This window comes from Pseudomonas sp. CCC4.1 (assembly GCF_035019225.1).
Classification (GTDB): domain Bacteria; phylum Pseudomonadota; class Gammaproteobacteria; order Pseudomonadales; family Pseudomonadaceae; genus Aquipseudomonas; species Aquipseudomonas bubulae.
In genome coordinates, this window is record NZ_JASJWL010000025.1 from 1 (window position 1) to 55,965 (window position 55,965).

General features: G+C 59.3%; 58 protein-coding genes (1 of these 58 only partly in view). 30 read left to right on the forward strand and 28 right to left on the reverse strand.

Annotated elements, in window-relative coordinates; all coding sequences use genetic code 11:
- Nucleotides 1-60: 60 nt before the first annotated feature.
- Entirely contained in the window at nt 61-477 is a 417-nt protein-coding gene (locus QN377_RS12125; RefSeq protein ID WP_094999857.1) for an NINE protein, read from the reverse strand.
- A 252-nt stretch (nt 478-729) separates the two neighbouring features.
- On the opposite strand from QN377_RS12125, the gene QN377_RS12130 reads away from it, so the two are divergent.
- The 11 genes from QN377_RS12130 (at nt 730) to QN377_RS12180 (ending at nt 8,480) form a co-directional block, all read left to right on the forward strand.
- Complete coding sequence (locus QN377_RS12130) at nt 730-1,377, forward strand: C40 family peptidase (protein WP_094999855.1); 648 nt, start codon at nt 730-732, stop codon at nt 1,375-1,377.
- A 119-nt stretch (nt 1,378-1,496) separates the two neighbouring features.
- Nucleotides 1,497-2,183 (forward strand): YggS family pyridoxal phosphate-dependent enzyme, encoded by a 687-nt coding sequence (locus tag QN377_RS12135; RefSeq protein WP_095019608.1) that lies wholly within the window; start codon nt 1,497-1,499, stop codon nt 2,181-2,183.
- Between the two features lie 33 nt (nt 2,184-2,216).
- Nucleotides 2,217-3,035 (forward strand): pyrroline-5-carboxylate reductase, encoded by an 819-nt coding sequence (gene proC, locus QN377_RS12140; RefSeq protein ID WP_094999853.1) that lies wholly within the window; start codon nt 2,217-2,219, stop codon nt 3,033-3,035.
- Nucleotides 3,036-3,046: 11 nt separating this feature from the next.
- Nucleotides 3,047-3,634, forward strand: coding sequence for a YggT family protein (locus QN377_RS12145; protein ID WP_094999852.1), 588 nt, complete (start codon nt 3,047-3,049; stop codon nt 3,632-3,634).
- Nucleotides 3,634-3,924, forward strand: coding sequence for a DUF167 domain-containing protein (locus QN377_RS12150; protein ID WP_095019607.1), 291 nt, complete (start codon nt 3,634-3,636; stop codon nt 3,922-3,924). Before QN377_RS12145 ends, QN377_RS12150 begins: the two co-directional genes overlap by 1 nt.
- Before the next feature lie 187 nt (nt 3,925-4,111).
- Nucleotides 4,112-5,251, forward strand: coding sequence for a homoserine O-succinyltransferase MetX (gene metX, locus QN377_RS12155; RefSeq protein ID WP_095019606.1), 1,140 nt, complete (start codon nt 4,112-4,114; stop codon nt 5,249-5,251).
- 7 nt (nt 5,252-5,258) lie between these two features.
- Nucleotides 5,259-5,879 (forward strand): methionine biosynthesis protein MetW, encoded by a 621-nt coding sequence (gene metW, locus QN377_RS12160; protein WP_016782543.1) that lies wholly within the window; start codon nt 5,259-5,261, stop codon nt 5,877-5,879.
- Between the two features lie 26 nt (nt 5,880-5,905).
- On the forward strand, nt 5,906-6,343 hold the full coding sequence (locus QN377_RS12165; RefSeq protein WP_094999849.1) for a DUF4426 domain-containing protein: 438 nt from the start codon (nt 5,906-5,908) through the stop codon (nt 6,341-6,343).
- The gene (gene rdgB / locus QN377_RS12170) at nt 6,340-6,936 is read left to right on the forward strand and encodes an RdgB/HAM1 family non-canonical purine NTP pyrophosphatase (protein WP_095019605.1); all 597 of its coding nucleotides are present in this window, start codon (nt 6,340-6,342) and stop codon (nt 6,934-6,936) included. The genes QN377_RS12165 and rdgB overlap by 4 nt, the downstream gene beginning before the upstream one ends.
- Entirely contained in the window at nt 6,933-8,147 is a 1,215-nt protein-coding gene (gene hemW / locus QN377_RS12175; protein ID WP_094999847.1) for a radical SAM family heme chaperone HemW, read from the forward strand. The genes rdgB and hemW overlap by 4 nt, the downstream gene beginning before the upstream one ends.
- A gap of 9 nt (nt 8,148-8,156) precedes the next feature.
- On the forward strand, nt 8,157-8,480 hold the full coding sequence (locus QN377_RS12180) for a DUF3392 domain-containing protein (RefSeq protein ID WP_016782547.1): 324 nt from the start codon (nt 8,157-8,159) through the stop codon (nt 8,478-8,480).
- Between the two features lie 164 nt (nt 8,481-8,644).
- Here QN377_RS12180 and trmB read toward each other — a convergent pair whose 3' ends face one another.
- From trmB to QN377_RS12200, 4 genes are all read right to left on the reverse strand, one after another.
- Nucleotides 8,645-9,367, reverse strand: coding sequence for a tRNA (guanosine(46)-N7)-methyltransferase TrmB (gene trmB, locus QN377_RS12185; RefSeq protein WP_094999846.1), 723 nt, complete (start codon nt 9,365-9,367; stop codon nt 8,645-8,647).
- Nucleotides 9,368-9,376: 9 nt separating this feature from the next.
- On the reverse strand, nt 9,377-10,171 hold the full coding sequence (locus QN377_RS12190; RefSeq protein ID WP_019828053.1) for a thiazole synthase: 795 nt from the start codon (nt 10,169-10,171) through the stop codon (nt 9,377-9,379).
- Between the two features lie 59 nt (nt 10,172-10,230).
- A complete protein-coding gene (gene thiS, locus QN377_RS12195) occupies nt 10,231-10,431 on the reverse strand; it encodes a sulfur carrier protein ThiS (protein WP_016782550.1) in 201 nt (66 codons plus the stop codon).
- A gap of 80 nt (nt 10,432-10,511) precedes the next feature.
- Nucleotides 10,512-10,883, reverse strand: a complete 372-nt coding sequence (locus QN377_RS12200) for a DUF423 domain-containing protein (RefSeq protein WP_094999845.1) — start codon at nt 10,881-10,883, stop codon at nt 10,512-10,514.
- A 45-nt stretch (nt 10,884-10,928) separates the two neighbouring features.
- On the opposite strand from QN377_RS12200, the gene mtgA reads away from it, so the two are divergent.
- Nucleotides 10,929-11,684, forward strand: a complete 756-nt coding sequence (gene mtgA / locus QN377_RS12205; protein ID WP_370688633.1) for a monofunctional biosynthetic peptidoglycan transglycosylase — start codon at nt 10,929-10,931, stop codon at nt 11,682-11,684.
- A 122-nt stretch (nt 11,685-11,806) separates the two neighbouring features.
- Here mtgA and QN377_RS12210 read toward each other — a convergent pair whose 3' ends face one another.
- Nucleotides 11,807-12,307: an ATP-dependent zinc protease gene (locus QN377_RS12210; RefSeq protein WP_095019604.1), complete on the reverse strand. Its 501-nt coding sequence runs from the start codon at nt 12,305-12,307 to the stop codon at nt 11,807-11,809.
- A 222-nt stretch (nt 12,308-12,529) separates the two neighbouring features.
- Between QN377_RS12210 and QN377_RS12215 the strand changes: the two genes are divergently transcribed.
- Nucleotides 12,530-13,417, forward strand: a complete 888-nt coding sequence (locus QN377_RS12215; protein ID WP_095019603.1) for an acyltransferase — start codon at nt 12,530-12,532, stop codon at nt 13,415-13,417.
- Between the two features lie 3 nt (nt 13,418-13,420).
- Here QN377_RS12215 and QN377_RS12220 read toward each other — a convergent pair whose 3' ends face one another.
- Nucleotides 13,421-13,978 carry a DUF2780 domain-containing protein gene (locus QN377_RS12220; RefSeq protein ID WP_094999842.1) on the reverse strand — a complete coding sequence of 186 codons (558 nt, stop codon included), beginning with the start codon at nt 13,976-13,978 and terminating at the stop codon, nt 13,421-13,423.
- A 182-nt stretch (nt 13,979-14,160) separates the two neighbouring features.
- On the opposite strand from QN377_RS12220, the gene QN377_RS12225 reads away from it, so the two are divergent.
- Nucleotides 14,161-14,793, forward strand: a complete 633-nt coding sequence (locus QN377_RS12225; protein ID WP_232527652.1) for a sigma-70 family RNA polymerase sigma factor — start codon at nt 14,161-14,163, stop codon at nt 14,791-14,793.
- Nucleotides 14,790-15,464: an anti-sigma factor domain-containing protein gene (locus QN377_RS12230; protein ID WP_095019602.1), complete on the forward strand. Its 675-nt coding sequence runs from the start codon at nt 14,790-14,792 to the stop codon at nt 15,462-15,464. The genes QN377_RS12225 and QN377_RS12230 overlap by 4 nt, the downstream gene beginning before the upstream one ends.
- Before the next feature lie 119 nt (nt 15,465-15,583).
- On the opposite strand, the gene fdhA is transcribed toward QN377_RS12230, so the two are convergent.
- The 7 genes from fdhA to glyA all read right to left on the reverse strand — a co-directional run bounded on the left by fdhA (nt 15,584) and on the right by glyA (nt 24,386).
- A complete protein-coding gene (gene fdhA, locus QN377_RS12235) occupies nt 15,584-16,783 on the reverse strand; it encodes a formaldehyde dehydrogenase, glutathione-independent (RefSeq protein ID WP_094999840.1) in 1,200 nt (399 codons plus the stop codon).
- Nucleotides 16,784-16,850: 67 nt separating this feature from the next.
- On the reverse strand, nt 16,851-17,708 hold the full coding sequence (purU, locus tag QN377_RS12240; protein WP_016782559.1) for a formyltetrahydrofolate deformylase: 858 nt from the start codon (nt 17,706-17,708) through the stop codon (nt 16,851-16,853).
- A 145-nt stretch (nt 17,709-17,853) separates the two neighbouring features.
- A complete protein-coding gene (locus QN377_RS12245; protein ID WP_094999980.1) occupies nt 17,854-18,486 on the reverse strand; it encodes a sarcosine oxidase subunit gamma in 633 nt (210 codons plus the stop codon).
- Between the two features lie 12 nt (nt 18,487-18,498).
- Entirely contained in the window at nt 18,499-21,516 is a 3,018-nt protein-coding gene (locus QN377_RS12250) for a sarcosine oxidase subunit alpha (RefSeq protein ID WP_094999839.1), read from the reverse strand.
- Nucleotides 21,513-21,845: a sarcosine oxidase subunit delta gene (locus tag QN377_RS12255; RefSeq protein ID WP_094999838.1), complete on the reverse strand. Its 333-nt coding sequence runs from the start codon at nt 21,843-21,845 to the stop codon at nt 21,513-21,515. Before QN377_RS12255 ends, QN377_RS12250 begins: the two co-directional genes overlap by 4 nt.
- A 14-nt stretch (nt 21,846-21,859) precedes the next feature.
- Nucleotides 21,860-23,110: a sarcosine oxidase subunit beta family protein gene (locus tag QN377_RS12260; RefSeq protein ID WP_016782563.1), complete on the reverse strand. Its 1,251-nt coding sequence runs from the start codon at nt 23,108-23,110 to the stop codon at nt 21,860-21,862.
- A 22-nt stretch (nt 23,111-23,132) separates the two neighbouring features.
- Nucleotides 23,133-24,386, reverse strand: a complete 1,254-nt coding sequence (gene glyA / locus QN377_RS12265) for a serine hydroxymethyltransferase (RefSeq protein ID WP_094999837.1) — start codon at nt 24,384-24,386, stop codon at nt 23,133-23,135.
- Between the two features lie 348 nt (nt 24,387-24,734).
- On the opposite strand from glyA, the gene QN377_RS12270 reads away from it, so the two are divergent.
- Nucleotides 24,735-25,775 (forward strand): threonine aldolase family protein, encoded by a 1,041-nt coding sequence (locus QN377_RS12270; protein WP_094999835.1) that lies wholly within the window; start codon nt 24,735-24,737, stop codon nt 25,773-25,775.
- A 133-nt stretch (nt 25,776-25,908) separates the two neighbouring features.
- Here QN377_RS12270 and QN377_RS12275 read toward each other — a convergent pair whose 3' ends face one another.
- The 3 genes from QN377_RS12275 to gbcB all read right to left on the reverse strand — a co-directional run bounded on the left by QN377_RS12275 (nt 25,909) and on the right by gbcB (nt 27,678).
- Entirely contained in the window at nt 25,909-26,211 is a 303-nt protein-coding gene (locus QN377_RS12275) for a cell division protein ZapA (protein ID WP_094999834.1), read from the reverse strand.
- A complete protein-coding gene (locus QN377_RS12280) occupies nt 26,208-26,432 on the reverse strand; it encodes a hypothetical protein (RefSeq protein ID WP_016782568.1) in 225 nt (74 codons plus the stop codon). Before QN377_RS12280 ends, QN377_RS12275 begins: the two co-directional genes overlap by 4 nt.
- A 145-nt stretch (nt 26,433-26,577) precedes the next feature.
- Entirely contained in the window at nt 26,578-27,678 is a 1,101-nt protein-coding gene (gene gbcB, locus QN377_RS12285) for a glycine-betaine demethylase subunit GbcB (RefSeq protein ID WP_095020470.1), read from the reverse strand.
- Nucleotides 27,679-27,959: 281 nt separating this feature from the next.
- Here gbcB and gbcA point away from each other — a divergent pair, with 281 nt between their 5' ends.
- Nucleotides 27,960-29,252, forward strand: coding sequence for a glycine-betaine demethylase subunit GbcA (gene gbcA / locus QN377_RS12290; RefSeq protein WP_094999832.1), 1,293 nt, complete (start codon nt 27,960-27,962; stop codon nt 29,250-29,252).
- Nucleotides 29,253-29,275: 23 nt separating this feature from the next.
- Here the strand turns inward: gbcA and QN377_RS12295 are convergent, their stop codons facing one another.
- Entirely contained in the window at nt 29,276-29,851 is a 576-nt protein-coding gene (locus QN377_RS12295; protein ID WP_094999831.1) for a GNAT family N-acetyltransferase, read from the reverse strand.
- Between the two features lie 1,092 nt (nt 29,852-30,943).
- On the opposite strand from QN377_RS12295, the gene QN377_RS12300 reads away from it, so the two are divergent.
- Nucleotides 30,944-31,606: a transglycosylase SLT domain-containing protein gene (locus QN377_RS12300; protein WP_306452825.1), complete on the forward strand. Its 663-nt coding sequence runs from the start codon at nt 30,944-30,946 to the stop codon at nt 31,604-31,606.
- 30 nt (nt 31,607-31,636) lie between these two features.
- Here the strand turns inward: QN377_RS12300 and QN377_RS12305 are convergent, their stop codons facing one another.
- The 6 genes from QN377_RS12305 to QN377_RS12330 all read right to left on the reverse strand — a co-directional run bounded on the left by QN377_RS12305 (nt 31,637) and on the right by QN377_RS12330 (nt 39,553).
- Nucleotides 31,637-32,407 (reverse strand): electron transfer flavoprotein subunit beta, encoded by a 771-nt coding sequence (locus QN377_RS12305; RefSeq protein WP_095019598.1) that lies wholly within the window; start codon nt 32,405-32,407, stop codon nt 31,637-31,639.
- Nucleotides 32,408-32,476: 69 nt separating this feature from the next.
- Nucleotides 32,477-33,718, reverse strand: a complete 1,242-nt coding sequence (locus tag QN377_RS12310; RefSeq protein ID WP_095019597.1) for an electron transfer flavoprotein subunit alpha/FixB family protein — start codon at nt 33,716-33,718, stop codon at nt 32,477-32,479.
- Complete coding sequence (dgcB, locus tag QN377_RS12315) at nt 33,715-35,655, reverse strand: dimethylglycine demethylation protein DgcB (RefSeq protein WP_095019596.1); 1,941 nt, start codon at nt 35,653-35,655, stop codon at nt 33,715-33,717. Before dgcB ends, QN377_RS12310 begins: the two co-directional genes overlap by 4 nt.
- A 135-nt stretch (nt 35,656-35,790) precedes the next feature.
- Entirely contained in the window at nt 35,791-37,851 is a 2,061-nt protein-coding gene (gene dgcA, locus QN377_RS12320; protein WP_095019595.1) for a dimethylglycine demethylation protein DgcA, read from the reverse strand.
- Nucleotides 37,852-37,866: 15 nt separating this feature from the next.
- Complete coding sequence (locus QN377_RS12325; protein ID WP_094999825.1) at nt 37,867-38,397, reverse strand: 4-vinyl reductase; 531 nt, start codon at nt 38,395-38,397, stop codon at nt 37,867-37,869.
- Nucleotides 38,398-38,575: 178 nt separating this feature from the next.
- Nucleotides 38,576-39,553, reverse strand: coding sequence for a dipeptidase (locus QN377_RS12330; RefSeq protein ID WP_094999824.1), 978 nt, complete (start codon nt 39,551-39,553; stop codon nt 38,576-38,578).
- A gap of 220 nt (nt 39,554-39,773) precedes the next feature.
- Between QN377_RS12330 and QN377_RS12335 the strand changes: the two genes are divergently transcribed.
- Complete coding sequence (locus tag QN377_RS12335; RefSeq protein WP_094999823.1) at nt 39,774-40,175, forward strand: lysozyme inhibitor LprI family protein; 402 nt, start codon at nt 39,774-39,776, stop codon at nt 40,173-40,175.
- 28 nt (nt 40,176-40,203) lie between these two features.
- Nucleotides 40,204-40,620, forward strand: a complete 417-nt coding sequence (locus QN377_RS12340; protein WP_095019594.1) for a DUF3010 family protein — start codon at nt 40,204-40,206, stop codon at nt 40,618-40,620.
- Here the strand turns inward: QN377_RS12340 and QN377_RS12345 are convergent.
- Nucleotides 40,610-41,557, reverse strand: coding sequence for a GlxA family transcriptional regulator (locus tag QN377_RS12345; protein WP_095019593.1), 948 nt, complete (start codon nt 41,555-41,557; stop codon nt 40,610-40,612). The two genes, QN377_RS12340 and QN377_RS12345, sit on opposite strands and share 11 nt — an antisense overlap.
- 165 nt (nt 41,558-41,722) lie before the next feature.
- On the opposite strand from QN377_RS12345, the gene choX reads away from it, so the two are divergent.
- The 5 genes from choX (at nt 41,723) to QN377_RS12370 (ending at nt 45,590) form a co-directional block, all read left to right on the forward strand.
- Complete coding sequence (gene choX, locus QN377_RS12350) at nt 41,723-42,649, forward strand: choline ABC transporter substrate-binding protein (RefSeq protein ID WP_094999820.1); 927 nt, start codon at nt 41,723-41,725, stop codon at nt 42,647-42,649.
- A 73-nt stretch (nt 42,650-42,722) separates the two neighbouring features.
- Nucleotides 42,723-43,610 (forward strand): 3-keto-5-aminohexanoate cleavage protein, encoded by an 888-nt coding sequence (locus QN377_RS12355; RefSeq protein WP_095019592.1) that lies wholly within the window; start codon nt 42,723-42,725, stop codon nt 43,608-43,610.
- 153 nt (nt 43,611-43,763) lie between these two features.
- A complete protein-coding gene (locus QN377_RS12360; protein ID WP_094999818.1) occupies nt 43,764-44,729 on the forward strand; it encodes an L-carnitine dehydrogenase in 966 nt (321 codons plus the stop codon).
- A 19-nt stretch (nt 44,730-44,748) separates the two neighbouring features.
- Entirely contained in the window at nt 44,749-45,222 is a 474-nt protein-coding gene (locus tag QN377_RS12365; RefSeq protein ID WP_094999817.1) for a thioesterase family protein, read from the forward strand.
- Between the two features lie 110 nt (nt 45,223-45,332).
- A complete protein-coding gene (locus tag QN377_RS12370) occupies nt 45,333-45,590 on the forward strand; it encodes a hypothetical protein (RefSeq protein ID WP_094999816.1) in 258 nt (85 codons plus the stop codon).
- A 120-nt stretch (nt 45,591-45,710) separates the two neighbouring features.
- Here QN377_RS12370 and QN377_RS12375 read toward each other — a convergent pair whose 3' ends face one another.
- Together QN377_RS12375 and QN377_RS12380 are read right to left on the reverse strand one after the other, a co-directional pair.
- Nucleotides 45,711-46,814 carry a GlxA family transcriptional regulator gene (locus QN377_RS12375; protein ID WP_088378748.1) on the reverse strand — a complete coding sequence of 368 codons (1,104 nt, stop codon included), beginning with the start codon at nt 46,812-46,814 and terminating at the stop codon, nt 45,711-45,713.
- Between the two features lie 363 nt (nt 46,815-47,177).
- Complete coding sequence (locus QN377_RS12380; RefSeq protein WP_095019591.1) at nt 47,178-48,554, reverse strand: L-serine ammonia-lyase; 1,377 nt, start codon at nt 48,552-48,554, stop codon at nt 47,178-47,180.
- 359 nt (nt 48,555-48,913) lie between these two features.
- On the opposite strand from QN377_RS12380, the gene QN377_RS12385 reads away from it, so the two are divergent.
- The 3 genes from QN377_RS12385 (at nt 48,914) to choV (ending at nt 51,950) form a co-directional block, all read left to right on the forward strand.
- Nucleotides 48,914-49,861 (forward strand): choline ABC transporter substrate-binding protein, encoded by a 948-nt coding sequence (locus QN377_RS12385; RefSeq protein ID WP_095019590.1) that lies wholly within the window; start codon nt 48,914-48,916, stop codon nt 49,859-49,861.
- 68 nt (nt 49,862-49,929) lie between these two features.
- Complete coding sequence (gene choW, locus QN377_RS12390) at nt 49,930-50,775, forward strand: choline ABC transporter permease subunit (RefSeq protein ID WP_095019589.1); 846 nt, start codon at nt 49,930-49,932, stop codon at nt 50,773-50,775.
- Nucleotides 50,772-51,950: a choline ABC transporter ATP-binding protein gene (choV, locus tag QN377_RS12395; RefSeq protein ID WP_094999812.1), complete on the forward strand. Its 1,179-nt coding sequence runs from the start codon at nt 50,772-50,774 to the stop codon at nt 51,948-51,950. The genes choW and choV overlap by 4 nt, the downstream gene beginning before the upstream one ends.
- 58 nt (nt 51,951-52,008) lie before the next feature.
- Here the strand turns inward: choV and QN377_RS12400 are convergent, their stop codons facing one another.
- Nucleotides 52,009-53,946 (reverse strand): BCCT family transporter, encoded by a 1,938-nt coding sequence (locus QN377_RS12400; protein ID WP_238705530.1) that lies wholly within the window; start codon nt 53,944-53,946, stop codon nt 52,009-52,011.
- Between the two features lie 476 nt (nt 53,947-54,422).
- Here QN377_RS12400 and betI point away from each other — a divergent pair, with 476 nt between their 5' ends.
- Together betI and betB are read left to right on the forward strand one after the other, a co-directional pair.
- Nucleotides 54,423-55,016 (forward strand): transcriptional regulator BetI, encoded by a 594-nt coding sequence (betI, locus tag QN377_RS12405; RefSeq protein WP_094999810.1) that lies wholly within the window; start codon nt 54,423-54,425, stop codon nt 55,014-55,016.
- A 109-nt stretch (nt 55,017-55,125) separates the two neighbouring features.
- Nucleotides 55,126-55,965, forward strand: the 5' portion of a protein-coding gene (gene betB, locus QN377_RS12410) for a betaine-aldehyde dehydrogenase (RefSeq protein WP_094999809.1). It continues 633 nt past the right edge of the window; 840 of the gene's 1,473 nt are visible here — the first part of the coding sequence; its start codon is at nt 55,126-55,128; its stop codon lies beyond the right edge, outside the window.

Consider the following 55,965-nt stretch of genomic DNA (forward strand, 5'->3'; position numbering starts at 1 on the left):
AGATGTGTATAAGAGACAGTTCGCGAGCAGGCTCGCTCCCACATAGGCAGGATTTGTGTCTTAACGACGCTCTGCGTTCTTGATCGAAATCTGATCGTTCAGAGTCCAGAAGTCATACAGGACGCCGATCAGGAAAAAACCGCCGGTGAACAGGTAAATGATCCCTGTGATCCATTTGCCCATGTACATCCGATGTACGCCCAAGACGCCCAGAAACGTCAGCAGAATCCAGGCCACGCTGTAGTCAGTATTACCTGCGGTAAACCGCAAGTCGGCTTCACGGTCCATGCTCGGGATCAGGAACAAGTCGATCAACCAGCCAATACCCAACAAGCCCAGGGTGAAAAACCAGATCGTCCCGGTTACCGGCTTGCCGTAATAAAAGCGGTGCGCGCCCAGGAAACCAAAAATCCACAGCAAATAGCCCAGCACTTTGCTGTGAGTATCGCGCTGAACATCGTCTCGATAGCCGCTCATAAATGCCCTCTTTGCTGCTGATAGAAAAATATTGTGAAGTTTTTTGTGACTTTTTTACTGTCGTGCAAAAGGTAAAAGTGTCTTACAGAAATTGGCGCAAAGCCTTGTGTTACCTGACCTGCACCCTCGCCATGCGACAATTTGCCATCATCGTTACGGAAATTGACCCTACAGTCCACCTGACAAATGGCCTGAGAAAGGACAAAAAAGCTGTTATAAAGTTTCGCGTTTATAACCATTGAGCCCTGCCGAATGCGTCCTATATTCAAGACATGGCTAACCATTTGCCTATTATTGCCACTGGCCGCCCACGCCACCAATCGTGAGCAACACCTTCCTTCGGGCTTCACCGGCTACACCGCAAAGTCATCTGCGAGTGCGCCTTATGTTGCCTCTACCAGCAAGACCGTAGCACGTCCTGCCTCCAGTAAAGCCCACCGCAAGGCCCCGGGCAAAATTGCGGCCGCTTCCCTGGCCGCCGCCAACAAGCAGAGCAGCACGGTGCTGAGCCGCGCCGTCAACGTGCTGGGCACCCCTTATCGTTGGGGCGGCAGCAGCCCAAGTAAAGGGTTCGACTGCAGCGGGCTGGTCAAATACGCCTTTAATGACGTGGCCGCCGTTGATTTGCCACGCACCTCCAGCGAAATGGCCAGCGGCCATGGCCAAAAGGTCGAGCGCAAGGACTTGAAGCCTGGCGACTTGCTGTTTTTCAACATCAAGAGCCGCAAGGTCAACCACGTTGCCATCTACCTGGGCAACGACCGCTTTATCCACGCTCCGCGTCGCGGCAAGTCGGTGACTATCGACACGCTGCAAAAGCCTTACTGGCAGAACCACTATGTGGTTGCCAAGCGTGTGCTGCCTAAAGAGAAAGGCGCGCTGCAGGTTGTGCAACGCTAAGCGCAGGCAAATCATGCAGCCGCTTCCAGCGGCTGCATGCCAACCAGGTCAGCGATATCCATCCCCCCTCCCAATTCCAGTAGAATGCCGCTGACTTTCACAACAGCGGGCTTACACGAATGTCCACGATAGCAGGCAACATTGCCCGGGTTGAGGCGCGCATCCGTGCAGCCGCACTGGCTGTGCAACGTGATGTAACGAGCATTCATCTACTCGCTGTCAGCAAGACCAAACCTGCTGGCGCGCTGCGTGAAGCCCATGCCGCGGGCATTCGCGACTTTGGCGAAAACTACCTGCAGGAAGCCCGCGCCAAACAGCTCGAATTAGCCGACCTGCCCTTGTGTTGGCACTTCATCGGCCCCATTCAATCGAACAAGACGCGCGACATCGCCGAGCATTTTGCGTGGGTGCATTCCGTTGACCGGCTCAAAATTGCCCAGCGCCTGTCTGAACAGCGCCCGGCAAACCTGCCGCCGCTCAATATCTGCATTCAGGTCAATGTCAGCGGTGAGGCCAGCAAGTCGGGCTGTACCCCGGCAGACCTTCCTGCGCTGGCGGCCGCCATCAGCGCCCTGCCACGCTTGAAACTGCGCGGCCTGATGGCGATACCCGAGCCCACGGAGGACCGCGCCGAGCAGGACGCAGCCTTTGCGACAGTACGCACATTGCAAGAAAGCCTGAACATGGGCCTTGATACGCTTTCAATGGGCATGAGCCATGACCTGGAGTCTGCGATTGCCCAAGGCGCCACCTGGGTACGCATCGGCACTGCATTATTTGGCGCCCGCGACTACGGCCAGGCCTGAAACGGCCTGTCTCATTTTTTATAAGGATCGGTTATGAGCAAAATGCGTATTGCCTTTATCGGCGCCGGCAACATGGCTTCCAGCTTGATCGGCGGCCTGTTGGCCAAAGGCCTGGATGCAGCACAGATCCGCGCCAGCGATCCGGGTGCCGAGACGCGGGCCAAAGTGGCCGCCGAACATGGCATCGAACTGTTTGCCGATAACGCGCAAGCCATTCAGGACGCCGATGTGATCGTGATCGCGGTCAAGCCACAGGCCATGAAAGCCGTGTGCCAGGACCTGCGCCCGCACCTCAAGCCCCATCAACTGCTGGTATCCATTGCCGCCGGCATTACCTGCGCCAGCCTGCTTGACTGGCTGGGCAACCAGCCGCTGGTACGCTGCATGCCCAACACCCCGGCCCTGCTGGGCAAGGGCGTAAGTGGCCTGTTTGCCACCGCCGATGTTACCGCCGAGCAACGCCAGCAGGCTGAACAACTGCTAAGTGCCGTGGGCATTGTGGTGTGGGTGGACAGCGAAGCGCAGATCGATGCCGTGACTGCCGTGTCCGGCAGCGGCCCGGCGTACTTCTTCCTGTTGATCGAAGCCATGACCGATGCCGGCGTCAAGCTCGGCCTGCCCCGTGACGTGGCCAAGCAGCTTGCCGAGCAGACTGCACTGGGTGCCGCGCACATGGCCGTGGCCAGCGATGTCGATGCTGCCGAGCTGCGCCGCCGCGTGACCTCGCCTGCCGGTACTACTGAAGCAGCGATCAAGTCATTCCAGGCCGACGGCTTTGCCGCCACGGTCGAAAAAGCATTGAGTGCCGCCGCGCACCGCTCGGCCGAAATGGCCGAACAACTGGGTCAATAAAGGAGCACATGATGTCCGGACTTAATGGCGCTGCCATTTTCGTGATTCAAACCCTGGGTAGCCTCTACCTGCTGATCGTACTGCTGCGGTTTATCCTGCAACTGGTGCGGGCGAACTTCTACAACCCGCTGTGCCAGTTCATCGTCAAGGCCACCCAGCCGCTGCTCAAGCCGCTGCGCCGGGTGATCCCGAGCCTGTTCGGCCTGGACATGTCATCGCTGGTACTGGCGATCATCGTGCAGATGGTGATCTTCGCCGTGGTCCTGACGCTCAGCTACATGTCGTTCAACGTCTTTGGCCTGCTGCTCTGGGCGATCATTGGCGTGACTGCGCTGTTTTTGAAAGTGTTCTTCTTCGCCATGATCATCAGCGTGATCCTGTCGTGGGTGGCACCCGGCAGCACCAGCCCTGGCGCTGAACTGGTCAACCAGATCACCGAACCTGCCCTGGCCCCGTTCCGCCGCTTCCTGCCAAGCATGGGCGGCCTGGATATCTCGCCCATCCTGGCGTTTATGGTGATCCAGCTGATCCAGAGCTTCGTGATCCCGCCATTGGCCATGTACGTCGGCATGCCGGTCATCTTGTTCGGCCTGATCTGATGAGCTACTACCGTTGGGACGGCGAGGACCTGATTCTCGACTGTCACCTGCAACCCAAGGCCAGCAGCGACGAGTTCGCCGGCCTGCACGGTGACCGCCTGAAAATCCGTCTCACCGCCCCACCGGTAGAGGGCAAGGCCAACGCCCACCTGATGGCCTTTCTGGCCAAGGCGTTCGGCATAGCCAAAAGTCAGGTCAGCCTGGTGAGCGGCGAGCTTAACCGGCAGAAACGCGTGCGCTTGCATGCACCCAAAAAACTGCCGGACTTGCCGGGGCTGGCCAGGCCCTGAACCTGTGGGAGCGGGCTTGCTCGCGATACTGGCACCGCGCTCGGTCGACAAACTGCGGTGATGCAATCGCGAGCAAGCCCGCTCCCACAGAGTTTGGCTACAGGTCATAAAATCAGCCCAGACCATTGCTTGCTGCTACGCCCCCCGCTCATTAGACTTACGCCTCATTTAAATGAGAGCAGGGTCGATGCCAGCTGCCTTTCCCCCCGATTCCGTTGGTCTGGTCGTGCCGCAAACAGCGCACTTCAACGAGCCCCTGGCGCTAGCCTGCGGTCGCTCACTGCCTGCCTATGATCTGATCTACGAAACCTACGGCCACCTCAATGCCTCGGCCAGCAACGCCGTACTCATCTGTCACGCACTGTCAGGGCACCATCACGCGGCGGGCTACCACAGCGCCGATGATCGCAAGCCCGGCTGGTGGGACAGTTGCATCGGTCCCGGCAAGCCAATCGACACCAACAAGTTCTTCGTCGTCAGCCTCAACAACCTGGGCGGCTGCAACGGTTCTACCGGCCCAAGCAGCATGAACCCTGAAACCGGCCGGCCGTTTGGCGCCGAGTTCCCGGTGTTGACCGTTGAAGATTGGGTCCACAGTCAGGCTCGCCTGGCGGGCAGGCTGGGCATCAGCCAATGGGCCGCCGTGATCGGCGGCAGCCTGGGTGGCATGCAGGCGCTGCAGTGGAGCATCAGTTACCCTGATCGCCTGCGCCATTGCCTGGCGATTGCCTCGGCGCCCAAATTGTCCGCGCAAAATATCGCGTTCAACGAAGTCGCTCGTCAGGCCATCCTTACCGACCCCGAGTTCCACGGCGGTTCGTTCCAGGAAAAAGGCGTGATTCCCAAGCGCGGCCTGATGCTGGCACGCATGGTCGGGCATATCACCTACCTGTCCGATGACTCGATGGGCGAAAAATTCGGCCGTGGCCTGAAGAACGAAAACCTCAACTACGACTTCCACAGCGTCGAGTTCCAGGTCGAGAGCTACCTGCGTTATCAGGGCGAAGAGTTCTCCGGGCGTTTCGACGCCAACACTTACCTGTTGATGACCAAGGCGCTGGACTACTTCGACCCGGCGGCCAACTTTGACGACGACCTGGCCAAAACCTTTGCCGGGGCCAAGGCACGCTTCTGCGTGATGTCGTTCACCACCGACTGGCGCTTCTCGCCGGCCCGCTCGCGGGAGCTGGTGGATGCATTGATGGCCGCGAAAAAAGACGTCTGCTACCTGGAAATCGACGCTCCGCAAGGCCATGACGCCTTTCTGATCCCGATTCCGCGCTACCTGCAAGCCTTCAGCAATTACATGAACCGCATAGAACTGTGAGAACGCCATGAGAGCCGACCTGGAAATCATCCAAGACTGGATCCCCGCCGGCAGCCGCGTGCTCGACCTTGGTTGTGGTGATGGCGAACTGCTGAGCTGGCTGCGCGACAACAAGCAAGTCACCGGTTACGGCCTGGAAAACGACCCGGACAACATTGCCGAATGTGTGGCCAAGGGCATCAACGTCATCGAGCAAGACCTCGACAAGGGCCTGGGCAACTTCGCCAGCAACAGCTTTGATATCGTGGTCATGACCCAGGCGCTGCAAGCCGTGCACTACCCCGACCGGATCCTCGATGAAATGCTGCGCGTCGGTCGCCAGTGCATCATCACCTTTCCGAACTTCGGCCACTGGCGTTGCCGCTGGTACCTGGCCAGCAAGGGGCGGATGCCGGTCTCCGAATTCCTGCCTTACACCTGGTACAACACGCCGAACATTCACTTCTGTACTTTCGAAGACTTCGAGGCGCTGTGCCGCGAGCGCGAAGCACAAGTGATCAACCGCCTTGCCGTAGATCAACAACACCGACACGGGTGGGCGAGCAAGATATGGCCTAACCTGTTGGGCGAGATTGGCATTTATCGTGTCAGCAGTCCCGGCCTTCAGGATCATCAGGTCGCGGTCTAAACCAGCAAGTTCTAAGGAGAGTGACAATGGGTCGTATTGGATTACTACTGCTTTCGATGTGTTTTGGCATGCAGGCTTTTGCCGGTGACGGCACATCTGCCCAGCGTCAACAGACGTTTGGCGACACAACGGTGTATTACAACGCGTTCCCGTCGACTTTCCTGACGCCGGAAATCGCCAACGAATTTGAAGTCACCCGCAGCAAAACCAATGCGGTGCTCAACATCACCCTGAACAAGGGCGGCAAGAACATTGCCGCCAACGTTCAAGGCACGGTTCGGACGGGCGATGCCAAGCCGATACCCTTGACCTTCCGTCAGGTGGGCAAGAACGGCGAAATCAATTATCTGGCCCAGTTCCCGGTGGCCGGGCCGCAGACCTTCACCTTCAAAGTGGATGTGAAGGCAGGCGGCGCTACCTCTGAAACCATCCAATTTTCTCAAATGGTCGCTCCAATCGAATGATGAACCTCACGCAACTGGTACTGGCTAGCCACAACGCCGGCAAACTCAAAGAACTTCAGGCCATGCTCGGCGAGTCGGTGCAGTTGCGCTCGATTGGAGAATTCAGCAGCGTTGAGCCGGAAGAAACCGGCTTGTCGTTTGTTGAGAACGCAATTCTTAAAGCCCGCAATGCCGCACGCCTCTCGGGCTTGCCGGCACTGGCCGACGACTCGGGGCTGGCCGTGGACTTTCTCGGCGGCGCGCCGGGCATTTATTCGGCACGTTATGCAGACGGCAAAGGCGACGCGGCCAACAACGCCAAGCTGCTCGACGCCCTCAAAGACGTGCCCGAGGCAGAGCGCAGTGCACAGTTTGTCTGCGTGCTGGCACTGGTACGCCACGCCGACGACCCGCTGCCGATCATCTGTGAAGGCCTGTGGCACGGGCGCATCCTGCCTGCAGCCAGCGGCGAACACGGTTTCGGCTATGACCCGCTGTTCTGGGTACCGGAGCGCAACTGCTCCAGCGCCGAACTCAGCCCCACGGAGAAAAACCAGCTGAGCCACCGTGCGCGCGCCATGGTTTTGCTGCGTCAGCGTTTGGGCCTGAAATGACCCACGACACACCTCCACAGCCGCTCTATCTGGGCGCGGCTGGCTTTACCCAGCAGGCGCCGCGCGCGCCGCTGAGCCAATTGCCCCCTCTGTCGCTGTATATCCATATTCCGTGGTGCGTGCGCAAATGCCCGTATTGCGACTTCAACTCCCACACCGCCAGCCCGGTGCTGCCCGAAGACGAATACGTCGACGCGCTGCTGGCCGACCTCGATCAGGACCTGCACGCTGTTTATGGTCGCGAGCTCAGCTCGATCTTCTTCGGCGGCGGCACACCGAGCCTGTTCAGCGCACACGCTCTGGGGCGCCTGCTAAAAGGCGTTGAAGCGCGCATCCCGTTTGCCAGTGATATCGAAATCACCCTGGAAGCCAACCCGGGCACATTCGAGCAGGAAAAGTTCGTGGCTTACCGCAAGCTGGGCATCAATCGCCTGTCGATCGGTATCCAGAGCTTCCAGCAAGAGAAGCTGCAGGCCCTGGGTCGCATCCACAACGGCGATGAAGCTGTGCGTGCAGCCTCAATGGCGCGACTGGCGGGCTTTGACAACTTCAACCTGGACCTGATGCACGGCTTGCCCGATCAGTCCCTGGAGGACGCCCTGAGCGACCTGCGCCAGGCTATTGCGCTCAAGCCGACGCATCTGTCGTGGTATCAGCTGACCCTGGAGCCCAATACGGTGTTCTGGAACCAGCCCCCCGTGCTGCCGGAAGACGACACCCTGTGGGACATTCAGGAAGCCGGTCAAGCGCTGCTCGCCGAGCACGGCTACACCCAGTACGAAGTGTCGGCCTACGCCCAGCCCGGCCGGCCGGCGCGGCACAATCTCAATTACTGGAGTTTCGGCGACTTTATCGGCATCGGCGCTGGCGCCCACGGCAAACTGAGCCATCCTGATGGCCGTATCGTGCGCACCTGGAAAACTCGTCTGCCAAAGGACTACCTGAATCCAGCGAAATCCTTTCAAGCAGGAGAGAAAGCTCTTACAGCAGAAGAGCTGCCATTTGAGTTTCTAATGAACGCCTTGCGCCTGACCGACGGCGTTGACTCGGCGCTCTACCCTCAGCGCACGGGGTTACCACTGGACAGCTTGAGCACTGGACGCAAAGCAGCCGAACAAAGTGGCTTATTGCAGGTCGAACCGTCACGCCTGGCGGCAACTGCCCGGGGCCAGCTGTTTCTCAATGACCTGTTGCAGCACTTTTTGACCTAAGGAAATCGAATGGACTTGGTACTCGACCTGCTTGCCAACGTATCGCGCTGGAGCCGCAGTCACCTCTCGGAGATCGCTCTGGCCTTGATTGGCTGTGTACTGGTGCTGTTCGGTGCCGACTTCAAGGGCTGGGTCGAACAACGTCTGGGCAGCATTGCGGGCGCCCTGCGCGTGCCGCTGATGGCCCTGCTTTGCCTGATCGGCAGCGGTGCGGCCCTGATCTACGCCACGCCCTGGGTCGAACGCGGGTTGAGCCAGTTCAACAACTACAGCCTGGCACCGGTGCTGTTGGTGGTGCTGGTATTGATCGGGGTGGTGGCGGATCGGCGCTGAAGAACACCCAGGATATCGTGTGGGAGCGGGCTTGCTCGCGATACAGGCTACGCGGTGCATCTGATTCACCGCTGTGATGCCATCGCGAGCAAGCCCGCTCCCACAGATTTCGTACGAACTTCACCGACCCCAAAGCAGGGTGGGGCCGGTGACTGAAAAACCGCTTAAGCCAGTTTTTCGAACTTCAAATCCCACACACCGTGCCCAAGACGTTCGCCGCGGCGTTCGAACTTGGTCACCGGGCGCTCAGGCGGACGTGGCACGCACTTGCCGTCTTCAGCCAGATTGCGGTAACCCGGCGCGACGTTCATCACTTCCAGCATGTATTCAGCATACGGTTCCCAGTCGGTAGCCATGTGCAACACGCCGCCAACCTTGAGCTTGGAGCGCACCAGTTCGGCGAAGGACGCTTGCACGATCCGGCGCTTGTGGTGACGGCTCTTGTGCCAAGGGTCCGGGAAGAACAGCAGCAGGCGATCAAGGCTGTTGTCTGCCACGCAGCGGGTCAGGACTTCGATTGCATCGCAATCGTATACCCGCAAGTTGGTCAGGCCCTGGGTCAACACGCCGTTAAGCAGCGCGCCCACACCCGGACGGTGAACCTCTACGCCGATAAAGTCCTGTTCAGGCGAAGCCGCTGCCATTTCCAGCAGGGAATGGCCCATGCCAAAACCGATCTCCAGGGTGCGCGGCGCAGAGCGACCAAACACCTGGTCGAAATCGACCGGCGCGTCAGCCAGTGGCAGTACATACAGCGGCGTGCCTTGGTCGAGGCCGCGTTGCTGGCCTTCGGTCATGCGCCCGGCGCGCATCACAAAACTCTTGATGCGACGGTGTTGGCGATCGTCGCCTTCTTCCGGGATTGGGGTGTCTAGTGATTCAGTCATCAGTGGCTCTTACTTGATCAGACCATCCAGCGGCGAAGAGGCGCTGGCATAGAGTTTTTTCGGCATGCGCCCGGCCAGGTACGCCAGGCGGCCCGCCACAATGGCGTGTTTCATGGCTTCGGCCATGATGATCGGATGCTGGGCATTGGCGATGGCCGAGTTCATCAGCACCGCTTCGCAGCCCATTTCCATGGCGATGGTCGCGTCGGAGGCAGTGCCCACACCCGCATCGACCAGTACCGGAATTTTCGCTTCTTCAAGAATGATGCGCAGGTTATAGGGATTGCAGATCCCCAGACCGGTGCCAATCAGGCCAGCCAACGGCATCACGGCAATACAGCCCATGGCTTCCAGCTCGCGGGCAATGATCGGATCATCGCTGGTGTACACCATTACGTCGAAACCGTCCTTGACCAGAATCTCGGCGGCCTTGAGGGTTTCGATCACGTTGGGGAACAGGGTTTTCTGGTCGGCCAGCACTTCAAGCTTGACCAGCTTGTGGCCATCGAGCAATTCACGGGCCAGGCGGCAGGTACGTACGGCTTCAACCGCGTCATAGCAGCCTGCAGTGTTGGGCAGGATGGTGTAGCGATCCGGCGGCAACACATCGAGCAGGTTCGGCTCGCCCGGGTTCTGACCGATGTTGGTGCGGCGTACGGCGACGGTGACGATCTCGGCACCCGAGGCTTCAATGGCCAGGCGGGTTTCTTCAAGGTCACGGTACTTGCCGGTGCCCACCAGCAGGCGCGACTGGTAAGTACGGCCGGCCAGGGTAAAAGGCTTGTCGCTGCGAACGTTGCTCATCGGGAATCCTCTTTAATTATGTGCACTTGCGGGTCGAGCATGATGGGCAGGGCAAAAACCTAGCCGCCACCGATGGCATGCACCACTTCGACCTGGTCACCGGCTTTGAGTACCGTCTCGGCATGCTGGCTGCGCGGGACAATGTCCAGGTTCAGCTCGACCGCAACCCTGCGGCCGGTCAGTTCCTGACGGGCCAGCAAGTCGGCGACGGTCTCGCCGTCGGGTAGTTCAAAGGATTCACCGTTCAACTGAATGAGCATGCGCGACGCTGCCTTCATTTTAAGGGGCCAGCATTCTAGCCCGATCAGTCAGGCCGACCCAAGCCATTCATCTTGCAGGCTCAGCTCAGGCGCCAGGCGGCCAGCCCCAAACACAGCCAGCCGGCCAGAAATGCCAGGCCGCCGAAGGGCGTGATGATCCCCAGCTTGCTGATGCCGGTCATGGTCAGCACATACAAGCTGCCGGAAAACAGCACAATGCCGACAGCAAAACAGACACCTGCCCAGGTCACCAGGCGCCCGGGCAGATGAGTGGCCAGCAAGGCCACGCCAAACAGGGCCAGGGTGTGGACCAACTGGTAGGTCACGCCTGTATGAAAAATAGCCAGATACTGTTCAGTCAGGCGGCCTTTAAGGCCATGGGCCGCGAAAGCACCCAAAGCAACACCGGTAAAGCCGAAGAATGCGGCCAGCATCAAAAAAACGCGCAGCATGGGGTTACTCCAGTCAGGATCATGGAATGGCGCAGGGTCTGTATAATGGCCCGCTCAACGGGTTCGGCCAAGTCATCCATGCTGCGTTTTCTTGTTCATCGCTTTCTCAAGGTCCTGCTCTGGTTCGCAGTGGGCAGCGCATTGCTGGTGCTGGTTTTTCGCTGGGTACCGCTTCCCGGCACGGCGCTGATGGTCGAACGCAAGGTCGAGTCATGGCTTGACGGCCAGCCGATTGACCTGCAGCGCAGTTGGCGGCCGTGGGATGAAATATCCGACGAACTGAAAGTTGCGGTCATGGCAGGTGAGGATCAGAAATTCCCCGAGCACTGGGGTTTTGACTTCGGGGCGATCAGGGCTGCGCTGATCCACAACGAACAAGGCGGAACGCTGCGCGGTGCCAGTACGCTGAGCCAGCAAGTGTCGAAGAACCTGTTTTTGTGGTCCGGTCGCAGCTGGCTGCGCAAAGGCCTGGAAGCCTGGTTTACCGCGTTGATCGAGGTGTTGTGGCCCAAGCAGCGGATTCTTGAGGTGTACCTCAATAGTGCGGAGTGGGATGAAGGCGTGTTCGGCGCCGAGGCCGCAGCGCAGCATCACTTTGGCGTGAGTGCCAAAAACCTTACGCGCCAGCAGGCCAGTTATCTGGCGGCCGTGCTGCCCAGCCCGCTGAACTGGAGTGCAAGCCACCCCAGCACCTATGTCAGCCGCCGCGCCGGGTGGATTCGTCAGCAGATGAGCCAGTTGGGGGGCGACAGCTATCTCACCACACTGAACAACTCACGCAAGGCGCCTTGGGCGGGCTAACCTGAAAATCTGCAAGCCCCTCACCCCAGCCCTCTCCCAAAGGGAGAGGGGGCCGATCTCCAGCGAGTTCAAAATCCACGTCAACCCCGATCAAGCGGCTGGGGTGAGGGCCAAGCACTCACTCAGCAATCCGGTTTGTCCGCTGTATAGCGCCGCGCCGGGTTTACCGCCGCACCAAACTCACGCAGTGCCTTGGCGCCAATCAACAGCGGGTAGTTGAAGCTGCTCCGGTCGGTGAGGTTGACCTCCACCGTGCGTTTGACATCACCCAGGCACATTTCCAGATCGACCACCGGGCGCTTGGCGCTTTCGGGGGTTTCCCGGTCTTCATCTTCATCGGCGCGGCTTTTGATCTTGCTGATGCGCGCCACCTTATGTTCATACACTTTGCTGCTGGCACCTTCGGTGGCCAGCTGGAAGCGCACCCACTCTTCACCGTCACGGGTAAAGGTCTGGATATTTTTGGCCGACAGCGACGCGGTCAAGGCACCCGTGTCCATCTTGGCTTTAAGGGTCTCGCCGATTTCCGGCAATTTGATGTACTCGTAACGCCCGTAAAGGGTCGGCTCGGCGGCCATCACCGGCAGCGCCAATACAGACAGCAACGCAAGAACAGACTTCATGCAGGCATTTCCTTTGAAAAAGTAAGAGTTAGACCACTTATCCACAGTAGGTTCACACTGGGTGTGTGGGAGCGAGCCTGCTCGCGATACTGGCGACCTGGTGAGTCTGCTTCACCGCGTTGAGGCTATCGCGAGCAGGCTCGCTCCCACAAGGTCCATGGATTTGGCGTTCAGCACCAGTCTGCTTATCATGGCCAGTCCTTAAACGTTCAAGAGTTGCTTATGCGCCGCCTGCTCACCGGCTGTCTGGTTACCCTGCTGTTGCTGTGCAACACCCTGATCCTGTTCGGGCCGTTGATGCTGTTTGCCCTGCTCAAACTGGCATCGTCGGGGCGCCTGCGCGATTACAATTCGCGGGCGGTGATGTGGATTGCCGAAACCTGGTCCGAAATCGACAAACGCATTTTTGCCCTGTGCCTGCCCACCCAATGGGATATTCGCGGCGCCGAAGGTCTGAGCCGCGATACCTCGTATCTGGTGATCAGCAACCACCAGTCGTGGGTCGATATCCCCGCGTTAATGCAGGGCCTGAACCGGCGCACGCCGTTCTTCAAATTCTTCCTGAAAAAAGAACTGATCTGGGTCCCCTTTCTGGGCCTGGCATGGTGGGCGCTCGACTACCCGTTCATGAAGCGCTATTCCAAGGCCTTTCTGGCCAAACATCCGCAGCTCAAAGGCGAAGACCTGAAGATCACCCGGGCTGCCTGCGAACTGTTCAAGCGCCAGCCGGTGACGATCGTCAATTACCTCGAGGGCACGCGCTTTACCCCGGCCAAACACGCGCAACAACATTCACCCTATACCTGGCTGCTCAAGCCCAAGGCAGGCGGGGTGGCGTTTGTGCTGGCGGCGATGGGCGAACAGCTGGATGCCGTGCTCGACGTGACCGTGGTGTATCCACAGGCAAAGATTCCGGGCTTTTGGCAGTTGATCAGCGGGCAGGTGCCCAAGGTGATTGTCGATATACAGACCCGCGAACTGGATCCGGCATTGTGGCAGGGGGATTACGAAAACGACCCGGTGTTTCGTGAGCAGGTCCAGAGCTGGGTCAACCAGCTCTGGAACCTGAAAGACCAGCGTATCAGCACCTTGCGTGCCGAGCGCGGCTAGCCTTTAAACGCCCCAGGCGCTGCCCAGCTTGCTCAGCAGCGAAGTGCTGACGTTCTGGCCCTTGAAGTAGTCCAGCAGTACCGGAGCAAACTTGGCAACCATACCGTCCTGCATGCCCAGCGCCGTGAATGCGGCGTTCAGCTGGTCAGTGTTGGCCACGTTGCTGACAGCGCTGGTCGCGGTCTCGGAAACACCGCTGGATTTGCCCAGCAGGCCGCCCAACTGGCTCAACTGACCCAGGGCACCGGCGCCAGCCAGCTTGTTCACGCCCGGCACTTGCTGGGTCAGTTCGGAGTAGTCGCTGGAGGTCAGCTGGTTTTTCGCCAGGCTCAACATCGCGCCAATACCGCCCGCTGCCTGCTCAGGCTTGACGCCCAGCTCGTTGACCTTGGTCAGCATCTGCACGGCCTGGGCCGATTTGTCCGTGGTGGCGCCATTACCGTTGCCACCCTGAACCTGCGCGGCCACGTTGGCTACGTCGCTCAGGCTGAAACCTGCGAACACCGGGCTCGCTGCCACGGTCATCAATGTTGCCAGTGCCACGCCGCTCAACTTTTTCATCGCTTCAACCTCTAGAACCAAAAAGCCGCCCGCCAGGGAGCGGTAAAACTATGGGTAAGACCCAAAAACCGGGCAGATGTTCCCAAGTGCCACTATCGGGTCAAACGGTCTGTAATCTTAATTGAAAACGAGTGCATCCGCTGAGCCCTTGCCTGCGTATACAGAGCAGCGAGGTAACTCACATGATTGGAACAACCCTATACCCTGAACTACCCTCAACCGACAACTGGTCTGAAGTCCTGGCTTTTTTTGAGGGGAGAACAGCTATTTTAACCGCCAATACCGATTACCTTGAAAAGCTGTTGGCCCAATGTTCATTGGGTAATCGACGCGCCTTTGAAACCCTCTACCGCAGCGTGGCCCCGCGCTTGTACAGCGTGGCCTTGCGCTGCATGGGCCGACGCGACCTGGCAGAGGATGTGGTGCAGGAAAGTTTTGTGCGTATCTGGCACAGCGCCTCACGTTACGAAGCCCATTTGTCGGCACCGCTGACCTGGATGATCACCATCACCCGCAACCAGGCCATCGACCAGTTGCGCAAACACCGTGAATTGCCCTTGAGTGACCAGCAGCAAGACAACGTGGCCGATGACAGTCCCAGCGCCCTCGACCAACTGGGCAGCGCCCGTGAAGCCTGCGCCCTCAACCAGTGCCTGGAACAACTCGAAGGCATGCAACTCCAGAGCATCACCAGCGCCTACTTCCATGGGCTGAGCGCCAGCGAGCTGGCACAGCAACTGGCTGCACCCCTCGGTTCGGTCAAATCCTGGATTCGCCGGGGTATGCAGCGACTGCGCAGGTGCCTCGAATCATGAACTATCAAACACCCGAGTTACGCCGTGCGCTGACCGCCGATTACGCCATCGGGCTGATGCCGCCCACGGCCCGCAGGCGTTTTGAGCACCTGCTGCAGGGCGACGCGCTCCTGCGCGCCGAACTGGCCCGCTGGCTGGAACACCTCAACCTGCTGACCGAGCCACTGATCGAGCAACCCGTACCGGATCGCGTGTGGCGGGCCATCGTGGCCCGTATCGAGCCGCAAACCCTGCATGTGCCGGCAAAGCGTCCGTTCTGGAACTGGCTGCGTTTGAGTGCACTTGCCTGCTCATTGCTGATCGTCGTGACTGCCGGCCTGCTCTACAACCGCGACAGCGTGCAATACAAAGCCACCCTGCTCAGCGGCACTGCGCAGCCCGGCCTGAGCATCGAGGCCCACAGCGATTATCTGAAAGTAAAACCGCTGGAGCTGTCGGCGGTGGATGGGGGCAGCAGCCTGGAACTGTGGGCGATACCGGTTGAAGGCAAACCGGTATCCCTTGGACTGATCCCCCGCGATGGCGATGGCCGCATAACCCTTAGCCAAAGTCAGCAGCAACTCATCAGGGTGCCGGTGGTGCTCGCCGTGAGCCTGGAACCGCAAGGCGGCTCGCCAACCGGTCAACCGACGGGCCCCGTGCTGTATCAGGGGCCGCTGGCCAGCCTGTAAAAACAATCCACGCAGTTGTGGGAGCGGGCTTGCTCGCGATGCAGACAACTCGGTACATCTCAATAACCGAGGTGCTGCAATCGCGGGCAAGCCCGCTCCCACAGGGTTGGCGCTGGTGTTTATGCCTTGCTGAACATCCGGTGCGGGTCGATCACGAACTTCTTCGGCACACCGGCATCGAACTCGCCATAGCCCCGCGGCGCGTCGTCCAGGCTGATCACTTCAACACCTACGATGTCAGCGATCTTGATCCGGTCCCACATGATCGCCTGCATCAGCTGGCGGTTGTATTTCATCACTGGCGTCTGCCCGGTGTGGAAGCTGTGGGACTTGGCCCAGCCCAACCCGAAGCGGATGCTCAGGCTGCCCTTCTTCGCCGCCGCGTCTACCGCACCCGGGTCTTCGGTCACATACAGGCCCGGAATGCCGATCTTGCCCGCCACCCGCACCACGCCCATCAGCGAGTTGAGCACCGTGGCCGGTGCTTCATGCTTGACCCCGTCATGGCCGTGCCCGCGAGCTTCAAAACCCACTGCATCCACCGCACAATCCACTTCCGGCTCGCCCAGCAGTTCGGCGATCTGTTCGTGCAGGGGCGTATCTTTGGACAGGTCGGCAATTTCAAAACCCTGCGCCTTGGCGTGGGCCAGACGAATCGGATTAACGTCACCGACAATCACCACCGCCGCACCCAGCAAGCGCGCCGAAGCCGCAGCCGCCAGACCCACCGGGCCAGCACCGGCGATATACACCGTGCTGCCAGGGCCAACGCCAGCAGTGACGGCGCCGTGATAGCCGGTGGGCAGGATGTCGGAGAGGCAGGTCAGGTCGCGGATTTTTTCCATCGCCGCATCGCGATTCGGCAGCTTGAGCAGGTTGAAATCGGCGTAAGGCACCAATACATATTCAGCCTGACCGCCAACCCAGTCGCCCATGTCCACGTAACCATATGCGCCGCCGGGACGGGCCGGGTTGACGGTCAGGCACACGCCGGTGTTCTGTTCCTTGCAGCTGCGGCAGCGGCCGCACGCCACGTTGAACGGCACCGAAACCAGGTCGCCGACTTTCAGGTGTTCCACATCACGCCCGGCCTCGATCACCTCGCCGGTGATCTCATGACCCAGCACCAGCCCGGTTTGCGCCGTGGTGCGGCCACGCACCATATGCTGGTCGGAGCCGCAGATATTGGTCGACACTACCCGCAGGATTACGCCGTGGTGGATGGGCTTGCCCTGAGGGTTCTGCATCTTGGGGAAAGGAATGCTTTGCACTTCAACCTGGCCGTTGCCCAGGTACACCACACCGCGATTGTCAGCCATCGTATTCACCCTTAGTTGTTATTGGCGGGATTAACTTTCTGCTTGCAGCTTAGAAGGTGGCGCGGGCTCACAGCACCACGGTACGACCTCCATTTAGGAAAACGCGCCGCTCAATGTGATAGCCCACGCCTCGCGCCAGGGTTTGCGCTTCGATGTCACGGCCCTTGGCGATCAGGTCTTCGGGGTAGTGGCTGTGGTCTACCACCTCGACGCCCTGGGCAATGATCGGGCCTTCGTCGAGGTCGTTGTTGATGTAATGGGCGGTAGCACCGACCAGTTTGACGCCCTTCTCGTAGGCCTGATGATAGGGCTTGGCGCCCTTGAAGCCGGGCAGCAGGGAGTGGTGAATGTTGATCGCCTTGCCGTCGAGCTTGCGACACAGCTCGGGGGACAGCACTTGCATATAGCGGGCGAGGATCACCAGCTCGGCGCCGGTGTCTTCGATCACCTGCCAAACCTTGGCCTCCTGCGCGGGCTTGTTGGCCGGGTCGAGGGCGAAGTGGTGGTAGGGGATGCCGTGCCACTGCGCCAGAGGCTCCAGATCGGGGTGATTGGAGACCACGGCCACCACGTCCATCGACAACTGGCCAATGCGCTGGCGATAGAGCAGGTCGTTGAGGCAGTGGTCAGCCTTGGACACCATAATCAGCACTTTGGGCCGATGGTGTGGCGGCGTCAGTTCGAACGTCATGCCAAAGGCCTGGCCGCGCTCGGCCAGGCCGGCGCGAAATTCATGTTCATCGAAGCCGTCGGGCTGGCGGAACTCAACGCGGATAAAAAAACGCGCCGAACGCTGATCGTCGAAGGAATGGTGTTCGGTGACGTAGCAGCGGTGCTCAAACAGATAACGCGTCACCGCGTCGACGGTGCCCAGCAGGCTCGGGCAGTCGGCGGTCAGGATCCAGGTGTCGGGGGCGCGGCTCATGGCGGGAGTCCTTGGTTGTTGTTGGAATGCGCACGTACAGGTGTGGGAGCGGGCTTGCCCGCGATGCAAACAACTCGGTGCATCCGGTTGACCGAGGGGCTGCCATCGCGAGCAAGCCCGCTCCCACAGGGGACAGCAGGCGGGTTTACGCCTCCACGCTCAACCCGTATTCAGCCGCCGCATCCTGCAACCATAACCACCAGTAATCCGAAAAACTGCGGCGGATCAGCAGTTCCCAGGTGTCTTCGCCGGTATGACGAATCACCAGCTGCGACTTGGCGAAGACCGTGCCCACCGCCTTGCCCACCGGGAAATTGTCGGGGTGTACGTCATAACTGGTGGACTTCATCAGCACCTCGCGCACCTTCGGCCCGCTCAGTTCCAGCAGCTGTTGCCCGCCACTGACGTTGACCACCGAAATATGCAGCCCCGCCAGCGCCGCCCGCAGGGCTTGCTCCACGGCGAACTCCTGGCCACCGGGGACGATCAGCAGCCACTCATCCGGCCCCATCCATTGCAGCGAGGTATCAGCGTTGGCCACCAGGCTCAGGGCCACGGGCAGTTCCAGGCCCAGGGCCTTGTGCACGCCTTCGGCAAAGGCCGGGTCTTTGGCGTCACCGCGCAGGGTCAGGTGGCCCAGCAGTTTTTTCTCGCGTACGGTCACGCCAGGGTTTTTCCGGCCCTTGCCGATCAGGCCGGCCAGGCTGGCATGGTGCAGCGAGGATTCGGCTTTGGCGCCCGACTCCGGGCGCTGTTGGTATACGTTGGCTGTGGTCATGAGATCACCCATTCAAATATTCTGCCGGTCGCCTTTCGGGTCGAAGAACACCGAAGACACAATTTCAGCCTCGATCACGCTGCCGTCGACCTGGGGCGAGAACACCCGTTCGCCGATACGCTTCAAGCCGCCCTTGACCACACCCATGGCAAATGAATAACCCAGTGAGTTGTGGGCATAACTCGACGTCACGTGGCCGACCATGGTCATCGGGATCGACTGCTTGGCATCGAACACCAGTTGCGCGCCTTCGGGCAGCCATTGGGTCGGGTTAATGGGCTTGAGCCCCACCAGCTGCTTGCGCTGGTCACGTACGCAGTCTTCACGGTTCATGCCGCGCCAGCCGATCCACGAGAATGGTTTGGTGCGGCCCACGCACCAGCCCATGTTCAGGTCGTCGGGGGTCATGGAACCGTCAGTGTCCTGACCAACGATGATGAAGCCCTTCTCGGCCCGCAACACGTGCATGGTCTCGGTGCCATAAGGGGTGAGGTTGTACTGCTTGCCCGCCTCGACGATTTTTTCCAGCACGCCCATGGCGTAGTCAGCCTGGATATTGACCTCGTAGGACAGCTCGCCGGTAAACGAGATACGGAACACCCGCGCCGGCACACCGCCCACCAGGCCTTCTTTCCAGGTCATGAACGGGAACGCCTCGCGATCCAGATCAATGTCGGTCACTTCGCTCAGCAACTTGCGGCTATTGGGGCCGGACAAGGTCAGGGTCGCGTAGTGGTCGGTGACCGAGGTGAAGTAGACCTTCAATTCGGGCCATTCGGTCTGCTGGTAAATTTCCAGCCACTGCAACACACGGGCCGCGCCGCCGGTAGTGGTGGTCATGACGAAATGATTGTCGGCCAGGCAGGCCGTCACGCCGTCGTCGAAGACCATGCCGTCTTCCTTGCACATCAGCCCGTAGCGGGCCTTGCCCACATCAAGTTTGGTCCAGGCATTGGTGTAGATACGGTTGAGAAACTCGCGGGCATCCGGGCCCTGGATGTCGATCTTGCCCAGGGTAGAGGCATCGAGAATGCCGACGCTGTCACGCACCGCTTTGCATTCGCGCTTGACCGCCGCATGCATGTCTTCGCCGTTACGCGGGAAGTACCACGGCCGTTTCCACTGGCCGACGTCTTCAAATTCAGCGCCTTGCTTGACGTGCCAGGCTTGCAGCGCGGTGTAGCGCACCGGCTCGAAAATATGCCCGCAATGGCGCCCCGCCACCGCGCCGAAGGTCACCGGCGTGTAGTTGGGGCGGAACATGGTGGTGCCCATCTGCGGGATGGTCACGTTCAGCGAGCGGGCGGCAATGGCCAGGCCGTTGACGTTGCCCAGCTTGCCTTGATCCGTGCCGAAGCCCAGCGCGGTATAGCGTTTGACGTGCTCAACCGACTCGAACCCTTCACGGGTCGCCAGTTCGATGGCCGCAGCAGTGACGTCGTTTTGCAGGTCGACAAATTGCTTCGGTGCCCGCGCCGTACCTTTTTCGTGGGGCACATGGAACAGCGCCAGGGTCGGTTCCTGCAGCTGATTCAGGGCTTTGGGCAACACCCCTTCCACGGCCTTGAAACCGGCTTCGCTGGCCGCACGTGCGCCGCCCTCAAAACCATCGGCCAGGCTGTCGCCCAGCGGGTAGACACCATTGATACCGCCCACACATACGCGCTTTTGCGGTGCTTCGCCGGGGACGAAACCGAGAATATCTTCACGCCAGGTCGGCTTGCCGCCCAGGTGCGAGGCCAAGTGAACCACCGGGCTGTAGCCGCCCGAAGTGGCCAGCAAATCGCACTCCAGCCACTCGCCGGGGCTGGCAACGCTGAGAGCCTTGACGTCGATCGCCGCCACTCGTGCACCCGTTACATGCTTGCTGCCACGGGCTTCGATCACCGCACTCCCGGTGAGGATGCGAATGCCTTTGGCCCGAGCTTCTTCGACCAGCGCACCACGGGGGTTGCTGCGTGCATCGGCAACAGCAACCACTTGCTGGCCGGCGTCGAGCCAGTCCAGGGCTACGCGGTAGGCATGATCGTTGTTGGTACTGAGCACCAGTTTTTTGCCCGGTGCCACGCCATAGCGGCGCACATAGGTGGACACGGCTCCGGCGAGCATATTGCCCGGTACGTCGTTGTTGCCGTACACCAACGGCCGCTCGCAGGCACCGGTGGCTAATACCACGCGCTTGGCCCGGACCCGGTGAATACGCTGGCGTACCTGACCGATAGGGGCGCGATCGCCGAGGTGATCGGTGATACGTTCGTGAATAGTCAGGAAGTTGTGGTCGTGATAGCCGTTCACCGTCGCGCGGGGCAACAGGATCACGTCGGGTAGCGTCTTGAGTTCGGCGATCACCTTGGCCACCCACTCCATGGCCGGTTTGCCGTCCAGGCTTTCGCGGCTGTCGAGCAGGCTGCCGCCGAATTCTTCCTGTTCATCGGCGATGATCACCCGCGCACCGCTGCGCGCTGCTGCCAGTGCCGCGGCCAGACCTGCAGGGCCTGCGCCGACAATCAGCACGTCGCAGTGGTGGTTCATATAGTCGTAGGTGTCGGGATCGTTCTGGGTCGGCGAGCGACCCAGGCCTGCGGCTTTGCGGATGTACTTCTCGTAAGTCATCCAGAACGACTGCGGGTACATAAAAGTTTTGTAGTAAAAGCCCGGCGGCATCAGCTTGCCGCCGACCTTGCCGAGGATGCCCATCACATCATTGTTGACGTTGGGCCAGCCGTTGGTGCTGGTGGCCACCAGGCCCTGGTACAAAGCCTGCTGCGTGGCGCGCACGTTGGGGATTTGCGTGGCCTCGGTGGCACCGATCTGCAACACCGCGTTGGGCTCTTCAGCACCGGCGGCGTAAATGCCTCGGGGCCGGGAATATTTGAAACTGCGGCCAATCACGTCAACGCCGTTGGCCAGCAAAGCGGCCGCCAGGCTGTCGCCCTCGTAGCCTTTGTATTGTTGACCGTTGAATGTGAAGCTCAGCACCTTGGTGCGGTCAACGCGGCCGCCATTGGGCAAGCGATGGGTCTGGCTCATACTTTTTCTCCCAGCTCGCGGGTGGCCGTGGTGGCCGCAGGTACTGCCTGCTCAGTGAACTGCGGCTTGCTGCCGATCAGGTAGGTTTCAAGAATTTCGTAGGTCACGGTATTGCGCGTGGCATTGAAAAACTGCCGGCAACCGGCGACGTGGTTCCACAGTTCGTGGTGCAGGCCACGGGGGTTGTCGCGAAAGAACAGGTAGTCGCCCCATTCTGCGTCGGTGCAACTGCCAGGGTCGAGCGGGCGCGGGATATGCGCCTGGCCGCTGGCGTGGAATTCCTCTTCGGAGCGAAGCTCGCCGCAATGGGGACAGAAGATATGCAACATGGGTATTTCTCCTGTTAGTGGGCGACAGCGGCAGCGCCGTGTTCGTCGATCAGGGCACCGGTGTGGAACCGGTCAATGGAAAACGGCGCGGCCAGCGGGTGCATCTCGCCCTTGGCCAGACTGGCAGCAAACACGTTGCCCGAACCCGGCGTGGCCTTGAATCCACCCGTGCCCCAGCCGCAGTTAAAGAACAGATTGGGCACCGGGGTTTTCGAGATGATCGGGCAGGCGTCGGGTGTGGTGTCGACGATGCCGCCCCACTGACGGTTCATGCGCACGCGGGACAACACGGGGAACATTTCCACAATCGCCTGGATCGTGTGCTCGATCACCGGATACGAACCGCGCTGGCCGTAGCCGACCCAACCGTCAATACCCGCGCCGATCACCAGGTCGCCCTTGTCGGACTGGCTGATATAGCCGTGTACGGCGTTGGACATGATCACGCTGTCGATAATCGGCTTGATCGGCTCCGACACCAGCGCTTGCAGCGGGTGGGATTCGATCGGCAGGCGAAAGCCGGCCTGACGCGCCATATGCCCCGAGTTGCCAGCCGTGACCACACCGACGCGCTTGGCGCCGATAAAGCCCTTGCTGGTTTCGACGCCGATGCACACGCCGTTTTCCTTGCGAAAGCCGAGCACTTCGGTTTGCTGGATCAGGTCTACGCCCAGAGCATCGGCGGCACGGGCAAAGCCCCAGGCCACGGCATCATGGCGGGCCACGCCGCCACGCCGTTGTACGGTGGCGCCGATGATCGGGTAGCGGGTGTTCTTCGAGCAATCGAGGTAGGGAATCTCGTCCGCTACTTGTTTGCCGTTGAGCAGTTCACCGTCCACACCATTGAGGCGGTTGGCGCTGACCCGACGCTCGGAGTCACGCATGTCCTGCAGGGTGTGGCACAGGTTATAGACGCCGCGCTGGGAGAACATCACGTTGTAGTTCAAGTCCTGGGACAAACCTTCCCATAGCTTCATCGCGTGTTCGTACAGGTGCGCCGACTCGTCCCACAAATAGTTGGAGCGCACGATGGTGGTGTTGCGTGCCGTGTTGCCGCCACCCAACCAGCCTTTTTCAACCACGGCCACGTTGGTGATGCCGTGTTCCTTGGCCAGATAGTAAGCAGTTGCCAGACCATGGCCGCCGCCGCCGACGATGACCACGTCATAGACCTTTTTCGGGGTCGGCGTGCGCCACATCTTCTGCCAGTTTTCGTGGTGGCTGAGGGAGTGCTTGAAGAGGCCGAAGCCTGAATACCGTTGCATAGGATCTACTCCAAAAACGCGCTCAGCGATAAACCGGGAAGTCTTGGCACAGCGAAGTCACCTGGCGGGCCACATCGGCCTCGATATCGGCATCGCCGAGGTGATCGAGAACGTCGCAGATCCAGCCTGCCAGCTCCGTGCATTGCGCCACTTTGAAACCACGGGTGGTCACCGCCGGGGTGCCGATACGCAGGCCCGAGGTCACAAACGGTGATTGCGGGTCGTTAGGCACGGCATTCTTGTTGACCGTGATATGGGCGCGGCCCAGGGCGGCGTCGGCGTCCTTGCCGGTCAATCCCTGGCGGATCAGGCTGAGCAGGAACAGATGATTGTCGGTACCACCCGAGACCACGTCATAGCCACGCTTGATAAACACCTCGGCCATGGCCTGGGCGTTGTCGATGACCTGCTTTTGATAGGTTTTGAAACCCGGTTCCAGCGCTTCCTTGAAGCACACTGCCTTGGCCGCGATCACGTGCATCAAGGGCCCGCCCTGACCGCCGGGGAACACCGCCGAATTGAGTTTCTTTTCCAGGGCTTCGTTGGCCTTGGCCAGAATCAGGCCGCCACGGGGGCCGCGCAGGGTTTTGTGGGTGGTGGTGGTCACCACATCGGCATACGGCAGCGGGTTGGGGTACAACCCGGCAGCGACCAGACCGGCAACGTGGGCCATGTCGACAAACAGGTAGGCTCCCACCTTGTCTGCAATCTGACGAAAGCGTGGGAAGTCGAGGAATTTTGAGTAGGCCGAGAACCCGGCAATGATCATTTTGGGTTGATGTTCAACAGCCAGACGCTCGACTTCGTCGTAGTCGATCAAGCCGGTGCTGGTGTCGATGCCGTACTGCACGGCGTTGTACAGCTTGCCCGAAAAACTGACGCTGGCCCCATGGGTCAAGTGACCGCCATGGGCCAGACTCATGCCCAGCACGGTGTCACCGGCGTTGAGCAATGCCAGGTAGACGGCTGCGTTGGCCTGGCTGCCGGAATGCGGCTGCACGTTGGCGTAATCGGCGCCGAACAACTGTTTGGCGCGGTCGATGGCCAACTGCTCAACTTTATCCACATGTTCGCAGCCGCCGTAATAGCGTTTGCCTGGGTAGCCTTCGGCGTACTTGTTGGTCAGACCGCTGCCCTGGGCTTCCATCACCCGCTGGCTGGTGTAGTTTTCGGAGGCGATCAGTTCGATGTGATCTTCCTGGCGCTGATCTTCAGCATTCATGGCCGCCAACAAGGCGTCATCGTAACCCTGGATCTGATCCTGCTTGCTGAACATCGCGTTCTCCCAGCGCCAGCGCGCCTTTTGGTCTCGGTGGGGCTAATGCCCTTTGAGCCAGATGGTAGAGCTGGCGCAGGCAGACCAAATGCCCATGGACGCCACGCAATGGTGCGTTTACGACATGGTTTCCCGTAACCCTGTGGGAGCGGGCTTGCTCGCGATACTGGCTGCGAGGTTTGTCTGGCGAAACCGGGAGATGCCATCGCGGGCAAGCCCGCTCCCACATTTTGTTACAGGCCTTTGGGTTATTCTTTTGTAGGGCATTTCCGCACTTTAAGTCGCGCCTGTGCACCTGCCAGATTCTTGGATAAAGTGCACAACACTATTCGACCATGGAACCGGGAAATGACTGACAAGAGCCAACAATTCGCCAGCGACAACTACTCCGGTATCTGCCCTGAAGTCTGGTCCGCCATGGAAAAAGCCAACCACGGCCACCAGCGCTCTTACGGCGACGACGAATGGACGCTGCGCGCCTCGAACGATTTTCGCAAACTGTTCGAAACCGACTGCGAAGTGTATTTCGCCTTTAACGGCACGGCGGCCAACTCCCTGGCGCTGTCGTCCCTGTGCCAGAGCTTTCACAGCGTGATCTGCTCCGAGACCGCCCACGTCGAGACGGACGAATGTGGCGCTCCGGAATTTTTTTCCAACGGCTCCAAGCTGCTGATCGCCCGCACTGAAAACGGCAAGATCACCCCCGAGTCAATCCGCGAGATCGCCCTCAAGCGCAAAGATATCCACTATCCAAAACCGCGGGTGGTCACCATCACCCAGGCCACTGAAGTCGGCAGCGTGTACCGCCCTGAAGAAATCCGCGCGATCAGCGACACCTGCAAGGAGTTGGGCCTGTTGTTGCACATGGACGGCGCCCGTTTCTCCAATGCCTGCGCATTCCTGGGCTGCACCCCGGCAGAGCTGAGCTGGAAAGCCGGGGTGGATGTACTGTGCTTTGGCGGCACCAAAAATGGCATGGCAGTGGGCGAGGCGATTCTGTTTTTCGACCACGCCTTGTCAGTGGATTTTGACTATCGCTGCAAGCAGGCCGGGCAACTGGCTTCGAAAATGCGCTTTCTGTCTGCGCCCTGGGTCGGCCTGCTGGAAAACGACGCCTGGCTCAAACACTCGCGCCATGCCAACCACTGCGCGCAGTTGTTGAGTCAGCTGGTGAGTGACATCCCGGGGGTCGAGCTGATGTTTCCGGTGGAAGCCAATGGCGTGTTCCTGCAACTGTCGGAACCGGCCGTAGCGGCACTGACCGCCAGGGGCTGGCGCTTCTATACCTTTATCGGCAAGGGCGGGGCACGCTTCATGTGCTCGTGGGATACCGAGGAAGCACGGGTGCGGGAACTTGCGGCGGATATTCGCGAAGTGATGTCCGCTTAAAGCGCACGTAACATCAATAACACTGTGGGAGCGGGCTTGCTCGCGATGGCATCAGCGCGGTCGTGCAGACAAACCGCGTTGCCTGAATCGCGAGCAAGCCCGCTCCCACAGGGGGTGATTGGTTTGCGAACCGTCAGGATTGCCCCAGGGTTCGCTCAATCACATCGACCGTGGCGCTGACTTGCTCTTGATAACGGTCGAGTTCCTGTTTGTGGCTCAGTTGCAACTCAATCTGCTTTGAACACAGATTCAGTGCTGCCAGCACCAGCAGCTTGTCCCCGATCAGGCTCGGGTACTTTCTTTTCGTTTCGGCCAGGGCGGCTTTCAACATGACCGTGGCCGCCATCAGGGTTTTCTGCTCCCCCTCCGGCGCCTTGATCGTGTAGTCGTTACCCAAAATCGAGACGACATTTACTCCGTCTCTGTCAAGGCTCATGCGCTGACAGGGCTCGCGCGCTCAACCAGTGCCTGGATGCGGGCTGCGGTCGCGCCTTGCTTTTCTTCCTGTTCCATCAGGGTCAGTTGCAGGCTTTCGTTCTCGTCACGGGCCTGGGCCAGTTCGGTGTTCAGTTGCTCGTTGGCATCCAGCAGTTCTTGTTTTTGCTGTACCAGGTCGCTGACCAGTTGTTCCAGTTTGCTAAGGGATGACTCAATCATGGTGATGTTCTCAAGCAGTTTCGAAGGGCGCGTACGATAAAGAAAAGTCAGCGGCTAAGCTAGCGGCAACCTTGCTTTCAGACCCCTAAAGACTGTGGTTTGCAACCTTTGTTCCCTGCCAGGGTTCTGGAGCCACGAAAGCCCGTCAAAACTCAATCCGCACATCCCCTTTCGGTACGCTGCAGCACGACAGGATATAACCCTCGGCCACATCTTCGTCGGTAATGCCGCCGTTGTGCTCCATGTCCACCTCCCCCCCCAGTTTCAACACCTTGCATGTCCCGCAAATGCCCATGCCGCAAGCCTTGGGGATCATCAGTCCGAGTTTGGCCGCTGCCGCATGCACGGTCTCGGCCGGTCCCACACGAATGCTCTTGCCGGACGCGGTGAATTCCACCTGGTTCAAATCCGCCAGGTCCGGCTCCGGTGCATCTGCCGCCTGCTCGGCCTGTTCTACCGCTTCAGCCCGCACTTCAGGCGGCGTCGCGCCAAAGGATTCTTCGTGGTAACGGCTCATGTCAAAACCGTTGCTTTCCAGCAGGCGCTTGACCGCGTTCATGTAAGGCGTCGGCCCGCAGCAAAACACCTCGCGCTCCATGAAGTCGGGGGCCATCAGGTCGAGCATCTTATGGTTCAGATAACCGCGATACCCGGCCCAGGGTTCACCCAGCCCGTGCTTCTCGCAGATCAGGTGCAGGCTGAAGTTGTCGATACGCGAGGCCATATGCTCCAGCTCGCGGTGATAAATGATGTCCTTGGGCGAGCGGGCGCTGTGGATAAACACCATGTCGACATTGGCGTTGGTGTCGTAAAACCAGCGTGCCATCGACATTACCGGGGTTATACCGACACCGCCGCTCAGATAGAGCACTTTGGGGCTCGGCGCGTCGATGGCGTTAAACAGTCCCACCGGCCCGTGCACGGCCAGCTCCTGGCCTTCGCTCAAGGTGTCGTGCAGCCAGTTGGAAACCCGGCCACCGGGCACCCGCTTGATGGTCACCGAAAAGCTGTACGGCACCGAGGGTGAGCTGGAAATAGTGTACGAGCGCATCACCGGGTCACCGTCGATTTCCAGCTCCAGGGTCACGAATTGCCCCGGTTTGAAAAAGAACAGGATCGGCTGGTCGGCCATAAAACAGAAGGTGCGCACATCCCAGGTTTCCTGAATCACTTTGACGCATCGCACGATGTGTCGGCCATTGGCCCAGGTCTGGGTGGTTACCGGGTTCAGAAAGCTATTGGACATGCGCTTCTCCACGGCCGACAGCCGGCCTCTTGCTGGCGATTCTGCGCATGCCCCGAAGCGGCCATTTATCCATTCGCGACATCCACATACTTATCGCGACCAGCCCCTGAAAACAGCACCTTCAGCGTCGGGAACAGATTGGGCCATGTCGCCCGTAGATATGGCTGCGGCGCACTTCGAACGCACACTCAGCGCCACTACCACTTGTATTGCTTTGCCTTGCGTCGAACCCCTGATCAGCCATTTTTAGGCCACATCCGATGGCCATGAGGACTACAACGATGGACGTCACCGCAAACTTGAGCCTGGGCGATCCACTGGAACCCGCACGCAAGGCCACCGCCGAGATGCTGCAGAACCGCGAGCGGACATTTTCGCTGCCACAGCCGTTTTATAACGACGAGCGCCTGTTCGAAATCGATATGCAGGAGATCTTCCAGAAGGAGTGGCTGATTGCAGGCATGACTTGCGAGATACCGGCCAAGGGCAACTTCCTGACCCTGCAGGTGGGCAAGAACCCGATTATCGTGATTCGCGGCGCAGAAGGTCAGGTGCATGCCTTTCATAACGTGTGCCGCCATCGTGGTTCACGACTGTGCACCAGCGAAAAAGGCAAGGTCGCCAAACTGGTGTGTCATTACCACCAGTGGACCTATGAGCTGGACGGGCGCCTGTTGTTTGCCGGCACCGAGATGGGTGCGGACTTCGACATGAAGCAATACGGCCTCAAGCCGGTGAACGTCAAAACCGCGGGCGGCTATATCTTTATCAGCCTGGCCGAGAACCCTCCCGCCATCGATGAGTTCCTCGCCACACTGAACCACTATATGGAACCTTACGACATGGAAAACACCAAGGTGGCGATTCAAACCACCCTGGTGGAAAAGGCCAACTGGAAACTGGTACTGGAAAATAACCGCGAGTGCTACCACTGCAACGCGTCGCACCCTGAGTTGCTCAAGACCCTGCTCGAATGGGACGACGTCACCGACCCGCGCGCCGATCAAGCGTTCAAGGATCACGTCGCCGCCTCCGCAGCCGCCTGGGACGCCGAGAAAATTCCTTATGCCCACGCCAGCTTCGGCCTGCGTAACCGCATCGTGCGCATGCCACTGCTCAAGGGCACGGTCTCGATGACCCTGGACGGCAAGCAAGGCTGTGCAAAACTGATGGGGCGCATCAAAAACCCGGACCTGGGCTCAATGCGCATCCTGCACTTGCCGCACTCGTGGAACCACTGCATGGGCGACCATATCATCGTATTTACCGTATGGCCGATCAGCGCGCAGGAAACCGTGGTCAGCACCAAATGGCTGGTGCACAAGGATGCGGTAGAAGGCGTGGACTACGACGTGGAGCGCATGCGCAAGGTCTGGGACGCCACCAACGACCAGGATCGCCGGCTGGCTGAAGAAAACCAGCGCGGCATCAACTCGGTCGCCTACCAGCCAGGGCCGTACTCGCAAACCTACGAGTTTGGCGTGGTCAACTTTGTCGACTGGTACAGCGAGCGGCTGCTGAACAACCTGGGGGCGGCGCCTGCGGCGTATCTAAAGGGTGTGGTTGCCCAGTAAACCTGCATCTGCGCAGGGGGCGTTTAACTGGGAAGTGGACAATGCATCAAATACGCCTCACCCGTTACGCGGATCAGCGGGTGGGGCGTTATCTGGCAGGTTTTGACGATCTCAAAACCATGGCGCTCATAAAATCGACGGGCACCTGTGTTCGCCGCATAGTCGATCAGGCTCAAACCGGTCAGCCCCAGTTCGCCGCAACGCGCCTTGGCATGCAGCAAGAACCTGGCGCCCAACCCGAGGTTTCGCCAGCCCTTATGCAAAGCCAGGCTTGAGATATACAGCGTGTCCGGGATTTCCATATCCGCATAAGGTGCCAGCACAGGGTCAGTCTCAGGCTGGGCATCCGGGTCGTCGCGCATCACAAAGCTGTGCATCATGCCGATCACCAGGCCCTCGGCCTCGGCAATCCAGCAGTTTTCATACGAAAATATGACCCCCGCACGGGCATAACGCATCTCCCCGACGTCCAGTAGTTGCTGACCCGGCTGCGCCATCTGACTCCAGATGTAATCGGCGCAGCCTTCGGACGATATCTGAAAAAGACGTGCAATTTCGCGTGCATCGGCACGCACTGCTGGACGAAATGAAACGCTCATTCGTTTTACTCCACGGGGGCACAGGACTCTTTTTAGCTCAAACCGATTCAAGTCAACAACACACAACCCCGGCCTCATTTATGTCCATGTATTGCATGCTAATGATCGTTTTTTAACCACTCCCCTCTAGCCCATGCAATCAAAGGGCTACAGCCCTTCACCAACATCTTGTCCACAGGCACACCCACAGCAACTGTGGGGAAGTCATGGATCACTACCGGGGCACACATCTGTACATTTTTTGTGCAAACCTGCACAAGCCACGGTTTTAAAGGCCTGCAGATAACCACACCCACCTTATCCACAGCTTGACCAACTGAATATGTGCGCAACTTTATCCACCCTGTTGAAAACTCCCTTAGCCTTCGTATTGGCTAGTTTTATCCCATCAAAAGACGATGCCAACGTGGATTGAACATTTTTTGATCAGCACCTTGGAGCCCTTTAATATAAAGGCCTGCAGGATAGAGCGAACAACTTATCCACACCTTCACCAACAGAGTTTGTGGGTAAACAGAGCAAGCGCTATGCAAGTGTGATTTCCTGGCAGCGATCATTTTTTGTACAAACCTGCAGGAGCCACGTCAGCCGGGCCCTGCAAGCAAATACAGACAGGTTACCCACAGGCAGGCACACAGAAACCCGGGGTAACTTTGCGCAGATGTCTGGCAGTACCTTGCCTACTAAAATGCTGTCCGCAAACTCGCTCGCGAAGGCAGTGATATCAGACGTTAAAAACAATGGATCGATCACCATCATCTGCCACGTTTCTTAGACTTTTTAGAGATTTGGCATCACGCCAAACATTATATCAATTTCAGCCTGCAAGGCCCCTCCCCCTTATTAAACAACTCTAAACACTCACAAAATGAACAATCCAACAAAAAGATAACCAACTCACTATTAGCTGGTTCATTTCAATGGATCCAATTTTGATTGCAGGATAATTGCCATCAATCGAATAAGTCCTATATTTATTTTTATGCAGCCTGTTCGCTACCCTGTTTATACAGGCACTCAACCACCTACAAAAACTGCAGGTGACACGACCCTAAAACCCGCCAATACTTATAGTTTAAACGTGAAAATTTTGTGATCTTGCGCGCCACACTTAACACTGCGGATTCCTTATTAATTATCAATAAAACCGTGCAGATTCAACAGGATAAAACAATCTATCGATTAGATTGGCAGCCCTGCTTTATCCGTTATCTGAAACGGCGAGGTCTTTATATGAAACATTCATTTTTGATTATACTTGTCATATGTGCCGGACTAACACCGACCTTCGCACATGCCAATTGCTGGCAGGATGCAGGCAACCGCTATGACATTGATCCGTTGCTGTTACATGCCATTGCCCAAGTTGAATCGAAAATGAATCCGGCCGCACGCAACGTCAATAAAGACGGGACTTACGATATAGGCTTGATGCAAGTCAACAGTCGCCATTTGAAACACCTTGCCACTTTTGGCATTAGTGAATATCAACTACAGACTCAACCCTGCACCAGTGTCATGGCCGGTGCCTGGATCCTCGCCAAATTTGTCAAACAACTGGGTTACAGCTGGGACGCCGTGGGCGCCTATAACGCCGGAACAAAGCCAAATCGTGAACATCTGCGCAATCGCTACGCCCTTCGCGTCAAGGGGTACTACGGGCAGTTAGTCAGCCAGCGCGAGCAAAGACTCCAGGCTGACGCCCGTAAATCTCAGGCCATATTTGCATCTGGCGGCGAGCGCAAATTCAAATGATGTCGCTGACTCAGGTTCCGGCCGCAAACGCTAGCGCACAACGCCTTCTTCGATCAGGAGCTTGAGAATCACCTCGGCTCCCGCTTGAGCACTGAGCCCTTTGTGAACTTGCCCGGAACCCCCAGCCGCCTTGGCGGTAGCTGCTTTCATGCGATCTGCGCCACTTTTGGCCCTTATCACCTTCAAGCGCTTGGGCCGTGGTCGGGCAGGTTGCAATACGCCGGTTGTGGATAACTCATCGGCAACGATTTCAACTACTTCGGCGTTAACCACACCCCGCGTGGCGGGGCCGTAGGCGCTTTGGCGCGCCTTGGGAGCAGCGTTATCCACAGTAACCATAAATGGCAGGCGAACCTGCAGCCGACGTCGCTGCCCCCGGGGCAAGGCTTGCAGCACCTGGGCCACGCCATTGTGGATAGATTCGATCTGCGCCACGCCTACCAGCAGCGGCCAGCCCAGCTCTTCGGCCAACAGGTACGGCAGCATGCCCGAACCCTCACCGGTTTCGGCCTGGCTGCCGGTGAGTACCAGTTGCACGCCCGCTTCACGGATGTAATCGCGCAACGCTGGCACGGCATCGGCGCCGTCGGGTTGCTCCAGCACATGCAACTCCTCCAGCCCCATGCCCAGATAGGCGCGCAAGGCCGGTTCATGGGGGTTGCCCGCGTGCAGCACGTGCAGGCTGTCTCCGGCAAGTTGCAGGCCCAGTTCGACGGCACGGGCGTCCTGTTCGGCGCGACGGGCGCGGCCTGAAGCAGGATGGGCGCCGATTGAAACCAGTGCAACGGTGGCGATGGTCATTTGCAAATCTCCAGACTGAACTCAATCCTGTGGGAGCGGGCTTGCTCGCGATGGAATCACTGCGGTGTATCAGGCTGACCGGGTCGCCCGAATCGCGGGCAAGCCCGCTCCCACAGAGGTTGCGCTGCGCCAGTTATCCACAGCCTCGATCAGTGCCTCAAGCACCGCCGCACCGTCACCAATCACCGACACATCCGCGCGTTTGACCATGTCGCAGCCAGGGTCAAGGTTGATCGCCACCACCTTGTCACAGGCACCAATCCCTTGCAGATGCTGGATCGCCCCGCTGATCCCGACCGCCACATACACCCGCGCCGTGACCCATACCCCGCTGGCCCCCACCTGACGCTCGCGACCCATAAAGCCATCGTCCACCGCCACCCGTGATGCACCTTCGGTGGCGCCAAGGGCAGTGGCAGCCCTGTGGAAAAGTCCCCAGTCCTTGATCCCGTTACCACCGCTGAGGATAAATTCGGCTTCAGCCATGGGAATCGCAGCGGGGTCAACTTCAACCGCGCCCAGATCCTCAATACGCGGCAAACAGCTGGCAGCTGCTGTGGATAACTGCACCTCCAGCGCTTCATGCCGGGTTTCACTGACCGGCTCTGCACACTCGGCCGCTGCCAGAATCAACCGCCGCAACGGCTGGACGACATCTTGCTGACCTGCCCCGGCACGGCCGATGCAAACGCCATCCTTGAGTTGCCAGACCCGCGTGGCCGGGCGTTCTCCCAGGCTGGCGGCAAAGCGCCGGCCCAATTCACCGCCACCACTGCGGCTGTCAGGCAATAGCCAGTGGCGTGGCGTGAACTGGTTATCCACAGCCCGTAAACCCAGCACCTGGTGCTCCGGTGCATAACCTTCACTGTCGAGCATCAACAGCCGATCAACCCCGGCCGTGGCAAAGGCGGTCTCTCTGGACTCGCCGAATACCACCGCCAGCACCGCTCCGTCGCTGCCCGCCAATTGGTGGGCCAGCCCCAGCAGATCGCGGTCGTGGCTGCTCAGGCGGCCCCCGACCATATCCGGCACAACGGCGATATAAAACGCCGGGGCCGCGACCTGATGCAGCGGTAATTGCACCTCGACGCTGGCCGCGCGCCTGCTGGTCCCGCCCTGCTGCACGCCGCTGCGGTCTATGCGCTTGATGCCGTTGGGGCCGATAAAACCTGCACCATGGACATTTTTGCGCACTACGCCATTGGGCCCCATCCAGCTCTGCTGCACGGGTTGCATGGCCGCGTGCAACGGATGCAGACGGTTACGGGCGATCCACTCGGCCCGTGGGTCGCGGCGGATAATGTCACTCATGCGATCACCTCCGATTCTGGCCGTCGGACAGGTTTGGCCACGACGTCTTCAATCAGCGCATCGGCCACCAGTTCGGCAATGTCCTTGATTTGCGGACGGGGTTCGACCACCCCTTCGAGCATCGCCGTGCATTGCGGGCAACCCACCGCCACACGCTCGGCGCCCGTCTCACGGATATCGTCCATGCGCATGTCGGGGATCCTCTGCTTGCCGGGGATGTCGGTAATCGGCGCGCCGCCACCGCCACCACAGCAACGGGAACGAAAGCCCGAACGCTGCATCTCCTTGACCTCGATGCCCAAGGCGCGCAGTACCGCACGCGGCGCCTCGTATTCGCCGTTATAGCGGCCCAGGTAGCAGGGGTCGTGATAGGTCACGCTGCCGCCCGCATCCGCGGCAAGATTGAGCAGGCCGGCATCGATCAACTCGGCCATATAAGTGCTGTGATGTTGCACAAGGTAGTCGCCGCCAAAGGCGCTGTATTCGTTTTTCAGCACATGAAAACTGTGCGGATCGCAGGTGACGATGCGCTGAAAGCTGTACTGCGCCAGGGTCTGGATATTGCGTTTAGCCAGCGCCTGAAAGGTCGCTTCATCCCCCAGACGCCGGGCCACGTCGCCACTGTCGCGCTCTTCCAGGCCCAGCACGGCAAAGTTGACCCGGGCGGCCTTGAGCACTTTGACAAAGGCACGCAAGGTGCGCTGGTTACGCATGTCGAAAGCCCCGTCACCGACCCAGAACAACACGTCCACGGCGGGCTTGTCGCGCATCAGGTCGAGGTTCAGGTCCGCTGCCCAGTTCATCCGCCCGCCGGGGGCAAAACCGCCGGGGTTATCGGTGGCGATCAGGTTGTCCAGCACCTGCGCGCCATTGTTCGGTGTCGCACCTTTTTCCAGGGTCAGGAAACGGCGCATATCGACGATGGCGTCCACATGCTCGATCATCATCGGGCACTCTTCAACGCAGGCGCGGCAAGTGGTGCAGGACCACAGCGTGTCGGCATCGACCAGCCCGTTGACGATCGGCTGATGCGGGTTGCCGCCATGCTCACCAATAGGTTTGCCGGGATAGGGACTGCCAGCAAAGTGAGCATCGGTGCCGCCCGCGAGGCCGACCACCATGTCCTGAATCAGTTTCTTTGGATTGAGCGGCTGGCCGGCGGCGAAAGCCGGGCAGGCGGCTTCGCATTTGCCGCATTGCACGCAGGCGTCAAACCCCAGCAATTGGTTCCAGGTGAAATCCTTGGGTTTTTCCACGCCCAGAGGCGCACTGCGATCGTTTAAATCCAGCGGTTTTAGCCCTGTTGAACGGCCGCCGCCAAAGCGCTCGGCGCGGCGGTGCCAGGCCAGATGCAATGCGCCCGCGAAGGCGTGCTTCATCGGCCCGCCCCAGGTCATGCCGAAAAATAATTCCGACACACCCCACGCCACGCCCACGCTTAAAACCGCCGCCAGCATCCAACCGCCGAAGCCTTCGGGCAACAGCCCTGCAACCGGCAAGGTGAGGATGAAAAAACTGGCGGAAAACACCAGCAAGCTTTTCGGCAGGCGCATCCACGGGCCTTTGGACAGGCGCGAGGGTGGGTTCAGGCGACGCTTGAACACGAACACAGCACCGATAAACATCAACGCGGTGGCGAACAGCAAGGCATAGCCGAGGATGCGGTTATGCAGGCCCAGGCCATGCACCAGGATCGCCAGCACGGCCGCCAGCACAAAACCGCCAGCAGTGGCGACGTGGGTGTTGGCCATGTATTTGTCGCGGGCGACCACGTGGTGCAGATCGACCATGTAGCGCCGGGGCATGGCCAGCAGCCCGCCAAGCAGATCGACCTTGGCCGGGCGACCACGGCGCCACATGTTCATGCGCCGAATGGCGCCCGCAATCGCCAGGACGAGGGCGGCGAACAGCAGGATGGGAAGAACGATATTGAGCATGGTGAAGCTCCCAAAGACCACGCAGGTCTGATGTGAGAGCGGGCTTGCTCGCGATTCAGGCGACGCGGTGCATCAGCACCACCGCGTGATCGTTTATCGCGAGCAAGCCCGCTCCCACATTGGTTCGGTGTCGGGTCAAAAATCCTTGCACAACCGCAGCGCGTCATAGATCGCTGCATGCACGTTGCGCTGGGCCACACAGTCACCGATACGAAACAGCAGGTAGCCGTCCCCCGCCTCGCTCAAGCACGGTTGCGGCTTGATCGCGAACAGCGCTTCGACGTCGATCTGGCCCTTGTTGCGCGAATCCGGCTTGAGCCCGTAATACAGCTCTTCATCCGGTCGCACACCGTTTTCGATGATTACCTGATCGACCACCCGCTCCTCTTTGACACCGGTGTATTCGTTCTCCAGCACAGCAATCACCTTGTCACCCTCGCGGTAGACCTTCTCCAGCATCATGTCGCCGGTCATGACCACTTCCTTGGGATACAGGCTGCGGTAATACGTGGGGAATGACGTGCCGCCAATGGCCACACCGGGCTTGGTGTCGTCGGTCACGATCTCGACCTGCGCTCCCTTGTCCGCCGCAAAATCGGCCACCGACATACCGGTAAATTCGCAAATGGTGTCGTACACCAGCACGTTTTTGCCGGGCGCCACTTTGCCGTCGAGTACATCCCAGCTGCTGACCACCAGCCCTTCGGCCGCGCCCCAGTGTTCGTTCTGCTCCACAAACGGGTGCCCGCCCACCGCCAGCACCACAATGTCCGGACGCAAGTCCATGATCGTCGCCGCATCCGCTGCGGTGCCCAGGCGCAAGTCAACTTTCAGGCGCGCCAGTTCCAGTTGAAACCAGCGGGTGATGCCTGCCATCTGGTCACGCTGAGGCGCTTTGGAGGCGGTGGTGATCTGCCCGCCGATGGCGTCCTTTTTCTCGAACAGGGTCACGTCATGACCGCGCTCGGCAGCTACCCGTGCCGCCTCCATCCCTGCTGGCCCGGCGCCGACAATCACCACCTTGCGTTTGGCCCCGATGGATTTTTCGATGATATGCGGCACGCCCATATATTCCCGGGAGGTGGCCGCGTTCTGGATGCACAGCACATCCAGCCCCTGGTACTGACGGTCGATGCAGTAGTTGGCACCCACGCATTGTTTAATCTGGTCGACCTGGCCCATCTTGATCTTGGCGATCAGGTGCGGATCGGCGATATGGGCACGGGTCATGCCCACCATGTCGACATAACCCCCCTCCAGAATCCGCGTGGCCTGGTTCGGGTCCTTGATGTTCTGCGCATGCAGCACCGGGGCCTTGACCACTTCCTTGATCCCGGCGGCCAGGTGCAAAAACGGCTCCGGCGGAAAGCTCATGTTGGGGATTACGTTGGCCAGGGTGTTGTGGGTGTCACATCCCGAGCCGACCACGCCGATAAAGTCGAGCATGCCGGTGTCGTCGTAGTACTTGGCGATTTGTTTCATGTCCTCATGGCTCAGGCCATCAGGGTGAAACTCATCCCCGCACAGGCGGATGCCCACGCAGAAATCCGGGCCGACTTCAGCGCGCACGGCCTTGAGCACTTCGAGGCCGAAACGCATGCGGTTTTCAAAACTGCCGCCCCATTCATCGGTGCGTTTGTTGACACGCGGGCTCCAGAACTGGTCGATCATGTGCTGGTGCACCGCCGACAGCTCAACCCCGTCCAGTCCACCGGCTTTGGCCCGGCCTGCGGCACTGGCGTAGTTACCGATGATCCGCCAGATTTCTTCAGGCTCGATGGTTTTGCATGTGGCCCGGTGCACCGGCTCACGTACACCGGAAGGTGACATCAGGGTCGGCCAGTTGAAGCCGTCCCAGCGCGAGCGGCGGCCCATGTGGGTAATCTGGATCATGATCTTGGCGCCATGCTTGTGCATGGCATCGGCCAGGTTCTGGAAGTGCGGGATAATGCGGTCGGTGCTCAGGTTGACCGAACTCCACCACTCTTGCGGACTGTCGATGGCCACCACCGAAGAGCCGCCGCAAATCGCCAGGCCGATACCGCCCTTGGCCTTTTCTTCGTAGTACTGCACATAACGCTCGGTGGTCATGCCGCCATCGGTGGCATACACCTCGGCATGGGCGGTGCTCAGCACACGGTTGCGGATGGTCAGCTTGCCGATTTGAATCGGCTCAAACATTGCTTCGAACGCCATATCCCGATCCTCGACTTACAACGGCTTGACGATAAACAGGCCGTGGTCGTGGCCTTCTTCCGATCCGCTATAAACCTGTTCTGCCACGGTGCGGATGTTGCTGCCACGGGCGTGCAGAATCTGGTCCATGGCGCCGGCAAACCAGCCGGTGAACATGTAGTCGACCTTGCGCCCGACCTTGCCGTACACGTACACAAAGCAGGAGTGTTCCAGCTTGATGGTGGCAGTGCCTTTGTCGAGATCGATGTCCTGGATCTTGAACAGGCCCCAGCCGCGCTGGGACAGGCGTTTCATGTAGTGTTCGAACACCGCGACGCCTTCGATGCCGTGGCATTCGGCTTCTTTTTCGCACCAGTGCCAGGCGGATTTGTAGCCGGCCTTGTAAAGAATGTCGGCGTAGGTATCAGCGCCAAGGACTTCTTCAATGCCCATGTGGTTGTTGACGAAAAAGTGGCGCGGCACATAGAGCATCGGCAAAGCGTCGGAAGTCCAGACGCCGGTTTCGCTGTCGACTTCGATGGGTAATTGCGGGGCGATTTTGGCCATGGGTAGCGCTCCAAAAGATGATGAAGTCCCGTGCAGCTGTCGAAGGCTGCGTTCGAGCGCGAAGCGGTCGCAAAACCGCTCACTGCGCCCTGACAGGAAAAATGTGCAATATGGGTTTACGACTGCTTCGCAGCCGGACGCAGCCTTCGGCAGCTGCTACGCAACAAATACGGTGCGGTTACTCGCCCCAGACATCCTTGAGCACGTTGACCCAGTTCTCGCCCATGATCTTGCGCACCACGCGCTCGTTGTGGCCGCGCTTGAGCAGGGTTTCGGTCAGGTTGGGGAACTCGCCCACGGTGCGGATGCCCAGCGGGTTGATGATCTTGCCGAAGCTGGTCAGGCGGCGGGCGTAGCCCTTGTCGTGGGTCAGCATTTCGAAAAAGTCCTGACCGTGGCCCTGGGTAAAGTCAGTGCCGATACCGATCGAATCTTCGCCGACAATATTCATGGTGTATTCGATCGCTTCGGCGTAGTCGTCGATGGTCGAATCAATACCCTTGGCCAGAAACGGCGCGAACATGGTCACCCCGACAAAACCGCCATGGTCGGCAATGAACTTGAGCTCGGCGTCGGATTTGTTGCGTGGATGTTCCTTGAGGCCGGACGGCAGGCAGTGGGAATAGCAGACCGGTTTTTTCGATTCCAGGATCACCTCTTCCGAGGTTTTCGAACCCACGTGGGACAGGTCGCACATGATCCCGACACGGTTCATTTCAGCCACTACTTCACGGCCAAACCCCGAGAGCCCGCCATCGCGTTCATAGCAGCCGGTGCCCACCAGGTTCTGGGTGTTGTAGCACATCTGCACCACGCCAACGCCGAGCTGCTTGAAGATCTCGATATAGCCCAGCTGGTCTTCAAAGGCATGGGCATTCTGGAAGCCGAAGATGATCCCGGTCTTGCCCTGTTCCTTGGCGCGACGGATATCGGCAGTGGTCTTGACCGCAAGCACCAGGTCGCTGTTGTCGCGGATCAGGGTCTGGCTGGCGACGATGTTGTTGATCGTGGCCTGGAAGCCCTCCCATACCGACACAGTGCAGTTGGCAGCGGTGAGGCCGCCCTTGCGCATGTCTTCAAACAGTTCGCGGTTCCATTTGGCAATGATCAGCCCGTCGATAACGATACTGTCTGCGTGCAACTCGGTTGGGCTCATCAGGCGTCCCCTTATTGGCGTTTGCTGCGCCGAATCGTCTGCCGGCGCTATTGGGGCCAGCATAGGCCCGGGGTCAAAACCAGCCGGGTGCAAAAGCGACAGCGCAATTGCCGAAAGCGTCAACACGCGACAAAGCCGCCGACAGCAATGTCATGAGCTATCTGTTCTTTGGCTCACGCATAAGCCAGAATCGGCCCCAACTATGGATTAGGAAGCGGCAATGAAATCGATTCTCCTGGCCTTGGCATTGTTCACCGGCGGCGCTCATGCAGCTGAAAATGCCGACTACAACCCGTGCGACGCGGTAGAAAACGACCGGCAAACCCTGGCGTGCTCGGTGTTCAGCAAGAATGCTGCCGAACAATTGCTGAGCGAAAACTACGAAGCCCTGCAGGAACGCATGACTTCGCTGTACGGCAGTAACGCGACGCAACTCAATAACATCCTGAGCAAGATAAAGACCGCCCAGGCCCTGTGGTTGCACCAGCGCGACGCCGATTGCGCAATTGCCGTGTTCCCCGCCACCGCCGGCACCGAAGCGTTCAACATCGCCCAGAACGATTGCATGGCGCGTATCAGCGATGACCGTTCAGAGTTTCTGGAATCGATCGGGCAGGACTGATCTTCATATTGAATAAACCAGGGTTTTTATGACTATTTGCGGTATCGAGATCAAAGGCAGCGAAGCCATTTTTGCAATGGCAGCCCAAGGCACCAATGGCCTTGAACACAGGGCCAATGCCACCAAGAAAATCGCCCTGGACGACGATGACGAGAGCGTCAACGTCAAAGCCTTCGCCATGCAAATAGCGGCCTTTGTGAAAGCCAACGGCATCACCCGCATTGCAATCAAGAAGCGCAGCAAAAAGGGTGAATTTGCCGGTGGCCCGACTACCTTCAAGATCGAGGGCATCATCCAGTTGCTGGACGATTGCGAGGTGCAGTTGCTGTCGCCACAGACCCTCAATGCGCAATACAAGAAACACGCCTTCGACTTGCCCGCCTCGCTGAACAAGTATCAGCATGAGGCCTACAAGGCGGCGTGTGCGGCGTTGCTCAAGGGTTAGTAGCGGCAACCCGATCCTGCCTCGGCGCACAGGTAAACCGCGCCCGGTAGCTGCGGGTGAAATACGACGGTGACTCAAAGCCGCAGGCAATGCTGATGTCCAGCACGCTCATGTCGGTCTGACGCAGCAGTTGCCGGGCCTTTTCCAGGCGCAGGCCCAGATAGAAGTTGCGCGGGGTGTCGTTCAGGTGCAAACGGAACAGACGCTCCAGCTGGCGCCGCGTAACGTTGATGCCAAGCGCCAGTTGCGCAGTGCTCAGTGGCGGCTCGCTGTGCTGTTCCATCTCGCCAATCACCTGCACCAATTTCTTGTTATGAATGCCATAACGGCTGGCGACCTGCATGCGCTGGTGGTCTTTGCGCTGACGGATACGGCCAAGCACGAATTGCTCGGACACCTGAATCGCCAACTCAGGCCCATAAGCCTGGGCTATCAGGTCGAGCATCAGGTCGATGGAGGCTGTACCGCCCGCACAGGTGATGCGCTGGCGGTCAATCTCAAACAGCTCTTGAGTCACATGCAGCCTGGGGTATGACTCCTTGAACGCTTCCAGCGCCTCCCAATGCAAGGTCAGGCGATAGCCGTCGAGCAAACCTGCCTGCGCCAGTACCACGCTACCCGTGTCGATGCCACCCAAGGTGACGCCGTCGTTGTCCAGGCGACGCAGCCACTGAATCAGCGCCGGGGTCACGTGGGTCAGCGGATCAAAGCCGGCCACCACCAACAACGTCGCCCCGGCTTCAAGTGCCTCAAACCCGCCTTCGGCATTGACCGACATACCGTTGCTCGCCAACACGGCGCCACCCCCGCAACTGAGCACATGCCAGCGGTACAGCTCACCGCGAAAACGGTTGGCCACCCGCAGCGGCTCGATGGCCGAAATAAAGCCCATTGAGGAAAAGCCGGGCAGCAGAAGGAAGTAGAAATCCTGGGCCATAGGGGGCGCTCTCACGTCGGTTCAGCGGATTGAACCACAGTCAGGTCGCTGCAGTGCAAATCCACGTCGCCCCAGTGCGGTTGCGCAGCACGCCGCCTGCGTACCTTGGTATCACGGTGCACAAAGACGCCGATCCCCCAATAACAACCTGCCGAGGCCCTCCCCATGAAACGATTGATCAGCTGTTGCCTGCTGGTACTGAGCCCCTACGCGTTGGCGGCTGAAGATGCTTCGTGCAAGAACGTACGCATGGGCGTGGTCAATTGGACCGATGTAATCGCCACCAGCGCCATGGCGCAAACCCTGCTCGACGGTCTGGGCTATAAAACCAAACAGACCAGTGCCTCACAGCAAATTATTTTCGCCGGCCTGCGTGACAAGCGGCTGGACATGTTTCTGGGTTACTGGAACCCGATCATGAACCAGAGCATTACCCCGTTTGTGGACGCCAAACAGGTCACGGTACTGGCCGAACCGAGCCTTAAAGACGCCAAGGCCATGCTTGCCGTTCCAACCTATATGGCTGACAAGGGGCTCAAAAGCTTTGCTGACATTGCCACATTCGAGAAAGAACTGGGCGGCAGGATTTACGGGATCGAACCGGGCTCCGGCGCCAATACCCAGATCAAGGCCATGATCGAGAAAAACCAGTTTGGCCTGGGCAAGTTCCAGTTGGTGGAGTCCAGTGAAGCCGGCATGCTCTCGGCGGTGACCCGCGCAGTAAAACGCAATGAGCCGATTGTGTTCTTCGGCTGGACCCCGCACCCGATGAATATTAATCAGGACATGACCTACCTGACGGGCAGTGAAGATGCCCTTGGCCCCGATGAAGGCCGGGCCACGGTGTGGACGGTCACTGCCCCGGACTACGCCAGCCGCTGCCCGAACGTCAGCCGTTTGCTCAGCAACCTGACCTTCAGCGCCGAAGACGAGAGCCGCATGATGCAGCCGCTGCTTGATCACAAGGATGCTCAAGCCTCCGCCCGGCAGTGGCTCAAGGACCACCCGCAAGACCAGCAGCGCTGGCTTGAAGGGGTGACCACGGTAGACGGCAAACCCGCTGCCGGGAACCTGAAACTCAGCGCTAAATAATTCAACACCGAGCCCGCCCTGCGCAGCCTGCAATGGCTGCGGTGTGGCGCTCTACGCCCCAAGGAAATGCCCCATGAACCACGACGTCATCATCACCTGCGCACTCACCGGTGCCGGCGACACCAGCGGCCGCAGCCCTTTGGTACCGGTCACCCCCAAGCAAATTGCCGAAGCTGCCGTGGAAGCGGCCAAGGCCGGAGCCACAGTAGTGCATTGCCATGTACGCGACCCGAAAACCGGGCAGTTCAGCCGCGATGTAGCGCTGTACCGCGAACTGATGGAGCGCATCCGCGAGGCGGACATCGACATCATCGTCAACCTCACGGCCGGGATGGGAGGGGACTTGCATATCGGCCCGGGTGAGAACCCGATGGAGTTTGGTCCCAACACCGACCTGGTCGGCCCGCTGACCCGTCTGGCTCACGTCGAGGAGCTGTTGCCGGAAATTTGCACCCTGGACTGCGGCACCCTGAACTTTGGCGACGGCGACACGATTTACGTGTCCACCCCGGCACAGCTGCGAGCGGGCGCCATGCGCATCCAGGAACTTGGCGTTAAAGCCGAACTGGAAATTTTCGACACCGGCCATTTGTGGTTCGCCAAACAGATGATCAAGGAAGGCCTGCTGGATGACCCGCTGTTTCAACTATGCCTGGGTATCCCGTGGGGCGCTCCGGCAGACACCACCAGCATGAAAGCCATGGTCGACAATTTGCCGCCTGATGCGGTGTGGGCCGGTTTCGGCATTGGTCGCATGCAAATGCCGATGGCCGCGCAGGCGGTGCTGCTGGGCGGCAACGTGCGGGTCGGGCTTGAGGACAATTTATGGCTGGACCGAGGAGTGCTGGCCACCAACGGGCAACTGGTGGAGCGCGCCACAGAGATCCTCAGCCGCCTGGGTGCACGGGTGCTGAGCCCGGCTGAAGGCAGGGTGAAGATGGGCCTTAAAGAACGCCGCTAAGCAACTACGCAGCAGCATTCCCTGTGGGAGCGAGCCTGCTCGCGAAGGTCGTCAACGATAACGCCTGTTGACTGAGTTATCGCGGTGCCCTTGGGGCCTTCGCGAGCAGGCTCGCTCCCACGCAATCTCATTATTTTTATCCAGGAGCACGCCATGACCTTTATCACCGAGATTAAAACCTTCGCCGCCCTGGGCAGCGGTGTCATTGGCAGCGGCTGGGTTGCTCGCGCCCTCGCCCACGGCCTGGACGTGGTGGCCTGGGATCCGGCCCCCGGTGCCGAAGCGGCCCTGCGCAAACGCGTCGCCAAAGCCTGGCCCGCACTGGAAAAAAGCGGCCTTGCTGAAGGCGCATCCCAACACCGGTTGCGGTTTGTCAGCACCATTGATGAATGCGTGCGCGATGCCGATTTCATTCAGGAAAGCGCCCCGGAGCGACTCGACCTGAAGCTTGAACTGCACAGCAAAATCAGCGCCGCCGCCAAACCCGATGCATTGATCGGCTCCAGCACCTCGGGCCTGCTGCCCAGCGAATTTTATGAAACCTCCACACACCCCGAGCGCTGCATTGTCGGGCACCCGTTCAACCCGGTTTACCTGTTGCCATTGGTCGAGGTGGTGGGCGGGCAAAAAACCGCTCCCGAGGCCATTCAGGCGGCAATCAAGGTTTATCAATCCCTGGGCATGCGCCCCCTGCATGTGCGCAAGGAAGTGCCCGGGTTTATTGCCGACCGTCTGCTCGAAGCCTTGTGGCGCGAGGCGCTGCACCTGGTCAATGACGGGGTGGCCAGCACCGGTGAAATTGACGACGCCATTCGCTTTGGCGCAGGGTTGCGCTGGTCGTTCATGGGTACCTTTTTGACCTACACCCTGGCCGGTGGCGATGCCGGAATGCGACATTTCATGAACCAGTTCGGCCCGGCGCTGCAACTGCCGTGGACGTATTTGCCCGCTCCGGAACTGAGCGAAAAACTGATCGACGATGTGGTGGAAGGCACCACTGAACAACTCGGCCAGCACAGCATTGCCGCGCTGGAAAGCTATCGGGATGACTGCCTGCTGGCGGTGATGGAAGCGGTGAACGCAACCAGACTCAAACATGGCATGACCATCAACGACTGATCGAACCGCGAGGTACAGCATGCCCACCCTCACCACCTACACCACGCCCATTCTTGAAGAATGGGTCGATTACAACGGCCACTTGCGCGACGCCTTTTATCTGCTGATTTTCAGCTACGCCACGGATGCCCTGATGGACCGCCTGGGGCTGGACAGCCAGGGCCGCGAAGCCAGCGGTCATTCACTGTTCACCCTGGAGGTGCATCTTAATTACCTGCACGAGGTGAAGCTCGGCGCCCACGTTGAAGTGCGTACCCAGCTCATCGGCCACGACAAAAAACGCCTGCATGTCTATCACAGCCTGCACCTGGCAGGTGATGGGCGAGCCCTCGCGGGCAATGAGCAAATGCTGCTGCACGTGGACTTGGCAGGCCCGCGTTCCGCACCCTTTGGCGAGCACACGCTGGCCGTATTGCAGGCCATCGGGGAGCAACAGCGTGATCTGCCGAGACCCGAGTATGTGAGTCGGGTGATTGCCTTGCCTGTGCCTTAAAACGACCTGTTCTTAGGCATATCAGACATATCACCAAACCGCCCTTGCCCACTGGCTAAAGCCCTACCAGAATCAGACTTCGATCGCGCTTTGTAGAAGGATAAAAAGTCATGATGCACGCGGATTTGATTGATGAGCAGGATCTGGTTGGCCAACTGCGCTCGCTGGGCTTTGAAGTGTCAGGTACGGCGGAGCAGGCCTGCACAACGGCAGTCTGTGGGCTGAACGAAACCAATGCCCGCGCCCTCAAGGGGTTGGTCGAAAAGCTCTACACCGGCAGCGCAACCATTTTGCCTGCAGTGCGCGAGGCCATTGACCGGCAGTTGCTGCCGGGCTTGGCGCAGTTCAAGCAGAGCAAGGTCGGGTAAGGCAAAAGCGCCCTCACCCTAGCCCTCTCCCGAAGGGAGGGGGACTAAAAGCAAAAGCAGTTTTGCGCCTCGATACAGATCAAGCGCCCTCCCCACCCCGGGTGAGGGCGCTTTTGATTGTTAAATCCTCACACTGGCAAACGTCGACTCATTGCGCGCCTGATTCAACGCCGACATCGGCCCGGCCAGCGGCGCCAGCAACAGGGACTGCGGGATCTGCACCAGGGTGGTCTGCTGCGCAGTGTTGGAACCCACCCGCTCATCCCGTGGCGGAATGCCGAAGTATTCGCGGTAGCACTTGGAAAAATGCGGCGTGGACACAAAGCCGCACACCGCCGCCACTTCAATAATCGACATCGGTGTTTGCTTGAGCAACTGCCGCGCCCGCACCAGCCGCAACTTCAGGTAATAGCGCGACGGCGAACAATGCAGGTACTTCTGGAACAAGCGCTCGAGCTGGCGCCGCGACACAGTCACATACACCGCCAGCTCATCAAGGTCAATGGGCTCTTCGAGGTTGGCTTCCATCAACGCGACGATTTCCTGCAGCTTGGGCTGGTTGGTGCCAAGCATGTGCTTGAGCGGCACCCGCTGGTGGTCCTGCTCGTTGCGGATACGTTCATACACAAACATTTCCGAAATCGCCGCCGACAGTTCACGGCCATGATCGCGGCTGATCAGGTGCAGCATCATGTCCAGCGGTGCCGTGCCGCCCGAGCTGGTAAAACGGCTGCGGTCGAGGGTAAACAGCCGCGTGCTCATGGCCACGCGCGGGAAGGCTTCCTGCATCGAGGCCAGGCATTCCCAGTGCACACTGCAATCAAAACCGTCGAGCAAGCCGGCATAGGCCAGGGCCCAGCTGCCGGTGCACACGGCACCCAGGCGACGGGACTGGCGCGCCTGACTCTGCAACCAGGACACATGCTCACGGGTCACGGTGCGCTGAATGCCGATACCACCACACACGATGACCATGTCCAGCGCCGGAGCCTTGTGCATGCTGGCGTCGGGGGTCACCTGCAGACCGTCACTGGCCCAGACCTGACTGCCATCGGCGCTGAGGGTGCTCCAGCGATACAACTCACGGCCCGACAACTGGTTGGCCATGCGCAAAGGTTCTATCGCGGAAGCCAGGGAAATGAGCGTGAAATTGTCCAGCAGCAGAAAGCCGATGGATTGAGGCGTACGGTTCTGGGGTTGGACCCCGGAGTTGAACGACGTCATCGCGGTATCTCCTCACACAAAGCGGGTGATGGCCTCAGGCACAGGCTCTTGTTATTACCCTCGTTTCACGGGGCTTTGAAATGACAACGCAAATGCCATGCCTAAACTTGAATGGCTATTCAACAAAGTCTGAAAACGACGTCGCAATGTGTCTGGCAGGGTGATGGGAAATGACGGTTAAACACGGATACACAGGTGCTGACCGAGGCTGTTGAGCACATCGGTAGCACTTGTGGGAAGGGTGTAGGAGCTGCTCGGTTACAGAATGTCACCGAAAGTACGAGTGCGCCAAAACGGGTCGGTGTGCGCTGAAAAAGCGCCGAGGCTGTAGGAGCAAGCTCGCTCCCAGAGGTGTTTGGGGGCTCAACATTCCACCGCACTGACCGCCAGGCCGCCGCGCGAGGTTTCCTTGTATTTGTCGTGCATGTCGGCACCGGTGTCGCGCATGGTGCGGATCACCCGGTCCAGAGAGATAAAGTGCTGGCCATCGCCACGCAAGGCCATCTGCGCCGCGTTGATCGCCTTGACTGCGGCAATCGCGTTGCGCTCGATGCAGGGTACTTGTACCAACCCGCCCACCGGGTCACAGGTCAGGCCCAGGTTATGCTCCAGACCAATTTCAGCGGCGTTGCACAGTTGCTCCGGGGTGGCGCCGAGGATTTGCGCCAGCCCGGCGGCCGCCATCGCGCAGGCCGAGCCGACTTCGCCCTGGCAGCCCACTTCAGCCCCGGAAATCGACGCATTCTTTTTGCACAAAATGCCGATCGCCGCGGCGCTCAGCAGGTAGTCGACCACATGGGCTTCGCTGACTTCATCGCTGAATTTCATAAAGTAGTGCAACACTGCCGGGATGATCCCTGCCGCACCATTGGTGGGCGCCGTGACCATGCGCCCGCCGGCTGCGTTTTCTTCGTTGACCGCCAGGGCGAACAGGTTGACCCATTCCATCGCGCTCAGGGTCGAGCCGATCACATTGGGCTTGCCCAGTTCCAGCAGGCTGCGGTGCAGGCGCGCAGCACGCCGACGTACATTGAGGCCGCCGGGCAGGATGCCTTCATGTTTCAGGCCTTGCTCCACGCAGTCCTGCATGGCGCGCCAAAGTTTGATCAGACCGCAGCGGATTTCATCTTCGCTGCGCCAGATGCGTTCGTTGGCCATCATCAATGCCGCCACGCTCAGGTGATGTGTGCGGCACAGGTCCAGCAGTTCGACGGCACTATTAAAATCGTAAGGTAGCTCGGTGCGATCCATGTCCAATACGCCACTGGCCGCTTGCGCCGCATCCACTACAAAGCCACCGCCAACCGAGTAATAAGTATCGCCATGCAATATGCCGTGCCCGCTGTGCGCTACCAGGGTCATGGCATTGGGATGAAATGCCAGGTTCTCGTCTATCAGGCGCATATCCTGCGCCCAGTCGAACGGAATCGGTACATGGCCGTCGAGTAACAGGGTGCGGCTTTCGCGCAGCTGCGCGATACGCGAACCAATGCAGGACGGATCAATCGCATCCGGCCACTCCCCCATCAAACCCATGATGACCGCGTTGTCGCTGCCATGACCGATACCGGTGGCCGACAGCGAGCCATAGAGCTGCACTTCGATACGGCTTACCTGTTGCAGTTGATCGCGTTCACGCAAGCCCTGCACAAACAGCGCCGCCGCCCGCATCGGGCCCACGGTGTGGGAACTGGAAGGGCCGATACCGATCTTGAACAGGTCAAACACGCTGATAGCCATGAGCACGAACCTCGGGGGTGAATGCCTTGCATCATGGGGTGTTTGCAGTCGGCAAAAACGTCCAGCTACGACCCGCCTTTGCCTGCCAGCGCCCCCGACGTTTTATAGGGCGCAGAGGTATGAAAAAGACAGTTTTCAAGCCTCATTCGTCCAGATACGACCTCGCAGGTACTAGATACGACCCTGCCTGTACTGGATGCGACGCCCCCTGTAGGCGTTTGATTTTCGCTGTTACATGATCGGTTCTGACTCGATTGCAAGATGCGCTGGCAACACGCCTGCCGGGCATCGCCCGACCGCAACTGATATGTGCGGCTTTTCGATCGAAAACCGCAACCCGGACACACAGGAGTCGCTCCATGACACATTCCTCATCGTTGTTGCTGGCTGCATTGCTGAGTCTGCCCGTCATCGCCCAGGCAGCAGAACCGGCGCAATGCAGTACCGTCAATTTTTCGGATGTCGGCTGGACCGACATCACCGTCACCACCGCCGTTACCAGCGAAGTGCTCAAGGGCCTGGGCTACAAAACCAAAACCACCATGATTTCCGTGCCGGTTACCTACAAGTCGCTGGCCGATGGCAAGAACATGGACGTGTTTCTCGGCAACTGGATGCCGACCATGGAAAACGACATCAAGGCCTACCGCGACGCGGGCACCGTCGAGACAGTGCGCGCCAACCTGGAGAACGCCAAATACACCCTTGCCGTACCCGAAGCCCTCTATGAGAAGGGCCTCAAGGACTTCTCCGACCTGCCCAAATTCAGCAAGGAACTGGACGGCAAGATCTACGGCATCGAGCCGGGCAACGACGGCAACCGCATGATCCAGACCATGATCGACAAAAACGCCTTCGGCCTGAAGGACGCCGGCTTCAAGGTGGTGGAATCCAGCGAAGCGGGGATGCTGTCGCAGGTTGACCGCGCCCAGCGTCGTGGCACCGAGGTGGTGTTCCTGGGCTGGGAACCCCACCCGATGAACACTCGCTTCAAAATGAAATACCTCACCGGTGGCGATGAGTTCTTCGGCCCCAACTATGGTCAGGCGACCATCTACACCAACACCCGCAAGGGCTACACCGAAGAATGCAGCAACGTGGGTCAGTTACTGAAGAATCTGGTGTTTACCCTGGACATGGAAAGCACCCTGATGGGCAAGGTGCTGGACGACAAGATCAAACCCGACGCGGCCGCCAAAGCCTGGCTCAAACAAAACCCGCAAGTGCTTGAAAGCTGGCTCGCGGGTGTTACCACGGTGGATGGCAAGCCCGGGCTTGAGGCCGTTAAAGCCAGCCTTGCGAAGTAATCGCGGGCGTCGGGCGGCAACTGCGCCCGGCTCCGTTTCAATTCCCCTGCATGCGGACGTTCACTACCATGCTGATTGATCAAAAAATCCCTCTGGGCGATTACATTGCAAACTTCGTCGACTGGCTGACCCAGCACGGCGCCAGCACCTTCGATGCCATCGCCAGCACGCTGGAAGCCATGATCCACGCCGTGACCTTTGCCCTGACCTGGTTCAACCCCTTTGTGTTTATCGGGCTGATTGCACTGCTTGCCCACTTTATCCAGCGCAAGTGGGGGCTCACGGTTTTTGTGGCGCTGTCGTTTCTGCTGATCCTTAACCTGGGGTATTGGCAAGAAACCATGGAAACCCTGGCCCAGGTGCTGTTCGCTACATTTGTATGCGTGATCATCGGCGTGCCGCTAGGAATTCTCGCGGCGCACAAACCCATGTTCTACACCTTTATGCGTCCTGTTCTCGACCTGATGCAGACCGTTCCTACCTTCGTTTACCTGATCCCGACCCTGACCCTGTTCGGGCTGGGCGTGGTGCCGGGGCTGATTTCCACAGTGGTATTTGCCATTGCCGCGCCGATCCGCCTGACTTACCTGGGCATCCGCGATGTCCCCCATGAGTTGCTTGATGCGGGTAAGGCCTTTGGCTGCTCCCGTCGCCAGTTGCTCACCCGTATCGAGCTTCCCCACGCCATGCCGAGCATCGCCGCCGGGATTACCCAATGCATCATGCTGTCATTGTCGATGGTGGTGATCGCCGCCCTGGTGGGTGCCGATGGTCTGGGCAAACCGGTGGTCAATGCCCTCAACACTGCCGATATCGCCTTGGGCTTTGAAGCCGGGCTGGCGATCGTGCTGCTGGCCATCATGCTCGACCGTATCTGCAAGCAGCCGGACGCCAAAGCAGGAGCCGACGCATGAGTATTATCCGTTTCGATAATGTTGACGTGATCTTCGCCAAAGACCCCCGGGCAGCACTCGGCCTTCTGGACCAGGGCTTGTCGCGGGATCAGATCCTGAAAAAAACCGGGCAGATTGTTGGCGTGGAAAAGGCCAGCCTGGACATCGAAAAAGGTGAAATCTGCGTACTGATGGGTTTGTCAGGCTCGGGGAAATCCAGCTTGCTGCGCTGCATCAACGGGCTCAATACGGTCAGTCGCGGCCAGTTGTATGTAGAGCACGAAGGCAAGCAGATAGACATTGCCTCGTGCACCCCTGCCGAACTGAAGATGATGCGCACCAAGCGCATCGCCATGGTGTTTCAGAAATTCGCCCTGATGCCCTGGCTGACGGTGCGCGAAAACATCAGCTTCGGGCTGGAGATGCAGGGCCGTCCCGAAAAGGAACGCCGCACCCTGGTGGATGAAAAACTTGAGCTGGTGGGTCTGACCCAATGGCGCAATAAAAAGCCCGATGAGTTGAGCGGCGGCATGCAGCAGCGGGTTGGCCTGGCGCGGGCACTGGCGATGGACGCCGATATCCTGCTGATGGACGAACCCTTTTCGGCACTTGACCCGTTGATCCGCCAGGGCTTGCAGGATGAGTTGCTGGAACTGCAACACAAGCTGAACAAGACCATTGTGTTTGTCAGCCATGATCTGGACGAAGCACTCAAGCTGGGCAGCCGCATTGCGATCATGAAAGACGGCAAGATCGTGCAGTACAGCAAGCCTGAAGAAATCGTGCTCAACCCCGCCGATGACTATGTACGCACCTTTGTTGCCCATACCAACCCGCTCAACGTGCTGTGCGGGCGCAGTCTGATGCGCACACTGGACAACTGCAAACGCATCAATGGCTCGGTGTGCATCGACCCGGGGGATGACTCGTGGATTGATCTGGCGGAGGGCAACACCATAAAAGGCGTGCGCCAGGGTGCTGCTGTGGTGGACCTGCAACACTGGAAAAGCGGTCAGGCAGTAGAAGGCCTGGGGCGTGGGCCAACCCTGGTGGACAGTGGCATCGGCATGCGCGATGCACTACAGATCCGTTACCAGACCGGCAACAAACTGGTGCTGCACGACGATCACAAAGTGGTAGGGATACTGGGGGATACAGAGCTGTATCACGCGCTGCTGGGCAAGAATCTGGGGTAGGCATTACCCTCACCCCAACCCTCTCCCGGAGGGAGAGGGTGAGGGGCTTTTGCAGTTCTTAGCTATATACGCGGCCAAGGAGTTGGCGATGGCTTTCAAACTGATCGAGCACGTCACGGCTGATCTGCTCCTGGGTGAAGCCCATCAAGTCGTACTCCTGGTTACCGTTGTGCAAGTACACCTCAGCGCGGTAATAACGGCTGCGCACTTCGTCTTCACCCGACTCGCTCGGTGCGGCCAGGTAGCCATCCAGGCTGACTTCGTAGACAAACGGGTTACCTTCTTCCATTTCAACCCGCACGCCCATGCAACGCTTGGCGCTGCCCAGCAGGGTCTGCACATCAAGCCCCTGACTACGCAATTGTACCGCCGCATCTTCCAGTGCCGGGGTCACGTGTTTGTCCATAAAACGCTGCACCACGGCTTGAGTCGGTTGCAGGTCCTGTGCAGTCAGCCGCTCGCTGAAACCACGACGGCCACGGGCAGCCAGCTCGGCTTGTTCCTGTTCAACCAGAGTGTCCTGGCGCATCGCCTTGTGCAGGCCAAACATAAACAGGATCAATACCACCGAAAACGGCAAACCGGCCAGTACCACCATGGTTTGCATCGCCGCAAAGTTACCGGCAAACAGCAGGCCGATAGTCACCAGCGTGATTACCGCCGACCAGAAGATCCGCAGCCAGTGCGGCGCATCTTCGTCCACATCACCGCCTTTGCACGACAGGTTGGCCATCATCACCGCGCCGGAGTCGGCCGGGGTCAGGAACAGCACAAAGCCGACAAAGATCGAGACACCGATAACAATTTTCGACGCAGGGTAATGCTCAAGCAGTTGATAAATCGCCATCGACGGCTGCTCAAGCGCCGTTTTACCCAGCTCCACGGCACCGTGGTTAACCACCAGGTCCAGCGCCGAGTTACCGAAGATCGACAACCAGGCCAAGGTGAAGCCCAGCGGAATCAACAGCACGCCCGCCACCAGTTCACGCACCGTGCGACCACGGGAAATACGCGCGATAAACATCCCGACAAATGGGGCCCAGGAAATCCACCAGGCCCAGTAGAACAGAGTCCACAGGCCCAGCCAGCCTTCGGTTTTCCTGCTGTCGCCTTCGTACACGTACAGGTCGAAGGTTTTCATCACGATACCGTTGAGGTAGTCGCCGGTGTTTTGCACAAAACCGTTGAGCAGGTGCAGGGTCGGACCGAACAGCAGCACGAAAATCAGCAGGCCACTGAACAGGATAATGTTCAGGTTGGACAGTCGGCGGATGCCGTTCTCAACGCCCGAGACTGCAGCAATGGTCGCCACGGTGCTCATCACGATGATCACGATCAACAGGTTGGTGTTGCTGTGTTCCATGCCGAACAGGTTCTCAAGCCCCGACGACACCTGCATCGAACCAATGCCCAGGTTGGTCACCAGGCCCAGCAGTGTCACGAACATACCGAAGCCATCCACCGCATGGCCCGCAGCACCTTTGACCCAGCGCTCGCCCATCAACGGATACAGCGCCGAACGCAACGCCAGCGGCTGGTTGTGACGGTAGGCAAAATAGGCCACGGCCAGACCGACCAGCGCGTAAATCGCCCAGCCATGCAGGCCCCAGTGCAGGAAAGTCAGTTGCAACGCCTGGCGCGCTGCTTCATGGCTGCCCGACACGCCTTCAGGCGGGTTGAAGTAGTGATCCAGCGGTTCGGATGCGCCGAAGTACAGCAGCGAAATACCGATACCGGACGAGAACAGCATCCCGGCCCAGGCGCCATAGCTGAAATCCGGGGTGTCCTGTTTCGTTCCCAGTTTCAATTTTCCGTAGGACGAAAACGCCAACCCGACCACAAAGATCAGATAAGCAGCGATGACTACCATGTAGTACCAGCCGAAGCTGCGCGACAGCCATTCCTGGGCCACACCCAGGATACGGCCCGCTTCTTCGGGGGCAATGATCAGGATGGCAGTCAGCAAAAGTATCAAGGCAGTGGAGGTGTAAAACACCCAACCGTTGACCGTCACCTTTTGCGGTGGGGTCTTTATAAGAGAGGCAGAACTCATTGCACGGATGCTCCAGGGAGTGCGAGACAAGGACTTAAGGCAACGCACCACACGACCATTCGCCTAGATAGCGACCAACGGTCGAGTGATATAAAGACACCGCTAAAAAACCGGACCCGCCCAGACCGCGTTCAAAACCTGTGTGCGTCCCCTTGAAATCAAGGGCTGCCCCGCTTGGTCTGATGCGTTGTGCCTGTTTGGATCTCCCGTCAGCGCCTGCGAAAGCCTGCTTCTGCTTGGGTTCCATGGGAATTTACCGTGTCGATTTGCGCCATTCATGCGTAGGAAAACGACATAAATCGCGACGATTTGTCGCAGAGCTTATTCTTTGTTGATTGAACGTTCAATCAAAACAAAATAGACTGGCTGCCGTTCAGTGATGTTTTTGCACTGACCGCCGGCCCAAGGAGATTTGCGAAATGCCCAAGGTCGGTATGCAACCCATACGCCGCCAGCAGTTGATCGAAGCCACATTGACGGCTGTCGATCAGGTCGGGATGGCAGATGCCAGCATTGCGCTGATTGCCCGTCTGGCCGGTGTGTCCAACGGCATCATCAGTCACTACTTCAAAGACAAGAACGGTCTGATTGCCGCCACCATGCGGTACTTGATGAACGTCTTGATCGACAACGTCACCGAGCGCCGCCAGGCGTTGGGCGACGACAGCCCGCGGGCTCATTTACAGGTCATCGTCGAGGGCAACTTCGACGCCAGCCAGGTCAATGGCCCGGCAATGAAAACCTGGCTGGCCTTTTGGGCGGCCAGCATGCACCAACCGTCGTTGCACAGATTGCAGCGGATCAACGACCACCGCTTGTACTCCAATCTGTGCTGCCAGTTCCGCCGGGTGTTGCCCCAGGCCCAGGCCCGCAATGCAGCACGAGGCCTGGCAGCGCTCATCGATGGTCTATGGTTGCGGGGTGCCCTTTCCGGTGACGGCTTCGACACCGACCAGGCACAACGCATCTGCTACGAATATATGGATCTACAACTGGCGAAACAGGTGAGTTAGGCCCAATTAACGCTTAACCCCTGAACTGTCGTGAATCTGCGGTGCCACAGCTAGAGGGCACCCGACTCACGATTAACGCCCACCACTTGTCTGCACTTGCGAGGATTTTATGGCCCGTTTCGAACTGCAAAAACTCTACATCGACGGCGGCTACACCGACGCCGGTAGCGACGCTACTTTCGATGCCATCAACCCGGCTAACGGCGAAGTCCTCGCGCAAGTGCAACGCGCTACCAAAGAAGACGTCGAGCGCGCTGTAGTCAGCGCCGAAAAAGGCCAGAAAATCTGGGCCGCCATGACGTCCATGGAGCGTTCGCGAATCCTGCGGCGCGCCGTGGAAATCCTGCGCGAGCGCAACGATGAACTGGCCGCCCTGGAAACCCTGGACACCGGCAAGTCGTACTCCGAAACCCGTTATGTCGACATCGTCACCGGCGCCGACGTACTGGAGTACTACGCTGGCCTGGCGCCCGCCATCGAAGGCGAGCAAATCCCGCTGCGCGACACTTCGTTCGTGTACACCCGTCGCGAGCCGTTGGGCGTTGTGGCCGGTATCGGCGCGTGGAACTACCCGATCCAGATCGCCCTGTGGAAATCCGCACCGGCCCTGGCTGCCGGCAACGCAATGATCTTCAAGCCAAGTGAAGTCACTTCCCTGACTACCCTGAAGCTCGCCGAAGTCTTCACCGCAGCGGGCCTGCCGGACGGCGTATTCAACGTTCTAACTGGCAGCGGCCGTGAAGTGGGCACCTGGCTGACCGAGCACCCGCGCATCGCGAAAATCTCGTTCACCGGCGGCACCGATACCGGCAAGAAAGTCACCGCCAGTGCTACCCAGTCGTCGCTCAAAGACGTGACCATGGAACTGGGCGGCAAATCACCGCTGATCATTTTCGACGACGCCGACCTGGATCGCGCCGCGGATACCGCGATGATGGCTAACTTCTAC

Coding starts and splice junctions, on each gene's coding strand:
- QN377_RS12200 (WP_094999845.1), bottom strand. CDS start 10,883: ATGCTGCGCGTTTTTTTGATGCTGGCCGCATTCTTCGGCTTTACCGGT.
- QN377_RS12145 (WP_094999852.1), top strand. CDS start 3,047: ATGTCCGGACTTAATGGCGCTGCCATTTTCGTGATTCAAACCCTGGGT.
- QN377_RS12360 (WP_094999818.1), top strand. CDS start 43,764: ATGACCTTTATCACCGAGATTAAAACCTTCGCCGCCCTGGGCAGCGGT.
- QN377_RS12355 (WP_095019592.1), top strand. CDS start 42,723: ATGAACCACGACGTCATCATCACCTGCGCACTCACCGGTGCCGGCGAC.
- proC (WP_094999853.1), top strand. CDS start 2,217: ATGAGCAAAATGCGTATTGCCTTTATCGGCGCCGGCAACATGGCTTCC.
- QN377_RS12125 (WP_094999857.1), bottom strand. CDS start 477: ATGAGCGGCTATCGAGACGATGTTCAGCGCGATACTCACAGCAAAGTG.
- QN377_RS12225 (WP_232527652.1), top strand. CDS start 14,161: ATGATTGGAACAACCCTATACCCTGAACTACCCTCAACCGACAACTGG.
- QN377_RS12280 (WP_016782568.1), bottom strand. CDS start 26,432: ATGATTGAGTCATCCCTTAGCAAACTGGAACAACTGGTCAGCGACCTG.
- QN377_RS12135 (WP_095019608.1), top strand. CDS start 1,497: ATGTCCACGATAGCAGGCAACATTGCCCGGGTTGAGGCGCGCATCCGT.
- QN377_RS12255 (WP_094999838.1), bottom strand. CDS start 21,845: ATGTTGCATATCTTCTGTCCCCATTGCGGCGAGCTTCGCTCCGAAGAG.
- QN377_RS12215 (WP_095019603.1), top strand. CDS start 12,530: ATGCGCCGCCTGCTCACCGGCTGTCTGGTTACCCTGCTGTTGCTGTGC.
- QN377_RS12190 (WP_019828053.1), bottom strand. CDS start 10,171: ATGAGCAACGTTCGCAGCGACAAGCCTTTTACCCTGGCCGGCCGTACT.
- QN377_RS12130 (WP_094999855.1), top strand. CDS start 730: ATGCGTCCTATATTCAAGACATGGCTAACCATTTGCCTATTATTGCCA.
- QN377_RS12250 (WP_094999839.1), bottom strand. CDS start 21,516: ATGAGCCAGACCCATCGCTTGCCCAATGGCGGCCGCGTTGACCGCACC.
- hemW (WP_094999847.1), top strand. CDS start 6,933: ATGACCCACGACACACCTCCACAGCCGCTCTATCTGGGCGCGGCTGGC.
- QN377_RS12385 (WP_095019590.1), top strand. CDS start 48,914: ATGACACATTCCTCATCGTTGTTGCTGGCTGCATTGCTGAGTCTGCCC.
- rdgB (WP_095019605.1), top strand. CDS start 6,340: ATGATGAACCTCACGCAACTGGTACTGGCTAGCCACAACGCCGGCAAA.
- metX (WP_095019606.1), top strand. CDS start 4,112: ATGCCAGCTGCCTTTCCCCCCGATTCCGTTGGTCTGGTCGTGCCGCAA.
- QN377_RS12375 (WP_088378748.1), bottom strand. CDS start 46,814: ATGACGTCGTTCAACTCCGGGGTCCAACCCCAGAACCGTACGCCTCAA.
- QN377_RS12275 (WP_094999834.1), bottom strand. CDS start 26,211: ATGAGCCTTGACAGAGACGGAGTAAATGTCGTCTCGATTTTGGGTAAC.
- QN377_RS12220 (WP_094999842.1), bottom strand. CDS start 13,978: ATGAAAAAGTTGAGCGGCGTGGCACTGGCAACATTGATGACCGTGGCA.
- QN377_RS12380 (WP_095019591.1), bottom strand. CDS start 48,554: ATGGCTATCAGCGTGTTTGACCTGTTCAAGATCGGTATCGGCCCTTCC.
- QN377_RS12325 (WP_094999825.1), bottom strand. CDS start 38,397: ATGGCCAAAATCGCCCCGCAATTACCCATCGAAGTCGACAGCGAAACC.
- QN377_RS12165 (WP_094999849.1), top strand. CDS start 5,906: ATGGGTCGTATTGGATTACTACTGCTTTCGATGTGTTTTGGCATGCAG.
- QN377_RS12310 (WP_095019597.1), bottom strand. CDS start 33,718: ATGAGTGACATTATCCGCCGCGACCCACGGGCCGAGTGGATCGCCCGT.
- trmB (WP_094999846.1), bottom strand. CDS start 9,367: ATGACTGAATCACTAGACACCCCAATCCCGGAAGAAGGCGACGATCGC.
- QN377_RS12305 (WP_095019598.1), bottom strand. CDS start 32,407: ATGACCATCGCCACCGTTGCACTGGTTTCAATCGGCGCCCATCCTGCT.
- betI (WP_094999810.1), top strand. CDS start 54,423: ATGCCCAAGGTCGGTATGCAACCCATACGCCGCCAGCAGTTGATCGAA.
- choW (WP_095019589.1), top strand. CDS start 49,930: ATGCTGATTGATCAAAAAATCCCTCTGGGCGATTACATTGCAAACTTC.
- QN377_RS12150 (WP_095019607.1), top strand. CDS start 3,634: ATGAGCTACTACCGTTGGGACGGCGAGGACCTGATTCTCGACTGTCAC.
- QN377_RS12180 (WP_016782547.1), top strand. CDS start 8,157: ATGGACTTGGTACTCGACCTGCTTGCCAACGTATCGCGCTGGAGCCGC.
- fdhA (WP_094999840.1), bottom strand. CDS start 16,783: ATGGCTGACAATCGCGGTGTGGTGTACCTGGGCAACGGCCAGGTTGAA.
- QN377_RS12260 (WP_016782563.1), bottom strand. CDS start 23,110: ATGCAACGGTATTCAGGCTTCGGCCTCTTCAAGCACTCCCTCAGCCAC.
- QN377_RS12270 (WP_094999835.1), top strand. CDS start 24,735: ATGACTGACAAGAGCCAACAATTCGCCAGCGACAACTACTCCGGTATC.
- purU (WP_016782559.1), bottom strand. CDS start 17,708: ATGAGCCGCGCCCCCGACACCTGGATCCTGACCGCCGACTGCCCGAGC.
- gbcA (WP_094999832.1), top strand. CDS start 27,960: ATGGACGTCACCGCAAACTTGAGCCTGGGCGATCCACTGGAACCCGCA.
- choV (WP_094999812.1), top strand. CDS start 50,772: ATGAGTATTATCCGTTTCGATAATGTTGACGTGATCTTCGCCAAAGAC.
- mtgA (WP_370688633.1), top strand. CDS start 10,929: ATGGCCCGCTCAACGGGTTCGGCCAAGTCATCCATGCTGCGTTTTCTT.
- dgcB (WP_095019596.1), bottom strand. CDS start 35,655: ATGCTCAATATCGTTCTTCCCATCCTGCTGTTCGCCGCCCTCGTCCTG.
- QN377_RS12210 (WP_095019604.1), bottom strand. CDS start 12,307: ATGAAGTCTGTTCTTGCGTTGCTGTCTGTATTGGCGCTGCCGGTGATG.
- QN377_RS12345 (WP_095019593.1), bottom strand. CDS start 41,557: ATGGCCCAGGATTTCTACTTCCTTCTGCTGCCCGGCTTTTCCTCAATG.
- dgcA (WP_095019595.1), bottom strand. CDS start 37,851: ATGGCGTTCGAAGCAATGTTTGAGCCGATTCAAATCGGCAAGCTGACC.
- QN377_RS12245 (WP_094999980.1), bottom strand. CDS start 18,486: ATGACCACAGCCAACGTATACCAACAGCGCCCGGAGTCGGGCGCCAAA.
- QN377_RS12370 (WP_094999816.1), top strand. CDS start 45,333: ATGATGCACGCGGATTTGATTGATGAGCAGGATCTGGTTGGCCAACTG.
- QN377_RS12340 (WP_095019594.1), top strand. CDS start 40,204: ATGACTATTTGCGGTATCGAGATCAAAGGCAGCGAAGCCATTTTTGCA.
- QN377_RS12230 (WP_095019602.1), top strand. CDS start 14,790: ATGAACTATCAAACACCCGAGTTACGCCGTGCGCTGACCGCCGATTAC.
- QN377_RS12330 (WP_094999824.1), bottom strand. CDS start 39,553: ATGAGCCCAACCGAGTTGCACGCAGACAGTATCGTTATCGACGGGCTG.
- choX (WP_094999820.1), top strand. CDS start 41,723: ATGAAACGATTGATCAGCTGTTGCCTGCTGGTACTGAGCCCCTACGCG.
- QN377_RS12335 (WP_094999823.1), top strand. CDS start 39,774: ATGAAATCGATTCTCCTGGCCTTGGCATTGTTCACCGGCGGCGCTCAT.
- thiS (WP_016782550.1), bottom strand. CDS start 10,431: ATGCTCATTCAGTTGAACGGTGAATCCTTTGAACTACCCGACGGCGAG.
- QN377_RS12295 (WP_094999831.1), bottom strand. CDS start 29,851: ATGAGCGTTTCATTTCGTCCAGCAGTGCGTGCCGATGCACGCGAAATT.
- gbcB (WP_095020470.1), bottom strand. CDS start 27,678: ATGTCCAATAGCTTTCTGAACCCGGTAACCACCCAGACCTGGGCCAAT.
- metW (WP_016782543.1), top strand. CDS start 5,259: ATGAGAGCCGACCTGGAAATCATCCAAGACTGGATCCCCGCCGGCAGC.
- glyA (WP_094999837.1), bottom strand. CDS start 24,386: ATGTTCAGCAAGCAGGATCAGATCCAGGGTTACGATGACGCCTTGTTG.
- QN377_RS12365 (WP_094999817.1), top strand. CDS start 44,749: ATGCCCACCCTCACCACCTACACCACGCCCATTCTTGAAGAATGGGTC.